Origin of the sequence: Falsiroseomonas sp. (assembly GCF_030695085.1) — a bacterium.
Classification (GTDB): domain Bacteria; phylum Pseudomonadota; class Alphaproteobacteria; order Acetobacterales; family Acetobacteraceae; genus Falsiroseomonas.
On sequence record NZ_JAUYTS010000231.1, the window covers coordinates 1 to 55,196 of the forward strand.

The following is a 55,196-nucleotide window of genomic DNA, read 5'->3' on the forward strand; positions in this document are numbered from 1 at the left end:
GGCCCCCCCGCCCCCCCGTGGGGGGGGTGGGTGGGGGTGGGGGCCAGGACGGCCCCCGGAAGGTTCAGGTCTGGGCGTACAACCAGGGCTGCGCCGCGCGCTGCTTCGCCTCGAAGCCATCGATCGCGGGCGCGTGCTGCAGGGTCTGGCCGATATCGTCGAGGCCGTTCAGCAGCAGGTGACGGCGGAAGGGATCGACCTCGAAGGGAATCTCCTCGCCATTGGGGCGCACTACCACCTGGCGCTCCAGATCCACGGTCAGGCGCGCATTGCCGCCCATCCGCGCATCTTCCATCAGCTGCTCACACACCGCGCGCGGCAGGGCCACCGGCAGCACGCCGTTCTTGAAGCTGTTGGAGTGGAAGATATCCGCGAAATCCGGCGCGATGACGCAGCGGATGCCGAAATCCAGCAGCGCCCAGGGCGCATGTTCGCGAGAGGAGCCGCAGCCGAAATTGTCGAAGGCGATCAGGATCTCCGCGCGGCGGTAGGGTTCCTGGTTCAGCACGAAGTCCGGGTTCTCCGACCCGTCCTCCTTGTAGCGCATATTGGCGAAGAGCGACTTGCCGAGGCCGGTGCGCGCGATGGTCTTGAGGAAGCGCGCCGGGATGATCTTGTCGGTGTCGATGTTCGCGGCGGGCATTGGCGCCGCGACGCCGGTCAGCGTGGTGAAGGCCCTCATCTCACACACCCCCTTCGAGCTTGCGGACATCCACCAGATGGCCGTGGATCGCCGCCGCCGCCGCCATGGCCGGGGAGACGAGATGGGTGCGGCCGCCCGGCCCCTGGCGACCCTCGAAATTGCGGTTCGAGGTGCTGGCGCTGCGCTGGCCGGGCTTCAGCTTGTCCGGGTTCATGCCGAGGCACATCGAACAGCCCGCCTCGCGCCATTCGAAACCGGCCTCCTTCAGCACGATGTCGAGCCCCTCATCCTCCGCCTGCTTCTTCACCAGGCCGGAGCCGGGCACCACAAGGGCGCGGACGCCATCGGCCACCTTCTTGCCGCGGGCAATGGCGGCGGCGGCGCGGATATCCTCGATGCGGGAATTGGTGCAGGAGCCGATGAAGGCGACGTCGATCTTCAGCCCTTCCAGCTTCTGGCCCGGCTGCAAATCCATGTAGTGCAGCATGCGCGTCATCTGCGCGCGGCGGTCCTCATCCTCGACCAGCGCCGGGTCGGGCACCACGCCGGTGATCGGCAGTACGGCCTCGGGGTTCGTGCCCCAGGTGACCTGCGGTGCGATCTCGGCGGCGTCGAGCACCACTTCCTTGTCGAAATGCGCGCCGGAATCGGAGGGCAGCGTCTTCCACCAGGCGACCGCCTTGTCGAAATCCGCACCCTTCGGCGCGAAGGGGCGGCCCTTCACATAGTCGAAGGTCACCTGGTCCGGCGCCACCATGCCGGCGCGGGCGCCGGCCTCGATCGTCATGTTGCAGAGCGTCATGCGCCCGGCCATGTCCAGCGCGCGGATCGCCTCGCCGGCATATTCGATGACGAAGCCGGTGCCGCCGCCGGTGCCGATCTTGCCGATGATCGCCAGCACGATGTCCTTCGCCGTGCATGCCGCCGGCAGCGTGCCATCGACCGTCACGCGCATGTTCTTCGCCGGCTTCTGCAGCAGCGTCTGGGTGGCCATCACATGCTCCACCTCCGACGTGCCGATGCCGAAGGCGAGCGCGCCGAGCGCGCCATGCGTCGAGGTGTGGCTGTCGCCGCAGACCAGCGTCATGCCCGGCAGGGACAGGCCCAGCTCCGGCCCGATGACATGCACGATGCCCTGGCGGATATCCGTCAGCGGAATGTAGGGCACGCCGAATTCGGCGACGTTCTTCTCCAGCGTCTCGACCTGCATCCGGCTTTCCGGATCCTCGATGCGGCCGTAGCGGGAGCTGTCGGTGGCGATGTTGTGGTCCACCACCGCGATGGTCGCATCCGGCCGGCGCAGCTTGCGGCCGGCGAGGCGAAGGCCTTCGAAGGCCTGGGGGCTGGTGACTTCGTGGGTGAGGTGCTTGTCGATGTAGAGAACCGCGGTGCCATCCGGCAGCGTGTCCACCACATGGGCGTCCCAGATCTTGTCAAACAGCGTGCGTGGCTTGGCCATCGCTTTCCCCTTTGCCTTCTTGTCCCCCTCCCCGATGGCCCCGCCCGAATGGCGGGGCCGCTGCCGGGTCAGGAGGCGGTGGCGGGCACTTCGCGCTTGTCGCGCGCCCGCTCGACGATGCGCGCGGACTTGCCGGTCCGGCCACGCAGGTAATACAGCTTCGCGCGCCGCACCTTGCCGCGACGCACCACGATGATCTCCGCCACATTCGGCGAATACAGCGGGAAGATACGCTCCACGCCCTCGCCGTAGGACAGCTTGCGGACGGTGAAGTTGCTGTTCAGGCCGCGGTTGCTGCGCGCGATGCAGACGCCTTCATAGGCCTGCACGCGGGTGCGCTCGCCTTCGACGACCTTCACCATGACGCGGACGGTATCGCCCGCATCGAAGGCCGGCGTCGCGCGCTTCTCGGAGAGGCGCGCCTGCTGGGCGGCCTCGAACTGCTGGAGCAGGTTCATCGGGTGGTTCCTTCCAATCTGTGCATCTAGGCGGCGGCCGGGTGGCCGTCCAGCCGCCCCGCCTTGGCCGTGTTCGGTTGTTCCGCCTTGCGGCGGGTGAATTGGTCCCAGAGGTCCGGCCGCCGCGCACGGGTCGCGGCCTCCGCCTCGGCGCGGCGCCAGCGGGCCACTTCGGCATGATGGCCGGAGAGCAGCACATCGGGCACGCGGTGGCCCTGCCATTCGGCGGGGCGGGTGTAGTGCGGATATTCCAGCAGGCCGTCCGCGCCGTGGCTTTCCTCCGCCGCGCTGGCCGCCCCGCCCATCACCCCCGGCAGCAGCCGGATGCAGGCGTCAAGCAGCAGCAGCGCCGCAGGCTCGCCGCCCGACAGCACGAAATCCCCGGCCGAGACCTCGACCATGCCGCGCGCCTCGATCACCCGCTGGTCGACACCCTCGTAGCGGCCACACAGGATCACCACGCCGGGGCCGGCCGACAGATCCCGCACCAGCGCCTGGTCCAGCAGACGCCCACGCGGCGTCAGATAGACCAGCGGCGCGCCCGGATTGGCCGCGGTTGCCGCCTCGCAGGCTGCATCCAGCACATCCGGCCGCATCACCATGCCGGCGCCTCCGCCGAAGGGCGTGTCGTCCACCGTGCGGTGCCGGTCCGTGGCGAAGCCGCGAATATCCATCGCCTCGATCGCCCAGCGACCCTCCCGCAACGCCTTGCCGGCGAGCGACAGGCCGAGCGGCCCCGGGAACATCTCCGGGAACAGGGTCAGGATGGTGGCCTGCCAGGTCACGCCGCGGCCTCACCCGGCTGCGGCGGGATGATGACTTCGCCGGGCGGCACCACCACCACGCGGCCGCCGGCGACATCCACCACCGGCACGACGGCCTTGGTGAAGGGCAGCAGCAGCTCGCCGGAGGCGGCATCGATGACAAGGAAGGCACCGGCACCATGGTCCTGCACCGCGCGCACCGTGCCGAGCTTCGCCCCATCCTCCCCGAAGGCCGGCAGGCCCTCCAGGTCGCACAGGAAGAACTCGTCCGGGTCCTCGGGCGGCGGCAGGCGGTCGCGCTCGGCGTAGAGCTTCACGCCCGTCAGCTTCGCGGCCTGCTCGCGGTCCGTCACACCCTCGATGCGGGCGATGCCGTCCGGCATGGCGGTCACGGCGAAGCGGCGGGTGCCGGCCTCATCCGTCAGCGGGCCGTAATTGCCGATCGCGCGTGGGTCCGCGGTGAAGGCGCGCAGGCGCACGAGTCCGCGCACGCCATGCGGCCTGCCGATCTCGCCCACGATCACGCGCTTCACCCGGTCCACCGATCAGCCCTTACGCTCAGCCCGCGTTCGCGGCGGCGCGTTCCTGCGCCTTCTTCTTCGGCAGGGACTGCTTGGGCTGCTCCGGGTACACCGGCATCGGCGCCAGGCCGGCATGGCCGAGGAACTTGGCCACACGCTCCGTCGGCAGCGCGCCGACCGACTTCCAATAGGTGATGCGCTCGGCGAACAGCCGCACGCGGTCGGCGTGGTCCGACGGCAGCATCGGGTTGTAGCTGCCCAGCTTCTCGATGAAGCGGCCGTCACGCGGGCTGCGGCTGTCCGCCACCACGATGTGGTAGTAGGGACGCTTCTTGGCGCCGGCGCGCGCGAGGCGGATCTTGAGGCCCATCTGTATTCTGCTCCTAGAAAGGTCGTTTGTTGCCGAGACCGGGCATCAGCGAGGCGAGACCACCGCGCATCATCCCCTTCTGGCCCATCTTGTTCATCCGCTTCATCATGTCCGACATGTCGTCGAACTGCTTCAGCAGGCGATTGACTTCCTGAACCGTCGCGCCTGACCCGGCCGCGATGCGCTTTTTGCGCGAGGCCTTGATCAGCTCCGGCTTCCGCCGCTCCTTCATCGTCATCGAGGAGATGATGGCGGCCTGGCGCTTCAGCATCGACTGGTCGAGATTCGCGTTCTCGATCTGCGCCTTCATCTTGCCGATGCCGGGCAGCATGCCGAGGATGCCGGACAACGAACCCATCTTGCCGATCTGCTTGATCTGCTGGGCGTAGTCCTCGAGGTCGAACGACCCCTTCTGCATCTTCTTGGCGAGCTTTTCCGCTTCCGCCTGGTCGATGGTCTCCGCCGCACGCTCGACGAGCGAGACGATGTCGCCCATGCCGAGGATGCGGTTGGCGATGCGATCCGGATGGAAATCCTCCAGCGCATCCAACTTCTCACCGGCACCGAGCAGCTTGATCGGCGCGCCGGTTACTGCCCGCATGGACAGCGCCGCACCGCCGCGCGCATCGCCATCGACACGCGTCATGACGATGCCGGTGACGCCGACCTGCTCGTTGAAGGCGCGCGCCGTCTGCACCGCGTCCTGGCCGGTCATCGCATCGACCACCAGCAACGTCTCATGCGGCTTGGCGAAGGCCTTCACCGAAGCCACTTCGGCCATCAGCTCGGCGTCGATGGACAAGCGACCGGCGGTGTCGAGGATGACCACGTCGTACAGCTCGCGCCGCGCCACATCCAGCGCGCGGGCGGCGATCTCGAGCGGCTTCTGCCCCATGACGATGGGCAGGCAGGTGACCTCGGCGCGATCCGCCAGCTGCTGCAACTGCAGCTGCGCCGCCGGGCGATGCACGTCGAGCGAGGCGAGCAGGACCTTCTTGCGATCCCGCGTGCGCAGCCGCAGCGCGATCTTGCCTGAGGTGGTGGTCTTGCCCGAACCCTGCAGGCCGACCATCAGGATCGGCAGCGGCGAGGGCGCATTCAGGTCGATGCCGCGCTTGCCGTCATCCCCTTCGCCGCCACCCAGCGCCGCGACCAGCGCGGCGGTGACGATCTTGATGACCTGCTGCGCCGGGGAGACGCTGCGGATGACTTCCTGGCCCACGGCGCGGTCGCGCACGCGGTTCACCAGGTCCTTCACCACGGGCAGGGCGACATCGGCCTCCAGCAGCGCCACGCGGACTTCCCGCAGCGCCTCCTGGACATCGGCATCGGACAGCGCGCCACGACGGCGCAGCTTGTCGAAAACCCCTGTCAGCCTGTTGCCCAGCGCCTCGAACATCGTGGCGGATCTAGCCCTTCAAACCGTGGCGACGCCCCCAAACGAAATCGCGCCGCTGCGCGAGTCTTCGCGGAGCGACGGAGCCGACCCACCTGTGGCGGGGCGACCAATGCATCAGGGGGTGCCTGATGGGCGTTCCCTACTGCCTGGCGGGGCCTGCGGTCAAGCGCCCGCCGCCGGATCGCGCGGCTTTCGCCCCACCACCACCAGGTTCCGCAGCGCATCGGCCGGCAGGGTGGCGGCTGCCTCCGCGCTGTCCCAGCAAGCGGAATACTGTGCCAGTTCCAGCACCAGCCCGGCCGCCTGCATCGCCTCAAGCAGCTCCGCCATGGTGTATTCGCGGACATGGTGGTGGAAGCGGTCCTCCGGCCGGAATTCGGGCCGGAACAGCGGCTGCGGGTTGCGCCCGGCGAGGATCAGGCCGCGGCAACCCTGGCGCAGGAAATTCGGCGTCGTCACATACAGCAGCCCACCCGGCCGCAGCGTGCCGGCCAGCGCCCGGAACAGATTGGCCGGGTTGACCAGCAGATGTTCCAGCACCTCGCACAGCATCACCATATCGAGGTCGCGCAGCGGCGGGTCGGGCAGCGGCAGGGTGGTTGCGCTGCGGAGGTCCAGCTTCTCCAGATCCACCTGCACCGCCCGCTCCACAATGCCGTCGAGCTGCTTGTGCCTGAACAGGCAGGCCGCCGTCAGTCGCAGTTCCGGAAAGGCGGCGTGGAACAGCATCGGCGTGATGGAGGAGCCGATCTCCAGCACCCGGCAGCGCGGCCAGCCCGGCTCCGGCGCCAGCAGGGTCTCGATGGCGTACAGCGCCTCGGCGAAGCGCAGCCGGTGGTCACGGGCGTAATCCTGCTGGTCCGGGCGCAGGCTGCCTGCCGCCACCAACCCGGCCAGCGCCTGGTCGAAGGCCGCGACGTGGGACCGGCAGGCGGCGCCAAACGCCGCGGAGCGGGCCTGCAACACCGCATCCGCCGCCAGCGGGCCAGGCACCGGCACGGGGAAAGGGGAAGCCGGAGGTTCCGGCGGTGCCACGATGGGGGCGGACAGGCGAGCCAGCCGGCTCCGGATTGCCCCGAACATACCGGCCAGCCCCCTCTGATGGTCGCCTATTTGGGCGCCAGCACCATGATCATCTGGCGGTTTTCCAGGCGCGGCATGGATTCCACCTTGGTGGCTTCGGCCAATTCCGTCCGGATCCGGTCCAGCACCTTCAGGCCGAGGTCCTGATGCGCCATTTCACGGCCGCGGAAGCGAAGCGTGACCTTCACCTTGTCGCCGTCGCCGATGAATTCCTTCATCTGCCGCATCTTCACGTCGTAATCATGGTCGTCGATATTCGGACGGACCTTGATTTCCTTCAGCTCGACGACCTTCTGGCGCTTGCGCGCCTCGTTGGCCTTCTTCTGCTGCTCGTACTTGTACTTGCCGTAGTCCGTGATCTTGCAGACCGGCGGAGCGGCGTTCGGGCTGATCTCGAGCAGGTCGAGGCCGACCTCATACGCCCGCAGCAACGCGTCGCGCGCAGACATCACCCCGATCATTTCACCGTCCTGATCGATCAGGCGGACCTGGGGGACACGGATGTCTTCATTGACCCGCGGGCCGTCGCGCGTCGGCAACTGGGCGGGCATCGGACCTCGGGCTATAGCGCTCTCCTGTCGTGGTTCAAGACGAATTCCGGTTTGTTATGGCGATCCGGTCCCGCCGAAGCAAGCGGCGGCGGGCATCTCGGCCCATCTGCCGCCGCAAAATGTGGCATTATTGCGCCAGTTCGGATACCGGCTGGAGAAGGTCCGGCGCGGTGGCTTCCGCCACAAGCCGGGCGACTGCCTCCGAAAGTGGCAGGCTTTCCTGCTCCCGCCCAGGAAGGCGGCGCAGCACCAGCATGCCCTCCTCCGCCTCCCGCCGCCCGACAACGGCCAGGACCGGCACGCGCTGGGCGATGTGGTCGGGCACCTTGCGGTTGATCTTCTCGTTCCGCAGATCGAGTTCCACCCGCAGCCCGGCCTTGGCCAGCGCCGCGGCGGCCTGACGCGCGTAGCCATCGGCATCCGAGACGATGGTCGCCACCACCACCTGCACCGGCGCCAGCCAGAGCGGGAAGCGGCCCGCATGCTGTTCGATCAGGATGCCGAGGAAGCGCTCGAAACTGCCGAGAATTGCCCGGTGCAGCATGACCGGCCGCTTGCGGGTACCATCCTCCGCCGCATAGGTCGCATCCAACCGCTCCGGGAGCACGAAATCCACCTGGAGCGTGCCGCATTGCCAGTCGCGACCGATGGCATCGCGCAGCACGAATTCCAGCTTCGGGCCGTAGAAGGCGCCCTCCCCCGGGTTCAGTTCGTAGCCGACGCCGGCCACCGCGCAGGCTTCCTTCAGCGCGCCCTCGGCCCGGTCCCAGGTGGCGTCATCGCCGGCGCGCACCGCCGGCCGGTCGGAGAACTTCACCCGGAAATCGGTGAAGCCGAGGTCGCGATAGATGCCCGACAGCAGCGCCACGAAATGCACCGTCTCATCCGCGATCTGGTGCTCCTCGCAGAAGATGTGCGCGTCATCCTGGGTGAAGGCGCGCACCCGCATGATGCCGTGCAGCGCGCCGGATGGCTCGAACCGGTGGCAGGCGCCGAATTCGGCCATGCGCAGCGGCAATTCGCGATAGCTGCGGACGCCCTGGTTGAAGATCTGCACATGGCAGGGGCAGTTCATCGGCTTCAGCGCATAGATGCGGTCCGCCTCGTCCTTGTCCTCGACCTTGGCGAGGAACATGGCGTGGCGGAATTTCTCCCAATGGCCGGATTCCTCCCACAGGCGGCGGTCCACCAGCTGGGGGGTCTTCACCTCCTGGTAGTCGGCCTGGTCCAGCCGGCGGCGCATGTAGTCTTCGACCGTACGGTACAGCTTCCAGCCCTTCGGGTGCCAGAAGACGCTGCCGGTCGCTTCCTCCTGCAAATGGAACAGGCCCATTTCCTTGCCGATGCGGCGGTGGTCGCGCTTCTCCGCCTCCTCGATCTGCAGCAGATGGGCGTCGAGTTCCTTCTGGTCGCGCCAAGCGGTGCCGTAGATGCGCGACAGCACCGGATTCTCCGGCTTGCCGCGCCAATAGGCGCCGGCGACCTTCATCAGCTTGAAGGCGGTGCCGACATCGCCGGTGCCGCGCATATGCGGCCCGCGGCACAAATCGATCCAGTCGCCCTGGCTGTACAGGCTGATATCGACGCCATCCGGCAGGTCGCGAATCAGCTCGACCTTGAAGGCCTCGCCCTTCTTCTCGAACAGGGAGGTGGCTTCGGCACGGGACACCACGCTGCGCTTGAACGCCGCGTTGCGCGCCACGATTTCCCGCATCCGCGCCTCGATCGCGGCGAAATCCTCGACGCTGAAGGGCTGGTTGCGGAAGAAGTCGTAGTAGAAGCCGTTCTCGATGGTCGGGCCGATGGTGACCTGGGTGCCGGGGAACAGGTCCTGCACCGCCTCCGCCAGCACATGGGCGGCATCGTGGCGGATCATCTCCAGCGCCTCGGGGTCGCGGCGGGTGATGAAGCGCAGGCTGGCATCGGCCGATATCTCGTCCGACAGGTCGCGCAGCACGCCATCCACCATCATGGCAAGCGCGGCCTTGGCCAGGCCGGGGCCGATGCTGGCCGCGACCGTCGTGCCCGTGACGGGCCCGGCGAAGTCGCGGACGGAACCGTCAGGCAGGGTGATCGCGGGCATGGTGATACAAGGCTCCTGGGCTGTGCCATAAAGGGCGCGGACCATGGGCAGCCCACCGCCCCGCCGTCAAGGCGCAGCAGGGCATGCCTGGGCCTTATCACTCGTATGACGCGGTTTTATCTTTGCCTGGAAGCCTGAATGACCGATCGAGACCCACTTCCGCGTGCCGCCCTTTATGTCGATTTCGACAATGTCTTCATGGCCCTGCTGCGCTGGGACGAACGGGCGGCCTATGCCTTCGGCGAGCGCCCCGATGCCTGGCTCGCCTGGCTGGAGGGACGTGAGGAAGGCGGCAAGCCGGCCACGCGCCGCACCCTGGTGCGCCGCTGCTACCTGAACCCGGGCGGATACTGGGATTTCCAGGCGGGCCGGCCGGTGGCGCGCTACCGGGCGACGAAGGATCTGCGCAACCGCACCTATTTCTCCGAATTCCGCGCCGCCTTCGTGCAGGCCGGCTTCGACGTGGTGGATTGTCCGCCCGTCGCCTGGCTGAAGAACAGCGCCGACATGAAGATGGCCCTCGATATCCGGGAGGCGCTGGACCACCGCACCCGATTCGAGGAATTCGTGCTGCTGTCCGGCGACAGCGATTTCCTGCCGGCGCTGGCCCGGCTGCGCGCGCATGACCGGCGCATCACCATCCTGGCGCAGGATACGGCCAAGGCCGCCTATCTGGCGGCGGCCGACCTGGTGGTGGGCCTCGATGAACTGGCGCATGAGGGCATGGGCAACCTGCCGATCGCCCAATTCCCCACCACGGCCCCGGCCCGGGTCGAGGTGCCGCGCAGCGAACCGGCGCGGCCGGATCTGCCGGCGCTCCGCGCCCAGGCGCTGGAATGGGTGCGGGATGCGGTGGCCCGCAGCCCCGGCGGCGCGCTGCGCCTGACCGATATCGGCCAGGCCCTCCCACGCGCCTTCCCCGCCCTGCGAAGCACGGATTATGCCGGGGCCGGCTCGCTCGGCGCCTTGATCGAGGAAGCGCAGGATCGCCGCCTGTCGCTCTCCGGCCCGCCGGCGCGGCGCTGGGTGTTCGATGCCGAGCGCGGCGCGGCGCCCGAGGACATCCCCGCGGAGGAGAAGCCGGGCGAGGCGGTGGATGCACCGGAGGAGGCCCCGGCATCGGCCGAAGCACCCCAGGCCGAAGCACCCGCCCTCGCAGCGCCCGAGGCCGAGACGCCCGAAGCCGAGGCGCCGCAGCCGGACCCGGTCGGGGTCAGCGACACGGCCCTGATGGAGGCGCCGCAATTGCTGCGCGACCTGCTCTGGGGTTCGCGCGACCCGAAGGGCCTGCCGCACGACCTGCCTGCCTTCACCCCGGCGGAGCTGGGCTTCCTGCTGCAGGCCGTGGTGGCCGCCATGCCGCTGGAGCCAGCCAGCGCCGCGCCCGACATCGCCAGGGCGGCCGGCGCCGAAGGCTTGCAGGTCTCGGCGCGGGAGGTGACGGCGCTGCTGCGCTGGCTGATGCGTGGCTACGTCAAGCTGCATGAGCCGGCGACGCCGGAAGGCGCCGCCCGCCTGTCCCGGGTGCTGTTCGCCACCCTGGTCAACACTGCCCGCGCGGCTGGCGAGAAGCTGAGCGAGACGGAGACGGAGGCGCTGCGGGCCTGGACGCAATCCGGCCTGGGCTGAAACCGACAGCCGGCTGGCCCGCCTGCTCACGGGCGGGCCAGCCGCCCTGCCATGGGGCGTGAGGTCAATCCGGCGGCAGGATGCCGGCCAGCGCCGCATTCACCGCATCCAGTCCCAGCCCGGAGAGCGGCACATGCCGCAGCACCGCCACGCTGGGGCCGCGCGGGGCACACAGCGCCGGGTCGCTGTCACCGCCGAACAGCGCCAGCGTCGGGCAGCCGGCGGCGGCGATCAGATGCGTTGGCCCGGTGTCATTGCCCAGCGCGAAGCGGGCACGCCGGGCCAACGCCGCAATCTCCGCGAAGCCGGTGCGCCCGGCCAGGTTGATGGTGCCCGGCGCCGCATCGGCGATCTGCGCCGCCATCGCCGCCTCCGCCTTGCCGCCGAGCACCACGCAGGGAATCGGGCTGGCCGCGGCGAAGTCGGCGAAGCGGGCTTCCGGCCAGCGCTTGCCCGGGCGCTGCGGCGATGCCCCCGGCACCAGCAGGGCGAATTCCGGCGGCAGGCCGAAGCCGCCAAGATCGGCCGCGAGCCAATCCAGCGCCGGGGCCGGGAACGCCGTGATCCCCGCGGCTTCCAACTGCTCGCGCTGCCGCTCGACTGTGTGCAGCGCGTCGCGGTGCGGATTGTCATGCGGGTGGGATGCGCCGCGCGCCACGCCGGACCACTCCACCCCCAGCCCGACCAGCCAGCGGTAGCGGGAGGACCGGCCGGAGGTCTGCAGATCATAGACCCGCCCGAACCGCGCGCTCCGCAGCCGGCGGCGCAGGCCGAGCACGGCGCGCGGGTCGTGCCATGCGGGGCGGCCCTCGGACCAGACCTCGTCGAACCAGGGGCTGCGGCGGGCGAGATCGGCGAAGGGCGGCGTGGTCAGCAGCACGATGCGCGCGCCGGGATGATGCGCGCGGATCGCGGCGAAAGGGCCGAAGGACTGCACGAAATCGCCCAGCGCGCCGAGCCGGATCACCAGGATTGCGGGCGTGGTCATGCCAGGAACTCCCGATAGACAGCGAGCGTCGCCGCCTGCATCGCCGCGGTGCTGTAGCGCGCCAGAACCGCCTGCCGCGCCGCATCCCCGACGGCCTGGCGCGCAGCCGCCGGCATGGCCAGCACCTGCGCCAGCATCGCAGCCAGCGCCGCAGGGTCTCCGGGCGTCACGCGCCAGCCGGTCACGCCATGCTCCACCGTCTCCCGCGGCCCGCCGAGATCGGCGGCGATCACCGGGCGGGCCATGGCTTGCGCCTCGATCACGGTGCGGCCGAAGGCCTCGGCGTCGGTGCTGGCATGCACCACCACATCAGCGGCCGCCAGCGCCAGGGCCAGCTCCGGCACATGGCCAGGCATCCGCAGCCGCCCGGCGACGCCAAGCTGTTCGGCCAGCGCCTGCAATTCCCGGACGTAGCCGCCCCGCCCACCACCGGCGAACACCACCCGCAGATTCGCCGGCAGCAGCGCCAGCGCCCGCAGCAGCACCGCCTGGCCCTTCCAGCGGGTCAGCCGCGCCGGCAACAGCAGCACCGCATCGCCCGGTGCCGCGCCCCACGCGGCGCGTTGTTCCGCAATTGCCGCGGCGCCGACCAGCGCCGGATCGAAGCGGCGCGGATCGACGCCGCGCGGGATCAGGCGGATGCGCTCGGCCGGCACGCCATGGCGCGCCTGCACCAGTTGCGCGATGAAGCCGCTGATCGCGATCACGCGGTCGCCGCGCGCCATGACGGAATTGTACAGCCGCTTGCCCGGCAGCCCCTCATTATAGGCACCGTGATAGGTGGTGACGAAGGCCGCGCCGCTGCGCCGTGCCGCCAGCAACGCAGACCAGGCCGGGGCGCGGGAGCGGGCATGGATGATCCGCACATCCTCCGCCCGCGCCAGCGCGGTCAGCGCCGCGGCGTTGCGCCAGATGGCGAGCGGCGATTTCGTGGCCAGCGGCAGCGCCACATGCCGCACGCCCAGCCGTTCCAGATCCGCCACCAGCGCGCCACCCGCCGAGGCCACCAGCGGCCGCAGCCCGGCATCGCGCAGCGCCTCGGCGATTTCGATGGTGCCGCGCTCCACCCCGCCGGAGGCCAGAGCGGGCAGCACCTGGAGCACGGCGGGGGGCATCTTCATGGCGCGATGTTCCTAGCCCTGGCGCTGCGGGGCGTCCATCGGGCGGGGCGGCGGCCTTCTACGCCTCCCGCCGATGCGCATAGGTCGCGTCCAGCTTCTGCCGCAGATAGGCGGCGCCGGTCACCGGTGCGTAGCGCGCCGGATTGGCCGGCCCGGTACAGCCGGGCAGCACTTCCACCACCGCCTCCGGATTGGGATCGAGGAAGAAGGCGGCGGAATACCGCTCCGCCACCGGCGCCCGCACGCGATGCGGGGTGGAGACATAGACATCATTGGTCCAGCGCATCAGGCAATCGCCGATATTGCAGACAAAGGCGCCCGGCACCTGCGGCACTTCCTCCCACGCGCCGTTCCGTCGCTTCACCTCCAGCCCGGCCACGCCATCCGTGGCCAGCACGGTGACGTTGCCGTAGTCGGTGTGCTCGCCGGCGCCGAGGGCTGCCTCGGTGCCGCTGCCGGCCGGGTAGTGCAGCAGGCGCAGCGTCGCCAGCGGGCGGTCCAGCTTATCCTCGAAGAAATCCTCCGCCAGGCCGAGATCCAGCGCGAAGCCGCGATGCAGCAGCCGGCCGAGCGCCCAGGCGGCGTCGAAATGCGCGAGGATGTCCCGGCGCAGCTGCGGCGCGCCCTCCGGCCACAGATTCACGCCGCGGAAGGGCAGGCCGGCCAGCACCTCCGGATCATCGGCGGCCAGATCGAGGCCGACATTGAACGCCTCCTTCCGATCCGCGGGCCTGGTCGGGTCCAGCTGTTCCTCGGACAGGCCGACATAGCCGCGATTATGCGGCGAATGGCGGATCGACAGGGCCTGCTTGGTGGCCTCCGGCAGGGCGAAAAGTTGCCGCGCCGCCGCGAACAGGCGCTGCGTCACCTCCGGCGCGATGCCGTGGCCGGTGACCAGGAAAAACCCGGCCCCGCGGCAGGCGGCACCAAGCGCGGCCGCGACCTGCCGCCGCGCCTCCTGGTCGGGCTGGCGCAGGCCGGTGACATCGATGATCGGCACCGTCTCGGGCATCGCAAGCTCCGCATGCGCAGGGCCGCACGAGGCTGGCCACCGGCCCATGCTGCACCCGCGCGGCGCGGCGGAAAAGCCGCACCGGCTTGGCCACGCGCGTGGAAGCTGTAGGCTCGGCCCACGCCAGGAAAGGGACGCAAAACCCATCATGACCGAGACACAAGCGCTGCCGCAGGACCTCGACTCCGGCCATTTCGCGCTGCGCCTGATGACGCCCGAGGGTCCGAGCGTCTTCGCGCTGCGCCATGGCGAGGCCTTCGACATGACGCCTTCCTTCGGCACCGCCAGCGCCTGGCTGAACAGCGACGACCCGATCGCCGCCATCACCGCGCGCGGCGTGCCCAGGGCGCTGGACCTGCCGGCCGCGCTGGCCAATGCGCATCACGCGGCGCGCAATTCGGAGAAACCCTGGCTGCTGGCGCCGATCGACCTGCAGGTCATCAAGGCCGCCGGCGTCACCTATGTGCGCTCGATGCTGGAGCGCGTGATCGAGGAACGCTGCCGCGGCGATGCCAGCCAGGCCGAGGCGATCCGCGCCGAGGTGCGGGAGATGATCGGCGACGATCTGGCCAATCTGGTCCCCGGCAGCGTGGAAGCCACGCGGGTGAAGGCCGCGCTCGTCGCCAAGGGCTGGTGGAGCCAGTACCTGGAAGTCGGCATCGGCCCGGATGCGGAGATCTTCACCAAGGGCCCCGTGCTGTCCGCCGTCGGCCCGGGCGCCAAGGTCGGCGTGCATCCGGTCAGCCAATGGTCGAACCCGGAGCCGGAAGCCGTCATGGTGGTCAACGCGCGCGGAAAAATCGTCGGCGCGACGCTGGGCAATGATGTGAACCTGCGCGACGTGGAGGGCCGCAGCGCCCTGCTGCTCGGCCGCGCCAAGGACAACAACGCCGCCTGCGCCCTCGGCCCGCTGGTGCGGCTGTTCGATGAGGGCTTCACGCTGGAGGATGTGCGCCAGGCGGAGCTGACGCTGACCATCACTGGCCGCGATGGCTTCGACCTGCGCGATTCCGGCCGCATCGGCGCGATCTCTCGCGACCCGACGGAGGTGGTGGGCCAGATGATCGGCGCGCATCACCAATATCCGGATGGCGCGGTGCTGTTCCTCGGCACGCCCTTCTCACCCTCCAAGGATCGCGGCGCGGCGGGGATGGGCTTCACGCATCACCCGGGCGATGTGGTCCGCATCGCGACGCCCCGCCTCGGCGCGCTGGAGAATGAGGTGGATCGCACCGATTCCTGCCCGCCCTGGAGCTTCGGCATCGGCGCGCTGATGGCCAACCTGGCGAAGCGCGGCTTTCCGGCATGAGGGAGGAAACCGGCCTGCTGGATGGCCGCCTCGCCTGGGCGCGGCTGCCCGGGCGCGGCCCCGGGGTGGTGTTCCTGCCCGGCTTCCGCAGCGACATGCAGGGCTCCAAGGCGCTGGCGCTGCGCGACCACTGCGCGGCGACCGGCCGCGCCTTCCTGCGGCTGGACTATTCCGGCCATGGCGCATCGGCCGGGCGGTTCGAGGATGGCACGATCGGCCAATGGGCGGCCGATGCGCTGGCTTTGTTCGATGCGCTGACCGAGGGGCCACAGATCCTCGTCGGCTCCTCCATGGGCGGCTGGATCGGTCTGCTGCTGGCCCGCCAGCGCCCGGCGCGCCTCGCCGGCTTCATCGGGCTGGCCCCGGCGCCGGATTTTACCGAGACACTGATGTGGCCGGGCTTCTCGGAGGCGCAGAAGCAGGCGGTGATGCGGGATGGCGTGATCCACCTGCCCAGCCAATATGGCGAGCCGACGCCGGTGACCCGCGCCTTGATCGAGGATGGCCGCAAGCAATGCGTCCTCGGCGGCCCGCTCCCCCTGCCCTGCCCGGTCCGCATCCTGCAGGGCATGGCCGATCCGGACGTACCCTGGCAGCACGCGCTGCGCCTGGTGGAGGCACTGGAGGGCGGCGATGTGCGGCTGCACCTGATAAAGGATGGCGACCACCGCCTGTCCCGGCCGGAAGACCTGCGCCTGCTGGCGGAGACGGTGGAGAGCCTGCTGGGCTAGCCTTTCAGGATCTGGGCCAGACCCTCCCGGTAGGTCGGGTAGCGCCACGCAATGCCAAGCGCCGCCTTGGTCGCTGCATTGGCGACGCGGCGATTTTCGGCCCAGAAGGATCGCCCCATCGGCGACATCGCCACGCTGGCCTGCTCGAAGGGAATCTCGGGCGGCGGCGCCACGCCCAGCAGCCGCGCCGCCTCCGCCACCACATCCGCATTCGGCGCCGGTTCGTCATCCACCAGATGCAGCACCCGCGTACCGGCATGATCCTGCCGCGCGGCGGCGACCACGGCGAGCGCGATATCGTCCCGGTGAATGCGGCTGAAGGAATGGCCGGGCTTCACCACCCGCCGCGCCGTGCCGCGCCGCACATCCTCCAACGCGCTGCGACCCGGGCCGGGGCCATAGATGCCGCCTACCCGGAACAGGTCCAGCGCCGCGCCCCGCGCCGCCGCGACCGCGCGCCAGGCCTCCTCGACACGCAGGCGGTGGGCGGAGCGGGGCTGGCCCGGCGCGGGGGAAGTCGCCTCATCCACCTCCGCCCCGCCACGGTCGCCATAGACCCCGGTGGTGGAGAGGTAGCCGATCCAGCGCAGGTCAGGCGCCCCGGCAATCGCCGCCGCATGCGCCAGCAGCACCGGGCAGCCTGCCTCCTCCGGCCCTGCGGTCACGATCAGATGCGTTGCGGCCCGAATCGCCTCCCCAGCCTCGGCGAATCCAACCAGGGGAACCGCCGCCGCACGCGACGGATCCCGCGCCGTGCCGGTCACCGCGAAGCCCTTGGCGGCGGCCTCCACCGCGATTGCCGCCCCGGAATAGCCAAGACCGGCCACTAACATCCGTAATGTCAACTCGCCCCCCTGTCGCACAACTGGCGCCTTGTCGCACCCATGGGTAGGATCGCAGGACATGCAACGCCAGACCCGCACCGTTCTCCTCGGAGCCTTCGCTGCCGCCGCACTGACGGCGCTGGGTGCGATTGGCTGGGTGGCGCTCACCCCCAGCCCGGCACAGACCGCCGAGGACCGCATGCCAACCCCGCCGCAGCCGCCGCGCCTGGCCGATGGCCCGGAATTCGAGCGCTGCCTGGGCCTGCTCCGCGGCGACCCCGAGGCCGCCCGCGCCTTCGCCGAGTCCTGGAGCCGCGAAGGCGGTGGGGAGGGTGCGCGGCAATGCCAGGCGCTGGCATTGCTGGCGCTGGGCGAGCCAGCCCTGGCGGCGCAGCGGCTGGAGACGCTGGCCACCCAATCGGCCGCGACAAGCCAGGCGCGCGCCGCGGTCTTTGCCCAGGCAACCCAGGCCTGGCTGATGGCCGGCGAGGCCAACCGCGCCTATGGCGCCGCCACCCTGGCGCTGACCCTGTCGCCGGAGGATGTGGACCTGCTGGTGGACCGCGCCGTGACGCTCGGCAGCCTGTCCCGCTACCAGGAGGCGATCGAGGATCTGGACCGCGCCCTGGTGCTCGACCCGAACCGGGCGGAGGCGCTGGTCTTCCGCGCGGCCGCCAACCGGCACCTGGACCGGGTGGACCTGTCCGCCCGCGATATCGAACGCGCGCTGGAGTCGGACCCGGCCAGCGCCGAGGCGCTGCTGGAACGCGGCATCATCCGCCAGCTGCGCGGCGATGGCACAGGCGCGCGGGAGGATTGGCAGCGCGCCATCGCCCTTTCGCCCAATTCGCCGACAGCAGACCTCGCGGCACAGAACCTGGCGCTGAACGAGGCCGGGCCGGCGCGGCGCTGAACGGGTCCGGCGTCAGAAATCCAGATCGTCGTAATGCGGCGGCGGCACCACGCCGGTGACGCGGTCGCCCAGCAGCGGGCGGAAACTGGGGCGGGACTTCACCCGCGCATACCAATCCTTCGCCGCATCGCAGATTGACCAGTCCACGTCGCCGATATAATCCAGCGTCGAAAGCTGCGCCGCCGCCGCCAGATCCGCCAAGCCGATCTGCGGCCCGCCGAGCCAGGCGCGGGTTTCCGCCAGCCAGCCGATATATTCGAGATGCGGCTTCAGATTCGCATAGCCGGCGCGGATCGCCGTGGCGTCCGGATTGCCCCGGCCGAGCAGCCGCTTCATCTGCTTCTCGAACACCAGGTTGCGGGTGACCTCGGCGTAGAATTTGTGGTCGAACCAGGCGACCAGCCGCCGCATTTCCGCCCGCTCACCCAGCGTGCGGCCGAGCAGCGGCATGTCCGGATAGGCCTCGTCGAGATACTCGCAGATCGCATAGGAATCGGCGATCGAAAGGCCGTTGGATTCCTGCAGCAGCGGCACCGTGCCGGCGGGATTCACCGCCAGGAATTCCTCACGCCTCTCCCACACCCGTTCGATCCGCAGATCGAAGGGAAGGCGCTTCTCGGCCAGAGCGAGGCGGACCTTGCGGGCAAAGGGGGAAAGAGGAAGGTGAAAAAGGGTCCGCATGCGTGCCGATATTTGAGACGGTGGGAATATTGCACGTGGCGCCCCCGGGGCCAACCCGCAGCCGCAGGTTGATAAGCTGCTACGCCCGTCGCGGCGCCGCATCCAGGGATGCGGCGATGGCGGCCCAGATCGGCTTGCGGCGCATCGCATCGTCATAGGGCAGCGGCCGCGCCTGCGCGGTGTCGCGGCGGCGATGTTCCGGCAGACGGCCCTCGCGGATCCAGGAATGGCGGTCCGTCAGCCCCCAGGTCACCACGGCGCGCACCGCCGGTTCCGCCAGCGTCGCATCCAGGAAGCGCCGCACCAGATCGGCCGCGGCCGCATCGCGCGGCCCGGAAGCGGCCGGCAAGGCGCTGCAATTCACGTCCATCTCCGTCACCTCGATGGTCAGGCCCAGCGCCGCAACATCGGCCAGGAAGGCGCGCCATTCGGAGGCCTCGAAAGGCTGGCCGGCCTGCAGATGCGCCTGCACGCCCAGCACCTGCACCGGCGCGCCCACCCGGCGCAGCCCCCGCAGCAGGCCGAGCACGCCGAGGCGGCGGCGGCGGGACCACGCGGTGGCGTGCTCGCAGCCGAAATCATTATAGGCGAGCCGCGCGGCGGGGTCCGCGGCGCGGGCCATGTGGAAGGCCTGCGGCAGGTAATCCGGCCCCAGGCGGTTCAGCAGCCAGGTGCGGCGCAGGAAATCCGGGCGCCCATCCTCCGGTGCCACCGCCTCATTCACCACATCCCAGGTGGTGACGCGGCCCTGCCAGCGCAGCATCGTGGCATCGACATGCTGCGCCATGGCCGCCGCCGTGCCCCGCGCCGAAAGATCCGCCAACCAGCGCGGCTCACTCTCATGCCACAGCAGGGTGTGGCCGCGCACGGCCATGCCGTTGCGGCGGGCGAAATCGAAAAGCTGGTCGGCGCGACGGGTACGGCGGTTGCCGGCCTGCGGCTCCAGCTCCGCCCATTTCATCTCATACTCGGCGACCAGCAGCCCGCAATCGGCGCGGAAGGCGGCGGCGAGGTCCGGCTCCATCAATTGGCGCGTGCTGAGCGCGGCGCCGAAGGCGAGGCCCTTGGCGGCAGCGCGGGCGTGCAGGCCGCCACCCGGTGCCGCCGGCGGCGTGACCATCCCTGGTTGCGCCGACGCGCAACCAGGGATGGCCAGGCTGAGAAGCCCGCGCCGCGTGGCCTGGAGGATCACTCCGCGGCGACGGCCAGCGCGTCTTCCATCGGCTGCGGCAAATACCGGGAGAAATCCTTCGGCACGACGTGCCAGAAGTTCAGCCGCTCCGTCGCCCAGTCATTCAACAGGCGGGCGGCGAAGGGGCTGTTGGTTTCCTCGACATGCCGCGCGACATGCTCACGCAGCGCGGCATCCCAATGGGCGGAGCCGCCGATGCGACGCCAGAGCAGCGTCTCCGGGTTCACGCGGTGTTCGAAGCTGGCGCCGGCGTCATAGACAAAGGCCATGCCGCCGGTGAAGCCTGCGCCGAAATTGTCGCCGACCGGGCCGAGGATCACGACGGTGCCGCCCGTCATGTATTCGCAGCCATTGGCACCGACGCCTTCCACCACCGCCAGCGCGCCGGAATTGCGCACCGCGAAGCGTTCCCCCGCCTGCCCCGCCGCGAACAGCGCGCCGCTGGTCGCACCATACAGGCAGGTGTTGCCGATGATGGTGTTGTCCTTCCACACCAAAGTGGAGGACGGCGCCGGCCGCACCACGATGGTGCCGCCGGACAGGCCCTTGCCGACATAGTCATTGGCGTCGCCAAAGACTTCCAGCTTCAGGCCACGCACCGCGAAGGCACCGAGCGACTGCCCGGCCGAGCCACGCAGGCGCACCGAGAGATGGCCGCGCTGCAGCCCCTCCATCCCGAAGCGCCGGACGATCTTGCTGCTGATCTTGGTGCCGATGGCGCGGTGCGTGTTGCGGATGTTGTAGGCGAGCTGCATTTTCTCGCCGCGCTCGAACAGCGCCGCCGCATCGCGGATCATGTCGGCGTCCAACGTCTCCGGCACCTCGTTGCGGCCTTCGAGGGTGCAGTAGGCGGCGTGCGCGCCCGAATCCGCCTTCACCAGCAGCGGGTTCAGGTCGAGGTCATCCAGATCCTCCGCACCGCGGCTGACCTGGCGCAGCAGGTCGGTGCGGCCGATCACCTCCGTCAGCCGGCGGAAGCCGAGGCCGGCGAGAATTTCGCGCACCTCCTCCGCCACGAAGCTGAACAGGTTGATGACCTTCTCCGGCGTGCCGGCGAACTTCTGCCGCAGCGCGTCGTCCTGGGTGCAGACGCCGACCGGGCAGGTGTTGGAGTGGCACTGGCGCACCATGATGCAGCCCATGGCGACGAGGCTCGCCGTGCCGATGCCGAATTCCTCGGCGCCCAGCATGGCCGCAATCACCACGTCCCGCCCGGTCTTCAGCCCGCCATCCGTCCGCAGCTTCACGCGATGCCGCAGGCGGTTGAGCATCAGCACCTGATGCGTCTCGGTCAGCCCCATCTCCCAGGGCAGGCCGGCATGCTTGATGGAGGAAACGGGCGAGGCACCCGTGCCGCCGGAATGGCCGGAGACCAGGATCGCATCCGCCTTCGCCTTCGCCACGCCGGCCGCGATGGTGCCGATGCCGGACCGCGCCACCAGCTTCACGCAGACGGTGGCTTCCGGGTTGATCTGCTTCAGATCGTAGATGAGCTGCGCAAGATCCTCGATCGAGTAGATGTCGTGGTGCGGCGGCGGCGAGATGAGCATCACGCCCGGCGTCGAATGCCGCAGCTTGGCGATGAGTTCGGTCACCTTGAAGCCGGGCAGCTGCCCGCCCTCGCCGGGCTTGGCGCCCTGCGCGACCTTGATCTCGATTTCCTTGCAGTTGTTCAGGTATTCGGCGGTGACACCGAAGCGGCCCGAGGCGATCTGCTTGATGGCGGAATTCGCGTTGTCGCCATTGCGGCGCGGCCGCGCCCGCGCGGGATCTTCGCCACCCTCGCCGCTGTCGCTGCGCGCGCCGATGCGGTTCATGGCAATCGACAGCGTCTCATGCGCTTCCGGCGAAAGGGCACCGAGGGAAATGCCAGGTGCCACCAGGCGCTTGCGGATTTCGGTGATGCTCTCGACTTCCTCGAGCGAGACGGGCACGCGCCCCTCCGCCCGGAAATCCAGCAGGTCGCGCAGCGCGACGGGGGGCAGCTTCCGCACGCCCTCCGAATACCGCTTGAAGGTCTGGTAGCTATCCGTCTCCACCGCCTTCTGCAGCGTGTGGATCAGCGACCCGTCGAAGGCGTGGTTCTCGCCGCGCTTGCGCAGCTTGTACAACCCGCCCACCGGCAGCGTCACCGCATCCGCATCCCAGGCCTTCTCATGCAGCGCCAGCACGCGCCGCGCGATGCCGGACAGGCCGATGCCGGAGATGCGGCTGGCGATGCCCGGGAAGAACTCGGCCACCAGCGCGCGGGACAGTCCGATCGCCTCGAAATTCATACCGCCGCGGTAGGACGAAATGACGGAGATGCCCATCTTGGACATCACCTTCAGCAGCCCCTTATCGACCGCCTTCTTGTAGCGGGCGACGCAATCCTTCAGCGAAAGGCCCTCGAACAGCCCGCGGCGGTGCCGGTCCGCGATGCTCTCCTGCGCCAGATAGGCGTTCACCGTGGTGGCGCCGGCACCGATCAGCACGGCGATGTAGTGCACATCGATGGATTCGGCGCAGCGCAGGTTCAGGCTGGTGAAGGTCCGCAGCGAATTCTTCACCAGATGCGTGTGCACGCCACCGACCGCGAGGATCATCGGGATGGCGGCACGCGCCGCGCCCTGCCCTTCATCGGTCAGGATCACATGCGCACAGCCGCTGCGCACGCCTTCCTCGGCCTCACGCCGGATACGCTCGATGGCGTGGCGCAGGCCCTGCTCGCCATCCGCGACCGCGAAGGTGCAGTCCACCACACAGGCGGTGTCGCCCATATAGGCGCGCATGGCGGCGAATTCCGCATTGGACAGAACCGGACTGTCCAGCATCAGCATGTCGCACTGGGTCGGGTCCTCATCGAGGATGTTGCCCAGATTGCCGAGGCGGGTCTTCAGCGACATCACCCGCGTCTCACGCAGAGAATCGATCGGCGGGTTGGTGACCTGGCTGAAATTCTGCCGGAAGTAGTGGTGCAGGCCGCGGTACTGGGTGGAGAGAACGGCGATGGGTGTGTCGTCGCCCATGCTGCCGATGGCTTCCGCCGCATCCTCCACCATCGGATGCAGGATCGTCTCCAGCTCCTCCAGCGTATAGCCCATGGCGAGCTGGCGGCGGCGCAGCGCCTCTCCGGTCAGCTCCGCCTGCTCATCGGCGCCGGCCTTGACGATGCCGTCGATGCGGGTGGTGCGGCTGGTCCATTCGCCGAAGGGCTTGCGCGACGAGAGCGCATCCTTCAGCTCCGTGTCGCCATAGAAGCGGCCGGTGGACAGGTCCACGCCGACGCACTGGCCGGGGCCGACACGGCCCTTCGCCACCACGCGGTTCTCATCCACCTTCACCATGCCGGTCTCGGAGCCGATGATGAGGATGTTGTCCGTGGTGATGCTGTAGCGCATCGGCCGCAGCCCGTTGCGGTCCAGCCCGCCGATCACCCATTTGCCGTCGGTCGCCGCGATGGCGGCCGGGCCGTCCCAGGGTTCCATCACCGCATTGCAGTACAGGAACATCTCCCGGTGCGCGTCCGGCATGGTCGCGTTGCTGCCGAGGCTTTCCGGGATCAGCATGGACTTCGCCATCGGCGCGTCACGGCCGCCGCGCACCAGCAGCTCGAACACATTGTCCAGCGTCGCGGTGTCCGATCCGCCGGCCTGCACGATCGGCTTGATGTCCTCCATATGCGCATCCAGCAACGGATGCGCCAGCCGCGTCTCATGCGACTTCATCCAGTTGATGTTGCCGTGGACGGTGTTGATCTCGCCGTTATGGGCGAGCATACGGAAGGGCTGGGCGAGACGCCAGGTCGGGAAGGTGTTGGTCGAATAGCGCTGGTGGTAGATCGCGAAGCGCGACACGAAGCGCGCATCCAGCAGGTCCGGGTAGAATTCGGTCAGGCTCTCCGCCAGGAACATGCCCTTGTAGACGATGGACCGGCAGGACAGGGAACACAGGTACAGTTCGGGAATCTGCGCCGCGATCGCCTGCTTCTCGATCCTGCGGCGGATCACATACATGTCCCGCTCGTACAGATCCTCGTCCACGCCACGCGGATTCCACAGCAGGATCTGCTCGATCTCCGGCCGCGTCGCATTGGCCTTCTCGCCGATGCAGGACACGTCGATCGGAACCTGGCGCCAGGAATAGATGGCGTAGCCGGCGGCGAGGATTTCCGATTCCACGATCTGCCGGCAACGCTCCTGCGCGCCGAGATCGGTCTTCGGCAGGAACACCATGCCCACCGCGATGCGCCCTGGCCGCAGCCGGTCGCCGCCGCGCTCCACGACTTCGGCGAAGAAATTCTGCGGGATCTCGATATGGATGCCGGCGCCGTCGCCGGTCTTGCCATCCGCATCCACCGCGCCGCGATGCCACACCGCCTTCAGCGCATCGATGCCGGCCTGCACCACCTTGCGATGCGCCTGGCCATCCAGCGATGCGACAAGCCCGACGCCGCAGGCATCATGTTCCGTCAGGTCGATTTGTCCCGCGCCCGAAAGCAGCGTGGCGTTGGCGCGAAAATCCTCGACGTAGTTGTCCATCGTCGTCACTCCGCCGCCACGGCGAGCGCCGCGGTCTTCTGCTCGATATAGCTGTGCATGGTCTCGGCCGCGTCACGGCCATCGCGGATCGCCCAGACCACGAGCGAGGCACCGCGCACGATGTCACCGGCGGCAAACACGCCCGGCAGCGCCGTCATCATGGTGCGATGGTCCACCTTCAGCGTGCCCCATTTCGTCACCGGCAGCGCCGGTTCGTTGAAGGCCTTGGGCAGATCCTCCGGGTCGAAGCCGAGCGCCATGATGACGATGTCGGCCGGCAGGTCGAAGCTGCTGCCTGGAATCGGCTGGACCTGCTGGCGCCCTGTCGCATCCGGCAGGCCGAGATGCATGCGGTGCGCGCGAACGGCGGTGACGGCGGCATCGCCCAGGAAGGCCTCCGGCGCGCCGAGCCATTCGAAGGTCACGCCTTCTTCCTCGGCGTTGTACACCTCCCGCATCGAGCCGGGCATGTTCGCCTTGTCGCGCCGATAGAGGCAGGTGACGGAGGCAGCACCTTGGCGCACCGCGGTGCGGACGCAATCCATCGCGGTATCGCCACCGCCGATGACGACCACGCGCTTGCCGGCGGCGTTCATCGTGCCGCTGGCCATGCCGGGCACATTCTCACCCAGCCCGGCACGGTTCGACGCGGTCAGATAGTCCAGCGCCGGGACGATGCCGGGCAGGCCGATGCCGGGGGCGGCCATGCCGCGGGCCTTGTAGACGCCGGTCGCGATCAGCACGGCGTCGTGCTTCACGCGCAGCTCCTCCAGCGTGATGTCCTTCCCCACGGCGATGTTCAGGTGGAAGTGGATGCCGCCTTCCTCGAACTGCTTCCAGCGGCGCAGCACCACCTCCTTCTCCAGCTTGAAGTTGGGGATGCCGTAGATCATCAGCCCGCCGACGCGGTCGTAGCGGTCATAGACATGCACCTGGTAGCCGCGCATCCGCAGCCGTTCGGCCGCCGCCAGCCCGCCCGGCCCGGCGCCGATGATGCCGACCGACTGTGCCAGTTCCCGCCGCGGCTTCGGCGCCTTGACCCAGCCATTCTCCCAGGCCGTGTCGGTGATGTATTTCTCGACCGACCCGATGGTGACGCTGCCGAAATCCTTCTCGATGACGCAGTTGCCCTCGCACAGGCGGTCCTGCGGGCAGATGCGGCCACAGATCTCGGGGAAGGTGTTGGTGGCGGCGGCGACCTCATAGGCCTCCTCGAGCCGGCCTTCCGCGGTGAGCTTCAGCCAGTCCGGAATATTGTTGTTGAGCGGACAATGCACCTGGCAGAAGGGCACGCCGCACTGGCTGCAGCGGCTGGACTGCGCCTTGGCCGAGTCAGGATCGAATTCCCGGTAGATCTCGGCGAAGTCCTCGCGCCGCGCCGTGGCCGGGCGTTTGTCCGGCTGGTGCTGGTCGAGGCGCACGAATTGCAGCATCCGATCGGCCATGGCGGCGCAGGCTCCTGACAGCGCGCGACCATCCGGCGGCGGCGCGGGGAGAGCCATCTACACCAGCGCCGAAACGGACGCGAGTCCGTTTTGGGCCTATACGACAGTATAACTGTCGTATTTTCTTCTCTCGCGCTTCCGAACCCGAACCGGCCGAAGAAGGGGGCCACTCAAAGGGTCCGAAGCGGCCTCATGCCGTCGCGAGGTCCCGCCGGCCGCCACCGGGCCGGAACCGCCGCAGATAGGCCGGCACCACCGATTCCACGGATTTCGGAGCAATGCCGAGCGCGGCAAGCCCCGGCATGGAGGCCGACGCCACATTATCCTTGGCCAGCAGCAGAAGCTGGTCGCTGGTCAGTGCCGGATTGGGCAGCTTTTCCAGGATCCGGGCCTGGAAGCGCATCAGCCCCATCGGCATCTCCACCATCCGGCGGCGGCGATGCGTCGTCTCCAGGATGAAGCGCAGCACCTCCCGCATCGTCATCACGCGCGGCCCGCCGAGTTCATAGGTGGTGCCCTTGGCCTGGTCCTGCTCCAGCGCCGCCATCACCGCATCCGCCACATCCGCCATATAGACCGGCTGGAAGCGCGAATCGCCGGAGACCACCGGCATGAAGGGCAGCATCTGTGCCATGCTGGCGAAGCGGTTGAAGAACTGGTCCTCCGGCCCGAAAACCACCGAGGGCCGCAGGATGGTGGCGGTGGGGAAGGCCGCCAGCACCGCCGCCTCCCCCTGCGCCTTGCTGCGCGCATACAGGCTCTCGCTGCCGGCATCCGCGCCGATGGCGGAGACCTGCACCATGCGCCGCGCGCCCGCCTTCGCCGCGGCATCCGCGATCAGGCCCGGCGCCTGACCCTGCACCCGCTCGAAATCCCCGGCCCGGTGCTCATGCAGGATGCCGACCAGGTTGATGACCACATCGGCGCCGGAGACGGCGCGGGCCAGCGCCTCGGCATCCGTCACCGAGACCTGGAGCGGCACGATCTGGCCGACCCGGCCCTGCGTGGTCAGGAAGCGCATGCCGGCCGGGTTGCGCGTGGCCACCCGCACCACATAGCCCTGCGCCGCCAGCCGCTGCACCACGTAGCGGCCGATGAAGCCGGCGCCGCCGAAAACCGTCGCGACCTTGCGTTCCTGCTGCATCATCCGCACTCCATCTGACCATTCGCTGCCGGACCATATGGGGCCGCATGTACCGCGCCAAGGCGATGTCACGCCACGGCAAGAATTCCGCCTGTCACCCGCTTGACGGAAATCGGGGCCGCCCGTAAACCCCGCCGCACGTCGGAAGACGCCCCTTGCCCAGGTGGCGGAATTGGTAGACGCGCTGGCTTCAGGTGCCAGTGACCGCAAGGTCGTGAAGGTTCGAGTCCTTTCCTGGGCACCACTCCCCTCGGGGTTATTTGGGCGGGGTCACATCGGCGGTGGGTTCCACCCTTTTCACAAAGGCCGCCGTGATCCGACTGCATCGGCATGACCTGCCGGATGGCCTGAACTTCGGGTCCTCCGTCGCCATCGATACCGAAACCATGGGCCTCGACCCGCGGCGCGACCGGCTGTGCCTGGTGCAGCTCTCCGCTGGCGACGGCACCGCGCATTGCGTGCAGATCCTGCCCGAGCGGCTGGGTGGCCGCGGCGCGGATTGCCCCAACCTGAAGCGCCTGCTGACCGACCCTGCGGTGCTCAAGATCTTCCACTTCGCCCGCTTCGATGTCGCCGCGCTGTACAATGCGCTGGGCGTCGTGGTTGCCCCCGTGGTCTGCACCAAGATCGCCTCCAAGCTGGTCCGTACCTACACGGACCGCCACGGGCTGAAGGATCTGTGCCGCGACCTGCTCGGCGTCGACCTGTCCAAGCAGCAGCAATCCAGCGACTGGGGCCAGGCGGAGCTGACGCCGGAGCAGCTGACCTACGCGGCCTCCGACGTACTGCACCTGCATGCGCTCTGGGCCAGGCTGAAGGCGCTGCTGGAGCGGGAGGGGCGGCTGGACATTGCCGAGGCCTGCTACCACTTCCTGCCCATGCGAGGCCGTCTGGACCTGCTGGGATATGAGGACCCGGATATCTTCGCGCATTGATCCGGTCCGGGCACGCGCTGCGGAAGAATTGACCGGCGCGTAAATCCTTCGCGGCCGAACCGGGTCGTCTTGGCACGTTTCTTGTCCGCTGGGCGCGGCGTGCCTGTTCTTCGCGTTGACCCTCCGCCCGGCGAGGCCCATAAAAACCAGGTGAGATTGCCGCCGCCCATTTCCGCCCGGCCCAACGCCCCCCCCGGCGCTGCCGCCCGCGCACCCAACCGTCGCATGCTGGCGCCCTCACGGGAACGCCGGGCGCCGAGCGTCGGACAATTGGCGCGGCGGCGCATTCTGGTCAGCATCGCCAAGCGGTTGTTGCCGCTGGCAGCCGTCGCGCTGCTCGCCACCGTGGCGTTGTGGCCGGAGCTGGACAGTGCGGCGGATCGCGGTCGCGTTGCCTTCCGCCGGGTGGTGCAGACGGCGCCGGATGCGCTGCGGATCGTCGACCCGCGTTATCAGGGCGTGGATGAGCAGAACCGGCCCTATACGGTCACGGCCAGCCTGGCGACCCAGGGCGGTAATGAGGATGTGGTGGTGCTGAACGAACCGCGCGCCGACCTGCTACTGGGCGACAGCGCCTGGGTCTACCTTGAATCCGAGCGGGGCCGCTTCAACCGTCCGACCAACCGGCTGGACCTCGCGGGCAAGGTCACGGTGCACCACGATGACGGCACCCAGTTCGTGACGGAACGCGCGGCCATCGACCTCAGCGCCGGCGCCGCCACGGGGGATGACCCGGTGGCCGCGCAGGGCCCCTTCGGCAATCTGACGGCGGAAGGCTTCCGGCTGTTCGATCGCGGCCAGGTGGTGGTCTTCACCGGCCGCGCCCGCGCGGTTCTGGAAGGTGGACAATGACCCGCACCAGGACCCGCGCCGGCCTACTCGTCGCCGCGCTGCTGCTGGCGGTTCCCGCCCCCCAGGCGGTGCGGGCGCAGAACCTGGACCTGAACCAGGGCGGGCCGGTGGAGATCACCGCCAATGACGGCATCGAATGGCGCCAGCAGGAACAGGTGGTCATTGCCCGCGGCCAGGCGCGCGCGGTGCGCGATGGCGTCACGGTGGATGCGGACCGGCTGATCGCCCGCTACCGCCCGCGGGGCGGCGCGGCGGCCACGCCGCAGCCCGGCGACAGCCCGCTCTCGGGCGGCGAGATCTGGCGGCTGGAGGCGGAGGGCCGGGTCCGCGTCACCTCCGCCACCGAACGCGCCGAGGGTGAACGCGCGGTCTATGACATGGACCAGGCGGTGATGGTGTTGTCTGGCCGCGGCCTGTCGCTGACCACGCCGGACCAGACCATCACGGCGCGTGACAGCCTGGAATACTGGCCGCAGCGCCGCATGGCGGTGGCGCGCGGCGCCGCGGTGGTGGTCAGTTCGGATGGCCGGCGCATCGCCGCAGATACGCTGGTGGCCTATTTCCTCGATGCGCCGGCGGAAGGCGCGCCTGTCCCGACGCCGGCGCCGGCGCGACCCGCCGCGCCGCCCGTGGCCGGCCTGCCGGCAGTGGGTGAAAGCAGCCGGATCGAACGCGTCGAGGCCTATGGGAATGTCGAAATCCGCTCCGCCGAGGAAGTCGTGCGCGGCGAGCGCGGCATGTATAGCCCGCAGACCGGTCTCGCACGGCTGGTCGGCGGTGTCCGGATCACCCGTGGGGAGAACCAGTTGAACGGCCAGGAAGCGATCGTGAACCTGCGAACCGGCGTGTCCCGGCTGATCTCCGCCCCCGGCACGCGCGTGCAGGGGTTGGTGATGCCCGGGCAGCAGCAGCCGGGCGAGGCCACGGTGCCCCCGGCCCAGCGCCCGGCGCCCCGCACCCCGGCCCCGCCCCCCGCCCGCCGCCCGAGTGCGTCCCCATGAGCGAACGGACGGGCGACGCACGTCAGCCGCCGATACGCCTCGCCGCCCAGAATACCGGGCTGGTCGCGACCGGGCTTGGCAAGCGATACAAGAAGCGGCCAGTGGTGCGGAACGTCTCGCTGACCTTGCGGCGGGGGGAAGCGGTGGGCCTGCTCGGCCCGAACGGCGCCGGCAAGACCACCACCTTCTACATGATCACCGGCCTGGTGCAGCCCGATGAGGGCACCGTGACCATGGACGGCCATGACGTCACCTTCCTGCCGATGTATCGCCGCGCCCGCCTGGGCCTTGGCTACCTGCCGCAGGAGGCCTCGATCTTCCGTGGCCTGTCGGTGGAGGACAATATCCGCGCGGCGCTGGAGGTGGTGGAGCCGGTGCGCGACCGGCGCGAACAAATGCTGGACAGCCTGCTGGCCGAATTCGGCATCGCCCATCTCCGCCGTGCCCCCGCCCTGGCGCTGTCGGGCGGCGAACGCCGGCGCTGCGAGATTGCCCGCGCGCTGGCCACCCAGCCCAGCTACATCCTGCTGGATGAACCGCTGGCCGGTATCGACCCCATCGCAGTGGGGGAAATCCGCGACCTGGTGAAGCACCTGAAGGATCGCGGCCTCGGCGTGCTGATTACCGACCACAATGTGCGTGAGACGCTGGAGATCATCGACCGCGCCTACATCCTGCACGACGGCCAGGTGCTGATGGAGGGCAACCCGCGCGACATCGTCGCGCATGAGGGTGTGCGGCGTGTCTATCTCGGCGAAAGGTTTTCGCTCTAGGCTCGCGGAATGATCAGCGCCGCGCATCGCCGGGTTGGGGGCTGAAGGCCGTGGCGCTCGGACCACGCCTGGACCTGCGGCAATCGCAATCCCTGGTGATGACGCCGCAGCTGCGGCAGGCCATCAAGCTGCTGCAATCCAGCAATGTGGAAGTCACCGCCTTCGTCGAGGAGGAGCTGGAGCGCAACCCGCTGCTGGAGAGGGACGATCGCGCCGAACCCGCGACGCGCGCCGATGAACGCGCGCCGGAGGCCCCTGCCCCGGAACCCGCCGACACCCACGCCGCCGCCACCTCCGGCGAGATGCCGGCCGACGGCGCGGCACCGCTCGATGCCGATTACGGCAATGTCTATGACAGCGACGGGCCGGGCGGCGGCTTCGCCGAATCCGGCGGCCGCGGCGGCCGGGCGGATTTCGATGACAGCCTGTCGGACATTGAGGACCTGCCCGATGGCCGCAAATCGCTGCGCGAGCATCTGGGCGAACAGGTCCGCCTGACCTTCGGCGATGCGCGCGACAGGCTGATCGCGGCGCAGATGCTGGCGCTGGTCGACCCGGCCGGGCGGATGACCATCACCGACTGCCAGATCGCCCGCGCCATGGGCTGCCCGGAGGCGCAGGTGACAGCTGTGCGGGCACGGCTGCAGCGTCTCGACCCGGTCGGCATGTTCTGCCGCGACCTGCGCGAATGCCTGGCGGTGCAGCTGGCGGAACTCAACCGGCTGGACCCCTGCATGGAGCGTCTGCTGGATAATCTGGAGATGCTGGCGCGGCGCGACCTGCGTGGCCTGATGCGGGTCTGCGAATGCGATTCCGAAGACCTGGCCGACATGATCGCGGAGCTGAAGCGGCTGGACCCGAAGCCGGGTGCCAGCTTCGATGCGCCACCCGCGATGGCGGTGGTGCCGGATGTGCTGATGAAGCGCCTGCCGGATGATGGCTGGGCGGTGGAGCTGAACCCCGAGACCCTGCCCCGCGTGCTGATCAATCGCGGCTTCCACGCCCGCGCGGTGGTCGGTGCCAAATCCCGCGACGACAAGGCCTTCATCGCGGACCGGCTGCAATCCGCCACCTGGCTGGTGAAGTCGCTGGAACAGCGCGCCAACACCATCCTCAAGGTCGCGGCCGAGATCGTGCGCCGGCAGGATGGTTTCTTCCGCCATGGCGTGGCGCATCTGCGGCCGCTGATCCTGCGCGACGTTGCCGAATATGTCGCCATGCATGAAAGCACCGTCAGCCGCGTGACCGCGAATAAATACATCGCCACGCCGCGCGGGACCTTCGAGCTTAAGTATTTCTTCACCACTGCCATCGCGGGAACACTTGGTGGCGAAAGTCACTCCGCCGAAGCGGTGCGATTCCGCATCCGGGAGATGATCAGCGCCGAGAGCAGCGAGGATGTTCTCTCCGACGATGCGATCGTCGAGCGTTTGCGCAAGGAGGGAGTGGACATCGCCCGCCGAACAGTGGCCAAATACCGCGAGGCGTTGCGCATCCCATCATCAGTGCAACGCAAGCGGGAGAAGGCCGTCCCGGCCTGATCCGCGGCCGGGTCTCATGCCGCATCCGCGGCGGGGTCACATCGCCGCCTATCCTTCCGGGCGCGGCCTTCCCCATAGCGGAGGAAGGAGCGAAGCTCGCATGCATATCACCGTCGCAGGCAAGCAGGTCGAAACCGGAGAAGCGTTGAAGACGCATGTGCGGGATGGCCTTACAACCATATCCCGCAAGTATTTCGACCACGCCGTGGAAGCAAACGTGACCTTCAGCCGGGACGCGAAGGGCCACGCCTTCCTGTGCGACATCAACCTGAAGGCCGGCCGCAACCTGTTCCTCCGAGGCGAGGGTGAGGGCGCGGATGCGCATCGCGCCTTCACCGTGGCGGCCGAACACGTCGCCAAGCGCCTGCGCCGCTACCGCCGCCGCATGAACGACCACGCCCGCAGCCTGGCCAGTGAACGCGAGCCGGAGGTGGCCGAGCTCGCGCGCCAGGTTGTGCTGCGACAGGAGGAGGATGAGGAGACGCCCGACCCCGCGCTGGAGGAAGCCGGCGACAACCCCGCCGTGGTGGCGGAGACACCGGCCGAGATCCATCGCCTGACGGTGGGTGAGGCCGTGATGCGGATGGATCTGGCGCATGTGCCGGTGCTGATGTTCCGCAACCGGGCGACCAATGGGCTGAACGTGGTCTATCGCCGCGGCGACGGGAATATCGGCTGGATCGACCCCAAGACGGCCTGAGCGCCTACCCCGCCGCCACCTCGGCCACCAGCGCCTCACGCGCCTGCCGGGTGGCGGCGGTCTTCGTCCGGACCGCGGCCAGGATTTCGGGCGGCGCGGTTTCGGGGCTACCGGCATCGAAGGGCGGGGCGGGCGCGTATTCCAGGCCGAGCTGAATTGACTGCGCCACCGCCGGCCCGGCAATTTCCGCCACCAGCGCCAGGGCGAAGTCGATGCCCGCGGTGACGCCACCGCCGGTGAACAGATTGCCATCCTGCACCACCCGCGCCTGCACCGGAATCGCGCCGAGCGGGGCCAGCAGGTGGTGGGCGTTCCAATGGGTGGTGGCGCGCCTGCCGCGCAGCAGCCCGGCCGCACCAAGCACCAGCGCGCCGGTGCAGACGGAGGTGACGTAGCGCGCACCCGGCGCCTGGTGCCGCAGGAAATCCAGCACCACGGCATCCCGCAGCAGCGCATTCACCCCGCCGCCGCCGGGCACGCACAGAATATCGAGCTGCGGGCAGGCGGCGAAATCCGTGGTCGCCATCATGGTCAGGCCGGTCGAGGCGCGCACCGGCCCCACCTGCGCCGCCACCAGATGCATCCGCGCGCCCGGCAGCCCGGCCAGAACCTCGTAGGGCCCGGTGAGATCCAGTTGCTGGACATCCGGGAACAGCAGAAGGCCGATTTCAAGGGTCATGGGTCTCTCCTGCCCGGTTTGTCCGGGCAGGCTAGACGCTCGGACGAAGCGGGGAAAACCCCGCCCGGATCAATGAACCAGCATGGGTTCCATGTCGTGCTGGCGAATCGCCGCGGCGGCCAGGTCGGCATTCGGCGCCGCGCCGATCGGCGTGCCGTCGGCCGCATGGATCGCAAAGGCCAGCGCGCCATTCATCACCACCGGGCGCAGATAGGCCACCGCATCGGCGCCAAGGCGCGCGAAATCGAGGTTCGACAGGCTGCGAAGCGCCATCGGGGTCAGGTTCACGCGGCCCTCTGCGGCGCCGCCATCGAAGTCGGACATGGTGGTCTCCTTCCGGCGCGGCCGTTCCTGGCCCGCGCCAATACAACGCACGACGAGCCTCAGCTTTCCTTGGCCCGGTTGTCGACAAGCTTCTCACCCGGCAGCTTCTCGCAGGGCTGGCCACCGGCCACCTGCCCCACAACGGGGCGCTGCGGGCCATTGCCGCGGGTGGCGATCTGGATGGTCTTCACCCGCACCTCGGGCAGCGGCCGTTGCAGGTCGACATGCAGCAGGCCGTTATCGAGCCAGGCGCCTTCCACCTCGATTCCCTCGGCCAGCACGAAGGCGCGCTGGAATTGCCGCGCGGCGATGCCGCGGTGCAGGAAGATCCGGCCCTCGCTATCGTCCCGCTGCCGGCCACGGATGACCAGCTGGTTGTCCTCCTGCGTGATCTGCAGGTCATCCATCGAGAATCCGGCGACCGCCAGCGTGATGCGAAGCCGCGTTTCCGCCGTCTGCTCGATATTGTAGGGGGGGTAGCCATCGGCGCTTTTCTGCACCCGGTCGAGCATCTGCTCCAGATGATCGAAGCCGAGAAACAGCGGCGAGCCGAATAGCGATGATCGTGACATATCTTCCGGTGCCTCCTCGCTCAGGAGCGAAGCCTTGGTTCCGCGGGGCCACAAGGCACCCCGCCTCGAGCAATTTTGGCGCCAAGGCCTGCCGTTGCAAGGGGGGCAAGGCGGGGCTACCTCTCCGCGTCCCCCCCGAGAGTGCCCGCGATGCGGGCGAGTGACCGAAATGACCTCCGCGACCGATCTTCTCCCCATCCTCAATGTCCCGGACCCGCGGCTGCGCGCCAAGGCGAAGCCGGTTGCGGCCGGGGATGCGCGTATCGCCGACCTCTCCGCCCGCATGCTGGCCACCATGTACAAGGCGCCCGGCATCGGCCTGGCCGCGCCGCAGGTGGGCGAATTGCTGCGCCTGGTGGTGCTCGACCTGCATGAGAACGACATTCCTGCCCCGATGGTGCTGGTGAACCCCGAGATCATCGCCGAAAGCGCGGAGACGGCGGTGCGGGAGGAGGGCTGCCTTTCCCTGCCCGGCCAATATGCGGATGTGACACGCCCGGCCCGGGTGAAGGTGCGCTACCAGGACCTGACCGGCGCGAAGAAGGAGATCGAGGGCGATGGCCTGCTCTCCGCCTGCCTACAGCATGAGATCGACCATCTGGATGGCGTGCTGTTCGTGGACCACATCTCCGCCCTGAAGCGGAACATGCTGCTGCGGAAGCTGGCCAAGGAATTGAAGCTGAAGGCGCAGGAGTGAAGCCGCTCCGCCTCGCCTTCATGGGCAGCCCGGATTTCAGCGTGCCGGCGCTGCGGGCGCTGCACCGGGCGGGGCATGAGATCGTGGCCGTCTATGCCCAGCCGCCAAAGCCCGCCGGGCGCGGGCAGCGGGAGACGCCCTGCCCGGTGCATCGCGCGGCGCTGGAGTTGGGCCTGCCGGTCCGCACCCCGGCCCGGGTGAAGCGGGATACGGCGGAACATGCGGCGTTTGCCGGGCTGGACCTCGATGTGGCGGTGGTCGCCGCCTATGGGCTGATCCTGCCGAAGCCGATGCTGGATGCGCCGAAGCGCGGCTGCCTGAACATCCATGCCTCCCTGCTGCCACGCTGGCGCGGCGCCGGGCCGATTCAGGCGGCGATCCTGGCCGGTGATGCGGAGACCGGCATCACCATCATGCAGATGGAGGAAGGGCTGGATACCGGCCCGATGCTGCTGGCCGAATCGACACCAATCGGCCCCCGCGCAACCACGCCAGAACTGCATGATGCGCTGGCCGGGATCGGCGCCCGGCTGATCCTGCGCGCGCTGGCGGAAAACCCACCCGCCACGCCGCAGCCGGAGGATGGCGTGACCTACGCGCCGAAGCTCGCCAAGGCGGATGGGCGGCTGGACTGGACGCAGCCGGCGGTGGCGCTGGACCGCCGCATCCGCGCCCTCACCCCCTGGCCCGGCTGCTTCTTCCAGGCAGGTGAGGAAATCATGCGTGTGCATGAGGCGGAGCCGGCCGCCGGCAACGGCACGCCCGGCACGCTGCTGGCGCCGGACCTCGTGGCATGCGGCGAGGGCGCGCTGCGCCTGTTGCGCCTGCAGCGCCCCGGCCGCGCCGCGATGGCCGCCGCGGATCTACTGCGCGGCTACGCCCTGCCGGTGCAGCTCGGGTAATGCCGCGCTACGCGCTGCTGCTGGAATATGACGGCACGCATTTCTGCGGCTGGCAGCGCCAGCGCGACCTGCCGAGCATCCAGAAACTGCTGGAGGAAGCCGCCGCCCCGCTGAACCGCGGCGTGCCGCCCACCGCCACCGCCTCCGGCCGCACCGATGCGGGGGTGCATGCGGAAGGTGCCGTGGCCGATCTGGAATTGGCGCTGGATTTGCCGCCGGAGCGGGTGCGCGATGCCATCAATGCCCGCACGCTGCCGCACCCGATTGTGGTGCGCGCCGCCGCGCGGGTGGCCGAGAGCTGGTCGGCGCGCTTCGACTGCCTCGGCCGCGGCTATCGCTACCGCATCCTGAACCGCCCGGCGCGGCCGGCCATGGAAGCCGCGAAGCTTTGGCATGTGAAGCGGCCGCTGGATGCGGCGGCGATGCATGAAGCGGCGCAGATGCTGCTCGGCCGGCACGATTTTTCTGCCTATCGCGCCGCCTCCTGCCAGGCGAAGTCCGCCATTCGCACGCTCGAACGGCTGGAGGTGACGCGGGTCGGGGAGGAGGTGCATGTGATCGCGGAAGCCCGCAGCTTCCTGCACCATCAGGTCCGCAACCTGGTCGGCACCCTGTACGAGGTCGGCCACGGCCGCCGCCCCGTCACCTGGCCGCATGAGGTGCTGGAGGGGTTGGACCGCGCCAAGGCGGGGCAGACGGCACCGCCGGATGGGCTGGTGTTTCGCTTCGCCCGGTATGAGCCGGAGCCCGAGTGGGTGTGAACCCCCCCCCGCCCTTGCGGGGGGGGTTGAAGCAATATGCAACGCCGAAGGGTTATTGGGGTGGGGGCAAGGCCCGCCCTACACGGCCTCCGGCAGCGCCAGGTCGAACCTCTGCGCCAGCTTGGCCAGCGCCGGCGGAATCGCCGGATGCAGCGCCACACCCTCCGCCATCGCCTGGGCACGCCGCGCCATGGCGCGTTCGCCCGGCAGGCGCGGGGCCTCGCCGCCCGGCTTGGGCGGGTTGGCGTGCACGGCATCCGCCATCCAGCCGGTCTCGCGCAGGAAGGCCTGGGTGCCACCGAAGCGGGCCGGGTCGATCACCATGACCAGGACGGAGGCGCCCCAGCCGGTCGGTGCATCGGCGCGGCCATGGCCGGCCAGCGCGCTGGTCAACACCTCGATCAGCAGGCCGAGGGCGAAGCCCTTGTGCCCGGCCTCGACACCGCCGAGCGGCATCAGCGAGCCATCGGCCCAGAAGGCGTTCGGGTCGCGCGTCGGCGCGCCATTCGCATCCAGCAGCACCTCATGGTCGAACAGCTTGCCCTCGGCGCGCTTGCGGCCGGTCATGCCATTGGTGGTGACGGACATCGAGACATCGATCAGCACCGGCCCGTCCGGCGTCGGCCAGGCGGCGGCCAGCGGGTTCGGCGTGTAGATGCGCCGCGTGCCGCCCCAGGGCGCGACGGACCCGGTTGCGGGGTCCGAACAGGTCAGCAGCAGCATCCGCCCGGCGGCGGCCACCGGCGGGCCATAGGCGGCGAGGCAGCCGATATGGTGGCAGCGGCCGATACTGACCACGCCGATCCCCATCTCGGCCGAGGCGGCTTCCGCCCGGGCGATGGCGCGGCGCACCAGCCAGGGGCCGGGCAGCTTGCGGCCATCCCAGGTCTCGGCGACGGCGGTGGCGGAGACCAGCTCCGGCTCCCCGGCCGCGCGCATGTCGCCGGAGACCAGCGAGTCGAGATACGGCGTCAGCAGCGCCAGGCCATGCGTGTCATGGCCCATCAGGTCGCCCTCGAGCAGCACCTCCGCCACCGCGCGGGCCTTTTCCGATTCCAGCCCCGCCGCGGCGCAGGCGGTGGTGGCAAAGCGCAGCAATCCCGCCACCTCGTAGCGCGCATCCGGCATGGTTTCTCTCCCCAATAGTGTCAGCCGATCGAAAGCCGCTGCACGAAGCCCGCGATGAACAGGCCGATCGCCAGGTCCATCACCACCAGCCCGGTCGCCCTGCCGCCGGAGATGCCGAGCACCGTCCTGGCCATGAACCATTCGAGCCACAGCGAATAGCCGATCACCGCCAGCGTCAGCCCCTGCGCCAGGATCGAGGGCGGCCCCAGGAACAGCAGCACCGCCAGGGCGATCTGCACCAGGTACTGCACCACGCTGATCCAGTTCCACGCCACGACGAAGCGCGGCCACAGCGCGGCACGGCCCCAGCCGGCGATCACCGGGAGGGAGACCAGCACGAACAGCACCCAGCCATAGACATAGCCGGTCAGCTCCGCCGTCAGAGGGCGCAGCAGGCCACCTGACGGCGCTTCGATGCTGCTCCAGGCGAAGACCCGCAGCGCCAGGAAGGCCGGCAGGCAGATCGCGGCCGCGGCGAAGGACCGCAGGGCGCCGGCCGGCGTCGTCTCCATCAGCGCGACGCCTTCCGCCCGGCCCCGCCCGAGCAGCAGCGCGCCGATCAGCCCGGCGGTGATCGCCAGGCGCAGCGGCGGCTCCGGCGGCAGCCCACCTGGCGGTGGCGCGTCCGGCGGCGGGTTGGGGGCGCCGCTCAGCCGAGCACCTCCTCGATCACCCGGGCATAAAGCCGGGTGAGCGCCCGCAATTCCGCGACCGGCGTCGATTCATCCGCCTTGTGCATCGTGGCCCCCACGGCGCCGAGTTCCGCCACCGGGCAGTGCCGCGCGATGAATCGGGCGTCCGATGTGCCGCCGCCGGTATCCAGCGTGGCTGCCTGCCCGGTCTCCGCCAGAACGGCACGTTCCAGCGCGGCGACGAAGGGGCCGGGTTGGGTGAGGAAGGATTCGCCGCTGCACACCACCGCCAATTCATGCCGCGGCGCATCGCGCTCCAGCGCCGCGCGGAGATGTGCGGTCAGGCTCGCCTCGCTGTGCAGGTCGTTGAAGCGGATGTTCAGCCGCGCCGTGGCGCTGGGCGGGATGACATTGGTCGCCGGGTTGCCGACATCGAAGCTGGTGACCTGCAAGGTCGTAGGCTCGAAGAACTGGCTGCCCTGGTCCAGCGGCGTGCCGGTCAGCGCCGCCAGCACCCGCACCAGGCGATGGATCGGGTTGTCGGCGCGCTGCGGATAGGCGCTGTGGCCCTGGGTGCCATGCACCGTGAGCGTCGCATTCAGGCTACCGCGCCGGCCCACCTTGATGGTGTCGCCCAGCACGACCTTGCTGGTCGGCTCCCCCACCACGCAGCAATCCGGAATGCCACCCCGCGCGGCCAGCCAATCCAGCACGCGCACCGTGCCGTCCGTGGCGGGGCCTTCCTCATCGCCGGTGATCAGCAGCGACAGGGTCCCGGGCAGATCCGGCCGGCGGTCCAGCACATCGGCCACTGCGGAAACCCAGGCGGCGACGCCGCCTTTCATGTCCGTGGCGCCGCGGCCAAAAAGCAGCCCGTCCCGCACCTCGCCGCCAAATGGGTCGGCGGTCCAGCCGGTGGCACCGGGCGGCACCACATCGGTGTGGCCGGCGAACATCAGGTGCGGGCCACCCTCGCCCCGGATCGCAAACAGATTCTCCACCTCGCCGAAGCGGAGCCGTTCACACGCAAAGCCGAGCGGCGCCAGCGCCGCCTCCAGCACCGCCAGCGCGCCGTCATCGGCGGGCGTGACGGACCGGCAGCGGATCAGAGCCTGAGCCAGCGGCACAGGGTCCGGAACGTCGTTCCGCATCAATCCCGCAGCAATTCGTTGATCGAGGTCTTCGACCGCGTCTGCGCATCCACCCGCTTCACGATCACCGCGCAATACAGGCTGGGTCCCGGCGAGCCATCCGGCAGCTGCTTGCCCGGCAGGCTGCCAGGTACCACCACCGAATAAGCCGGCACCCGGCCCATGAAGACCTCGCCCGTCGCCCGGTCGATGATCTTGGTGGAGGCGCCGAGGAAGACGCCCATCGACAGCACGCTGCCGCGCTCCACGATCACGCCTTCCGCCACTTCGGAACGCGCGCCGACGAAGCACTCATCCTCGATCACCACCGGATTGGCCTGCAGCGGCTCCAGCACGCCGCCGATGCCGGCGCCGCCCGAGATGTGGCAGTTCTTGCCGATCTGCGCGCAGGACCCGATGGTGGCCCAGGTATCCACCATGGTGCCGCTATCGACATAGGCGCCGAGGTTCACGAAGGACGGCATCAGCACCACGCCCGGCGCGATGAAGGCCGAACGCCGCACCACGGCGCCAGGCACCGCGCGGAAGCCGGCTTCCTTGAAGCGGTTGGCGCCCCAGTCGGCGAATTTCAGCGGCACCTTGTCATAGGCGCCGAGGCCCACATCCATCGGCGCGCTGTCCGACAGGCGGAAGGACAGCAGCACAGCCTGCTTCAGCCACTGATTCACATGCCAGGCGCCATCCGCGCCGGGCTGCGCGACTCGCGCCTTGCCCGAATCGAGCAGTTCCAGCGCGGTTTCCACAACCTGCCGGTCCTCGCCCTGGGTCTGGGCGTTCAGCGTGTCACGCCGGTCCCACAGCGCCTCGATCTTGGCCTTCAGCGGCGTGGTCGTGTCCATGGTCTGCGGTGTGTCCTGGCTGGCCGTGTGGCGGTTCTGCTTCGCGCCGGACCATGCATAGGCTGCCACCGCGCTGTCAACGCGCCCCGCCCGCTTCCTGCGGGCGAGCCCCCCGCAAGGCGGTGTTTGCTAACCCCGCCTTCACCGCATCCACCCTACCCTTCGGGCATGGACGGACCGCCCCCGCTTTCGCCCCCCTCGCCCGACCTGCCTCCCGGTCATGCTGCCCGGGAACCGCTGGCCTCGGCCCTGCTCGACAGCCGCGCCCGATGGCGTGACTTCGCCCTTCTCTCGGCGGATCTGCTGTTCGAGACGGATGCCGAGGGCCGCTTCACCTTCCTGGCGCCGGAGACGGTGCTGGGCCACCCGGCGGAATCGCTGATCGGCGCACCGGCCGTCACCCTGTTCGCCGGCCCCGGCCCCGGGGTCTTCGGCATCGGTGCCTTTCGCCGACAGCGCATGACCAAGGCCTGGTTGGAATGCGCCGATGGCAGCACCGCCTGCCTGGAATTCACCCTGCTGCGCCATGGCGAGGGGCTGCGTGGCTCGGCGCGCGATGTCACCGCGGCGGAACGCCGCAGCGAGGTGGTGGCGCGCGCGCTGCGCCGGGCCAATGCGCTGGGCCGGCTGCTGCGCCTCGGCCAGCGGCAGGGCGGCGCCGAAGCGGCGCTGGGCGCCATGCTGGCGGCCCTGCCCGCGGCGCTGAACTGCCAGGGTGCCGCGCTGCTGGTGCCGGAGGGCGAATCCTGGCGGGCGGCGCATGTGGTCAACCACCCGCCGCCGCTGCACCTGTTGCCGCCGCCGGGCACGCTCGCGCCCGGCAGCCTTGCAACCGGCAGCCTTGCGACCGGCAGCCTTGCGGGCACCCCGCACCACGCCGTGGCCTGCACCGAGGCGGGGCCCTGCCTGCTTGCCTGGCGGGACCCGCAGGAACCGCCGCTTGATTCGGATGATCGCGAATTGCTCGCCGCCCTCGCCTTGCCCATGGCGGCCCTGAAGGGAGAGGTTCTGCGGCAGAAGGCGCTGACCGCGGCGGCGGATGGCGACCCGCTGACCGGCCTGCTGAACCGGCGCGGCTTCACCGCGGCGCTGGAGCGCCAGGTGGCGGCCGGCGGCGCGCTGGTGTTCCTCGACCTCGATGGCCTGAAGCCGCTGAATGATCGCCTGGGACATGAGGCCGGGGACGCCGCCTTGCGCGCCATGGGTGCCCGCCTGCGCGCCGCCGCGGCGCGGGAGGATCTGGCGGCGCGTCTGGGCGGCGACGAGTTCTGCCTGTGGCTGCACGGCGCCAGCCAGCTGGAGGCGGAATGCCGCATCGGCACCCTCGGCGCGCCCGGCCCCTTGCCGGAATGGCCGGAAGCCGGCCCGGCCGCGCTGCGCGCCAGCCTGGGCGTCGCCATGGCCCGCAGCGGAGAGCCGGTGGCGGAATTGCTGGCCCGCGCCGATGCCGCCATGTACGCCGCCAAGCGCGCCCTCGGGGATCGCCGGAAGTGACCGACCGACCGGAGGACCTCCACGCCGCCCGGCATGGCGACACGGCCGCCCGCACCGCCGTTGCGCGGGCGCCGCACGCCTCGCCGGAATTGCTGACCTTCCTGGCCGCGGACCCGGCGGCCCAGGTGCGCCAGGCGGTCGCCGCCCATGCCGCGACCCCGCCCGCCGTGGCCCGCCTGCTGGCCGCCGATGCGGATGCGGAGGTGCGCCGGGTGCTGGCCGGGCGCATCGCCGCCCTGGCGCCGGAGCTGGACAGCAAGGCGCGCAGCCGCATGGCCCGGATTTCCGCCGGCACGCTGGCCATGCTGGTCGAGGACACGGCGGTAGAAGTACGAGCGGCGATCGCCGATGCGGTGCGCGACATGCCGGACGCACCGCGGGAGCTGATCCTGCGCCTGGCGCGCGACACCGCCATGCCAGTGGCGGAGCCGGTGATCCGCCTGTCGCCGCTGCTGACCGAGGCCGATCTGCTGGCGCTGATCGCCACCCCCCCGGTGCCCGCCACCCGCCGCGCCGTTGCCCGGCGCCCGGCGCTCAGCGAGACCCTGTCGGACGCCATCGCGCAGACCGCCGACACACCCGCGGTGGCGGCCCTGCTGGCCAACCCCTCCGCCGCGATCCGGGAGGCGACCCTGGACCGCCTGGTGGCCGGTGCCGGCAGCCGGCCGAGCTGGCAGGCGGCCCTGGTGCGGCGCGCCCAGCTTCCGGCCCAGGCGGCCCGCGCCCTGGGGGAGATCGTGACAGACCAGCTGCTCGGCGCGCTGGCGGCACGGACCGATCTGCCGGAAGGCCTGGCCGCCGCGCTGCGCAGCCGGGTCACCGCCAGCCTGGCGGCGGAGGACGCCCAGGATGCGGAGGCGGAGCTGTTCGCCGCCGCCCAGGCCGGTGACCGGGAGGCACTGCTGATCCGCCTGGCAGAGGCCGCCGGGGTCAGCCAGGCGCGGGTGGAGGCGGCGCTGGCGCTACGCAGCGGCCGGGCGATCGCCGGGCTGTGCCACAGCGCCGGATGGTCGGCGACACTGGCGGCCGAGGTCCAGGCGGTGCTGGGCGGCCTCGGCCCGGCCGAGGTGGTCCACCCAACGGCGGAAGGCCGCTGGGCACTGGGGGAGGCGGAGCTGCAATGGCAGGCGGAGTTGCTGGAGGGGCTGCCCGCCTGATGGCGGCAGCATTCCCTCAGGCGCGGATCAGCGTGCCCGCGCCCTGGCCGGTGAACAATTCCAGCAGCACCGCATGCGGCACCCGGCCATCGACGATGACCGCGGCCTTCACGCCGCGTTCCACCGCATAGATGCAGGTCTCGACCTTCGGGATCATGCCGGCGGAAATCCAGCCGGCCTCGATACCGGCCTTGACCTCGGCCACCGTCATCTCCGGGATCAACTGCCCATCCGGGCCGAGCACGCCGCGCACATCGGTCAGCATCAAAAGCCGCTCGGCGCCCAGCGCACCGGCGATGGCACCCGCCACCGTATCCGCGTTGATGTTGTAGGTCTGGCCATCGGCGCCGACGCCGACGGGGGCCACGACCGGAACTATATCGGCGCCGATCAGCAGCTTCAGGACGCGCGGGTCGACATGCTCCGGCTCTCCGACGAAGCCGAGGTCCAGCACCTTCTCGATATGGCTGTCGGGGTCGCGATAAGTGCGGGTCAGCTTGCGCGCCTGGATCAGCCCGCCATCCTTGCCGGAGATGCCGACCGCGATGGCGCCGGCGCGGGTGATGGCGGAGGCGACCTGCTTATTCACCGGCCCGGCCAGGACCATCTCGACCACGTCGAGCATTTCCTCATCCGTCACCCGCAGGCCCTGGACGAAGTTGGACTTCACGCCGAGTCGCTTGAGCATCGCGTTGATCTGCGGGCCGCCGCCATGCACCACCACGGGGTTCACGCCCACCTGCTCCAGCAGCGCGATGTCGCGGCCGAAGCGCAGGGCGGCGTCCTCCTCCCCCATCGCGTGCCCGCCGTACTTCACCACGACGATCTGGTCGTCGTAGCGCTTCAGGAAGGGCAAGGCGCCGGCGAGGATCGCCATCTGGTCGAGCGCGTCATCGGTCATGGCAGGCGTCCCCGGTGCTCGCTCCGGGCCTTTCGCCGCGGGCGGCGCGGTTTGCGGCCAATGGAAGCGAGGGTCAAGCCCGCGGACGGCACACGCCGCCCGCGGAGGCTGCCGGGTTCAGCGCGCCTCGATGCCGCGGCGGGTGGCGATGATCTCGGAGGCCTCGCAGATGTTCACCCGCATCAGCTCCGCCGTCTCCCCATTCGCCCAGACCAGCTTGAAGTCATAGGCGCCGCCCTGGCCGCCCGGGGTGAAGTTCATCTGCCGGCCTGTCGCCAGCACATTCTCGCCCAGCCGGTCGCGGCCCCAGTTGGAGTTGGCGGAGGGCCCGAAATAAAACTCGTTGACCTGCGTGCCGGAGTTGTTGCGCAGCGTGAAGCGCGTGTCGCATTGCGCGGCCGCAGGCGCGGCGGCAGCCGCCAGCAGGACGGCGGCGAGGGCCAGGCGTCGGAACATGAAGGGTAATCCTTGGGCAGGGTCGGCAGCCTGCCCGCCAATCGGGCGCGTGCCGGCCCAACTATGCGGAGGGGTGCGTTAAGCAGGGCTGAAAGCCGCGCTCAGCCCAGCCGCGCGACCGCCGCCAGTTCCGCCCGCAACTCCGCAATACCCTGCCCCGTTTCGCTGCTCGTCACCAGCATCAGGGGGTGCGCCGCCGTTCTTTTTTTAACCAGAGACTCAAGTTCTTTAATGCGCTTTTCCAGCTGCGCCTTCTTCACGTCATCGACCTTGGTGATGCAGATCTGGAAGGCGACCGCGGCATCGGACAGCAGTTCGATCGCGGCGCGGTCGGCGGGCTTGATCTCCACCCGGGCATCCATCAGCAGCAGCACGCGCCGCAGCGTCGGCCGGCCGCGCAGGAAATCGAACATCAGGCCCTGCCAATCCTCCTTCAGCGTCTTGGAGGCCTTGGCGTAGCCATAGCCGGGCATGTCCACCAGCGTGAGCTGGCCCTCGTCACAACGGAAGAAGTTCAGCTGCCGGGTGCGGCCCGGCGTCACGGAAACCCGCGCCAGCGCCTTCTGCCCGGTCAGCGCATTCAGCAGCGAGGATTTGCCCACATTGGACCGGCCGCAGAAGGCCACCTCCGGCCCCGCCAGGGGCGGCAGCTGGTTGATGGCCTGGGAGGCGTAGAAGAAGGTGCAGGGGCGCGCGAACAGCAGGCGCCCGGCCTCGATCAGGCCGGCGCGCTGCTCATCATCCACCGCCTCCGCCAAGCCGCCCGGGGGAAGCTCAATCGGGGTGCCAGAGGGGGTGGTGATGATCACTTCTTGCCCTTCGGTGCCGGCTTGGGGGCGGCGATGGCCGCCGCCGGCTTCGCCGGGGCTGGCGCGGCTGCGGCGCGAGCCTGCCGCTTCTTGTCCGTCCGCATGATGTAGTACTGCTGGGCGATGGAAAGCAGGTTGTTCCAGGTCCAGTAGATCACCAGGCCGGCCGGGAAGCTGGCCAGCATGAAGGTGAAGATCAGCGGCATCCAGGCGAAGATCTTGGCCTGGATGGGGTCCGGCGGCGTCGGGTTCAGCTTGAACTGCAGCCACATCGTGATGCCCATCGCGATGGCCCAGGCCGGCATGTGCAGGAAGCTGGACAATTGCGTCGGGTCGTAGGGCAGGATGCCGAACAGGTTGAACAGGTTGGTCGGATCGGGCGCCGAAAGGTCGCGGATCCAGCCGAAGAACGGCGCGTGCCGCATTTCGATGGTGACGAACAGCACCTTGTACAGCGCGAAGAACACCGGGATCTGCAACAGGATGGGCAGGCAGCCGGATGCCGGGTTCACCTTCTCCGACCGGTACAGCGCCATCATCTCGGCCTGCGCCTTGGCGGGGTCGTCCTTGTAGCGCTCCCGCACCTCCGTCATTTTCGGCGCCAGCACCTTCATGCGGGCCATGGAGGTGTAGGCCTTGCTGGCCAGCGGGAAGAAGGCAAGCTTCAGGCCCAGGGTGAAGACCAGGATCGCCACGCCGAAATTGCCGAAGATGCCGAACAGCCAGTCGATCGCGTAGAAGAACGGCTTGGTGATCCAGTAGAACCAGCCGAAGTCGATCGCCTTGTCGAAACCCTCGATACCCAGGTTGTCGGCGTAGCCATCCAGCAGGCGCACTTCCTTGGCGCCCGCGAACAGCCGCGTGGCGAGGCCCGCGACGGCCCCTGGCGCCACGGTCTGCACCGCCGGCGGCGCCATATCCACCTGCCAGCGATCCTGGCCACCCTCCGCCGAATGGCGATAGGCGGAACGGATCTGGGTTGCCTGGTCCATCGGCGTCAGCGCCGTCAGCCAGTATTTGTCGGTGAAGCCGATCCAGCCGCCGGTGGTCTCCTGCTCCATCGCCGGGCCGCCACGGCGGCGCTCGGCTTCGGATTTGGCGTCGCTGTAGCTCCATTCCGTCAGGCGGCCGCCCAGCACGCCGGTGAAGCCTTCATGCAGGATGAAGAAGCCGGCGGTCGGCGGCGTGCGCTCACGCCGCACGCGGGCCCAGGGCAGCACCTGCACCGGCTCCGCGCTGGCATTGCGGACGCTCTGCTCGGCGGTGAGCATGAAATCTTCGTCGATGCCGAGGCGGATGGTGAATTCCTGGCCCTGGCCATTGTCCCAGCGCAGCGTCAACGGGGTGGTGGGCGTCAGGCTGTTACCGTCCGCGGTCCAGTCCGTATCCGGGCCGGGCACCTGGGTGCGGCCATCGGCGGCGGTCCAGCCCCACTGGGCAAAATAGGGGTTCGCATCGCTGCGCGGCGCCAGCAGGCGCACCAGGGCGCTGTCCGGCCGCACCGTCTCCCGGTAGCCGCGCAGGATGGCGTCATCCAGCCGCGCGCCGCGCAGGCTGATGCTGCCCTGCAGGCGCGGATTCTCCAGGCGGATGCGCTGTTCCGGCGGCAGACCGGGGGTTACCGCGGCCAGGGTGCTGCCGGGGGCGGCGCCCGGCTGGGCCAGCGGCGCGCCACCGGCGGGCACCGGCACCGGCGCCTGCGCGACGGGCACGCCCGGGGCGATGGCGCCGGGTGTCGCGGGGGCCTGGGCGGCGATTTCCGCCTGGCGGCGCTGCTCCGCCTCCCGCTGCGGGCGGTTCCACAGGTCGAACAACAGCAGGATGCCGACCGAAAGGGCGATGGCGGCGAGGAGACGCTTCTGGTCCATGACGGCCTGATTCAGCCTTTCGTCGGTCGCGGGGCGGCCGTATCTGCCGGCCCCGGGACGTTCGGGGAAGTGAGGGGCACCGGGTCGTAGCCACCCGGATGCCAGGGGTTGCAGCGCAATACACGGCGCGCGGTCAACCAGCTACCTCGCAGCGCCCCGTGTTCGGCCACCGCCTCCAGCCCGTATTCGCTGCAATGCGGGTAGAAGCGGCAGTTGCAGCCGATGATCGGCCGCAGGGTGAGCTGGTAGGTGCGGATCGCGCCGCGCAGCAGATGCTGCTGTGGGGTCATGGGACCGACTCCTTGGCCGGGAGCACGCCGCCTGGCGGTTCCTTCGGCGGCAGCACGCCGCCTTGCCGCAGCGCACCGCGCAGGTCGCCCAGCAGGGTGCGGAAGTCGCGCTCGGCCGTCGCTTCCCGGCCGATCATCACCAGGTCGAAGCCCGGCGGTGCATCCTGGCCAAGCAGCAATCGCGCCGCCTCCCGCAGCCGCCTTTTGGCGCGGTTGCGGATGACGGCGTTGCCGACTTTCTTGGTGACGGTGAAGCCGACCCGCAGCGGGCCGTCCGTACCCTTCAGAACCTGCACCACCACACCCGGCCGCGCTGCGCGCAGACCGCGGGATGCCACAAGCTTGAATTCACGGCGAAGCTTCAGACGGGGCGGGCGCGCCGGCATGACACAAGTTTGCCCGCCGCGATCTCAGGCGGAGAGCTTCTTGCGGCCCTTGGACCGGCGATTCGCCAGCACATTCCGCCCGCCGACCGTCGCCGTGCGGGCGCGGAAGCCATGGCGGCGCTTCCGGACGAGCTTCGAGGGCTGATAAGTACGCTTCACGACACACTCCCGCGGGCTCCGGCCCCAGGCGGCCCAGGGGAGTCTCCCTGGCCATTCCTGCACCGGCTGGTATCTAGAGGAAATGCCGGCGGCGGCCCCACAAAACAAGGCCACCCCGGCGAGGCCCGGACGTATAGGGAAGCGCCACCCCTGCCGTCAACCGCGCGGATCAGGCATGAGGGCCGCCACATGCAACGCCTCACCCCGCAGATGGAGCCATGATGCCCGATTTCGACCTTGTGGTGATCGGTGCCGGTGCCGCCGGACTATCCGTCGCCGCCTTCTCCGCGGCCCTTGGCCTCAAGGTGGCACTGGTCGAGCGCGGGCGGATGGGCGGCGATTGCCTGAATTATGGCTGCGTGCCGTCCAAGGCGCTGCTGGCCGCGGCCCACGCCGCCCATGCCGCCCGCCGCGCCCACCGATTCGGCGTGCGCCTGCCCGAGCCGGAGATCGACTGGGCCGCGCTCCGCCGTCACATCCAGGGCGCCATCGCCCATATCGCGCCGATCGACTCGGAGGCCCGCTTCCGCGGCATGGGGGTGGAGGTGATCCGCGCCTCGGCGCATTTCGTGGCGCCGGACATGATCGAGGCCGGCGGCCGCCGCCTGACCTTCCGCCGCTGCGTCATCGCCGCCGGCAGCCAGGCGATCGTGCCGGATATCCCGGGCCTCGGCCCGGTACCCTGGCTGACCAATGAGACGATCTTCGAGCTGGAGGACCCGCCGGGCCACCTGATCATCCTCGGCGGCGGCCCGATCGGGCTGGAGATGGCGCAGGCGCATGCCCGCCTCGGCTGCCTGGTGACGGTGATCGAGGCCGGGCGGATTGCGGGCCGGGACGACCCGGAACTGGCCGATGGGCTGCGCCGCGCCCTGACCCGGGATGGGGTGACGCTGCTGGAGGGCGCGAGGCTCGCCCGCGTGACCTCCGACCGGGCCGAGGATGGCGGGCCGGGGCTTGTGGCGCATCTGGAGGATGGCAGGCAGATCGGCGGCACCCACCTGCTGCTGGCGGTGGGCCGCGCGCCGCGGCTGGCGGGGCTGGATTTGGCGGCCGGCCAGGTGACGGCGACGAAGCTGGGCATCGCCACCGATGCCGGGCTGCGCTCCACCAGCAACCGAAGGGTCTGGGCGGTGGGCGACATCGCGGACCCCGCCGGCATCGGCCCGCGCGCCTTCACCCATGTGGCGTCCCAGCATGCCGGCATCCTAGCGCGGCGCATGCTGTTCCGCCTGCCGGCCAAGGTGGATTATGCCGCCCTGCCGCGCGTCACCTACACGGACCCGGAACTCGCCCAGATCGGCCTGACGGAGGCCGAGGCGCGCGAGGCGGGCCATGAGGTCACCATCCTGCGCTTCCCGGTGGCGGAGACCGACCGCGCCGTGGCGGAGGGGATCGAGGAAGGCCTGGTGAAGCTGGTGGTGACGCCGAAGGGCCGGCTGCTCGGCGCCGGCATCCTGGCGCCGCATGCGGGCGAGATGGCCGGCACCTTCGCTCTGCTGATCGGCCGCAAGCTGCCGCTTTCGGCGCTGGCCGGGCTGGTGCTGCCCTACCCGACCCTGGCCGAGGCGGCGAAGCGGGCGGCGGGGGATTTCTATGCGCCGAAGCTGCTCTCACCACTGGTCAAGCGCGTTGTCGGCTTGCTCAAGCGCCTTCCGTAAGCGAGGCTCGCGCGCAAGATGCTGCAATGCAGAATGAGGGCGCCAACATGACGAAAAAGCTGGAGGGCCGGGTGGCCCTCGTCACCGGATCCACCTCCGGCATCGGCCTGGCCATCGCGCTGGGCTTTGCCCAGTCCGGCGCCAAGGTGATGCTGAACGGCTTCGGCAGCGAGGCCGAGATCGCCCGCGCCCGCGCCAAGGTGGGCGAGGCGATGGGCGTGGCGGAAGCGCCCTATTCCGGCGCCGACATGTCGAAGCCCGAGGAGATCCGCGCCATGGTCAAGGCCTGCGAGGCCGAGCTCGGCGCCTGCGACATCCTGGTGAACAATGCCGGCATCCAGTTCGTCTCCCCGGTCGAGGACTTCCCGGATGACAAGTTCGACCGGATCATCGCCATCAACTTCGCCTCCAACTTCCACGCCATCAAGGCGGCGCTGCCGGGGATGAAGGCGCGGGGCTTCGGGCGGATCGTCAATGTCGCCTCCGCGCACGGTCTGGTCGCCAGCCCCTACAAGACCGCCTATGTCTCGGCCAAGCACGCCGTGGTCGGGCTGACCAAGTCGGTGGCGCTGGAAGTGGCGCGCGGCCCGGTGACCTGCAACGCCATCTGCCCCGGCTTCGTCCGCACCCCGCTGGCCGAAGCCCAGGTGAAGCCGCTGGCCGAGAAGCACGGCGTCACCGAGGACAAGGCGCTGACCGACTTCCTGCTTGACCGCCAGCCGACCAAGCGCTGGGTGGAGGTGGAGGAAGTGGCGGAGATGGCGCTGTTCCTGTGTGGTCCGAACAGCGGCAGCATCAATGGCACCGCGCTGTCCATCGATGGCGGCTGGACCGCTCAATAATGTTCATGCCCTCAAATGGCGGGCGCGGCCTGCGGCCGCTTGCCTTCGCGCCCTGCACTGTTTCGCAAGGTGAAGCGGGCAGTCTGGGCGCGGGCCGCGTTCGCGGCCTCGTTCCGCTTAAGTGCGCGGACCGCCAGCGCTTTTGCGGGCAGGTTTTGAACGGAAACACATGATCGAACACGAATTCCGCTCAGAGGCGGCCGATACGCTGGGCGCCGCCGGGGCCGCGCCCGGCCCCACCCCGCGCGCCGCCCGCACCGCCCCAGCAACCCGCCGCATCAATCTGGCGCTGCAGGGCGGTGGCACCCACGGCGCCTTCACCTGGGGGGTGCTGGAGCGGCTGCTGGAGGAGGAGCGGCTGGAATTCGAGGCCGTCTCCGGCACCTCCGCCGGCGCGATGAACGCGGCCATCTTCGTCCAGGGCCTCTGCCAGGGCGGGCGGGATGGCGCGCGGCAGGCGCTCGACAGCTTCTGGCGCAATGCCGCCGGGCGCATGGCGAACAGCCCGTTGCAGAACACCCCGCTGGAGAAGGCGATCTGGGGCCACGACCTGACCTGGTCCGTCGCCTACCAGACCTTCGAGACGCTGACCCGCGTCATGTCCCCCTACCAGCTCAATCCCACCCCCTTCGAATTCAACCCGCTGCGCCAGGTGCTGGAGGAGGAGATCCACCCGGAGATCCTGCGCCACGGCAAGGGCCCCAAGCTGTTCATCTCCGCCACCTCCGTCCGCACCGGCAAGCCGCGGGTCTTCGCGCGGCATGAGGTGACGGTGGACACGCTGCTCGCCTCCGCCTGCCTGCCGCAATTCTTCAAGGCGGTGGAGATCGATGGCGAGCCGTTCTGGGATGGCGGCTACCTCGGCAACCCGGCGCTCTGGCCGCTGTACGAACAGGGCGGGCCGCCGGATATCGTGCTGGTGCAGCTCAACCCCATCGTGCGGGACGAGCTGCCGACGCGGCCGACGGAAATCGTCAACCGGCTGAACGAGATCAGCTTCAACGCATCCCTGATGGCGGAGATGCGCGCCATCGACTTCGTGCAGCGGCTGCTGGAGGCCGGTCGGCTGGAACAGCCGCGCTACCGCAAGCTGTTCGTCCATTGCATCGAGGACGAGGCCCGGATGCGCGACTTCAAGCTCAGCACCAAGCTGAACGGGGATTGGGAGTTCCTGATGACCCTGAAGCGTTACGGGCGGGAGGCCGCCGGGCTGTGGCTGGAGGCGCATTTCGACAAGCTCGGCCGCGAGAGCAGCGTGGATATCCGCGAACGCTTCCTGTGAAAAAGCCCCGGTGATGACATGCCCCCGGCCGGGGCATCGGCTGCGCCTATCGGCCCGAAAGGGCCTTCGGATTGGAGGTGCGGCGCCCGGAAGCGCTTGATCCGCCCAGCGAAACCAAGCTGGAGATCAGGCCATGAACGATACTGCACCGGGCTATGGGAAGTGGGACCTCGACTTCATCATGCCGGAAGTCCCGGCACAGGGGCGCTGGCGCGGCGGCCCGCTGAACCACCGGCTGCGTGAGGGAAACGAGACCCTGATCTGGCACCCCGGCGATGGCAGCCGGGTGATCTCGGTGCAGGAAGGCGTCCATACCCTGCAGCTCGACGATACCGACCGCACGCTGGAACAGGTACTGGCCGCCATCCGGGTGGAACCGAATTCCGCCGGCAAGCCCCGGCTGCTGCTGGGGGAGATCGGCGTGGCCGGCGTGCGCGGCACCATCGCGCTGGGTGAGGAACAGATCCGCTTCGCCGGGGTGCGGCGCATCGTCATCGGCGGCTACAGCGCCTATCCGGCGCGCGGCGGCTGAACCGCCCAGCGCAGCCGCGCCGGCTGGCGCGGCGCGACGGTGACGATGGCCCATTGCCGGAAGCGCCGCGCCAGCACCGCCAGGCGGCGCGGGTCGCCTTCCAACAGAAGGTGGTGCTCGGCCCAGCCCTTGGCCCGGCCCCAGCCCTCCGCCAGCAGCCGCCCGCGCGCCGACTGGTGCAGGCGGGCCTGCATGCGGTGGTTCCAGCCCTGCGGCATGCGGCGGCTGAGCGGGTTCCAGGCGGTGATGAAGCCGGCCTGAGCCACACCATGCCGCGCCAGCAGCGCATCCACCGCCGCGCTGCGCCGGCCGATGCGTGCCACAGCGCCCGCAGCCTCATAGGCCGTGGCGCGGAAGGCGCGGAGAGGTGGCGCGCGCCTCACGTCAGGTGCAGCAGCAGGCCCTTGAGATAGGCGCTTTCCGGCAGGCCGGGATGCACCGGGTGATCCGGCCCGGCGCCGACGGTGGCGAGCAGCCGCGCCTCCCGCTTCGCCTTGTGCACGCCCCAGCCCACCGCATCGGTGAAATCGCCCGGGGAAACATGGTGCGAGCAGGAGGCGATGAACAATATCCCTTCCTTCGCCACCAGCCCGGCCGCCAGCCGCGCAAGCTTGCCATAGCCGCGCAGCGCCGCCGGCTGGTCCTTGCGGGTCTTGGCGAAAGCGGGCGGGTCCGCCACCACCACATCAAAGCGCCGGCCGCTGGCGGCCATTTTTTCAAGATGTTCCAGCGCCTCCGCCTTCAGGGGGGTGACGCGGTCGGCGAAGCCGGCGAGCCGCGCAGCCTGCATGGCGTGGTCCAGCGCGTGTTCGCTGCGGTCCAGCAGCGTCACCTCCGCCGCGCCCGCCGCCGCCGCGGCCAGGCCGAAGCCGCCAGTATGGCAGAAGGCGTCCAGCATGGTCCGGCCCTGGCACAGACGCGCGACCATGGCGCGATTGGCACGCTGGTCGAAGAACCAGCCGGTCTTCTGGCCGCCCAGCAGATCCACCGGGAAGCTGAGGCCGGATTCCTCAACCGTCGCCGTACCCTCCCCCTGCAAGGCGGTGACGGATTCGGCCAGGCCCTCCAGCTTGCGCACGGCGCTGTCGTTGCGGGCGACCACCAGGCGTGGCGCGAACAGGGCGTTGAGTGCGGCCAGGATATGCGGCGTCGCGGCATCCATGCCGGCGGTATTGGCCTGGATCGCCACCGCATCGCCGTAGCGGTCGATGACCAGGCCGGGCAGGCCATCGGCCTCGGCGTGCACCAGGCGGTAGAAGGGTGCGTCGAACAGGCGCCCTCGCAGGGCCAGGCAGGCCGCGAGGCGCTGCTGGTACCAGGCCGCGTCGATCGCCGCGGCAGGGTCCGCATCCAGGCGGCGGGCGGCGATCAGGCTGTGCGGGTTGAAGTGCCAGACGCCATGCTTCACCCCGTCATCGCCTTCCAGCCGCACCGGGGTGCCGGGCGGGATGGCGCGCAGCGCGGGGGTCATGGCAATCTCGTTGGAGAAGGCCCAGGGGTGGCCCCCCTTCACGCGGCGGTCGCCGCCAGGGGCGAGGCGGATCAACGGATGCTCGGTCATGCCCGGCCTATGCCCCGATCAGCCGCGCACCGCCAGTATCACCCCCCCGATGGTCATGGACAGCGCCACCACCTCCCGCACCCCCAGCGCCTCGCCGAGGAACAGCGCGGCCGATGCAACGCCGATCACCGGCGTCAGCAGGGTGCCGGAGGCCGCGGCCTCCGCCGGCAGGCGCCGCAGCGCGGCGAACCAGGCGAGGTAGCAAAGGCCGAGCGGCCCGATGCCGCCATACAGCAGCACCGCCCAGCTCCCCGCCGACAGCGCCCCGAAATCGGGCGTCTCCACGGCCAGTGCGCCAATCAGCAGCGGCACGCAGCCGAGGGTGAGCTGCCAGGCGGCGGAGGCGGTGGGCGGCAGCGCCATCGGCCAGCGTTTCGTCACCACCGTGCCGAGCGAGAACAGCACCGCGGCCGACAGCGCCACCGCCACCCCCGGCAGCTTGGCCAGCCCGAGATCAAGCCCGGAGCCCAGCACCAGCACCAGCAGCCCGCCAAGACCCAGCGCCAGCGCGGCAATCCGCATCCGGCTCGGCGGGTCGCCCAGGATGATCCAGGCGAAGATCGAGGCCCAGACCGGCATGGTGTAGCAGACGATGGTCGCCTCCCCCGCCGCCAGCCACAGCAGGGAAAAGGCCGCGAGGCCCATCCAGGCCGTGACGTTCAGCAGGCTCGCCATGACCAGCCGCGGCCACAGGACGCGCGGCACCCCCAGCGCCTCCCCCTTCCAGCGGGCGATGGCGAACAGCAGGGCGATGCCGATGGCGGCGCAGGCCAGCCGCATGGAAAACGGCGGCAATTCCACCAGCAGCAGCTTCATCGCCGGCCAGTTCAGGCCCCAGCCGACCACCGTGACCAGCAACAGCGCCAGGCCGCGCGGGTCCAGCGCTGCGCGGGGGGTCAATCCCGCCGCGGGGCGGCTCAATCGAGGTAGTCCGGCTCCTCCTTCGCCAGGCGGCGCTTGATGCTCTCCAGATGCAGCACCGCGCTTTCGCGGTCGCCGAGACGCATCTGGTCATAGGTCTTCTGCGCCATCTCCGGCGGCACCGGCTTCAACGGGCGGCCGGTGGACAGCGCCAGGCGCTGCGCCTCCGCCGCGCGTTCCAGGTAGTACAGATCGTCCCAGGCCTCCGCCGCGCTGGCGCCGACCACCATGACGCCGTGGTTCTTCATGAAGACGATGTCGGCATCGCCGATGGAAGCCGCGATGCGGTCGCCTTCCCGCTCATCCAGCGCGAGGCCGTTGTAGTGCTCATCCACCACGGTGCGGCCGTAGAATTTCAGCGCGGATTGCCCGGCCCAGGCGAGCGGCGGGCCTTCCAGCATGGCCAGTGCCGTCGCGTTCGGCATGTGGGTATGAAACGCCGCCTTGGCGCGCGGCAGGTTCTTATGGACCCGGGCGTGGATGTAGAAGGCGGTCGCCTCCGGCACGCCCTCGCCGGCCACCACATTGCCTTCGTAGTCGCAGATGAGGA

56 protein-coding genes and 1 tRNA gene (1 of these 57 running past the window's edge) are annotated in these 55,196 nt (G+C 69.8%); 20 read left to right on the forward strand and 37 right to left on the reverse strand.

Annotated elements, in window-relative coordinates; genetic code table 11:
* Nucleotides 1–64: 64 nt before the first annotated feature.
* The 10 genes from leuD to thrS all read right to left on the reverse strand — a co-directional run bounded on the left by leuD (nt 65) and on the right by thrS (nt 9,331).
* Nucleotides 65–682 (reverse strand): 3-isopropylmalate dehydratase small subunit, encoded by a 618-nt coding sequence (gene leuD / locus Q8S40_RS23690; protein ID WP_304807524.1) that lies wholly within the window; start codon nt 680–682, stop codon nt 65–67.
* A 1-nt stretch (nt 683) separates the two neighbouring features.
* On the reverse strand, nt 684–2,102 hold the full coding sequence (gene leuC / locus Q8S40_RS23695) for a 3-isopropylmalate dehydratase large subunit (RefSeq protein ID WP_305672386.1): 1,419 nt from the start codon (nt 2,100–2,102) through the stop codon (nt 684–686).
* Between the two features lie 68 nt (nt 2,103–2,170).
* Nucleotides 2,171–2,560: a 50S ribosomal protein L19 gene (rplS, locus tag Q8S40_RS23700; RefSeq protein ID WP_304807528.1), complete on the reverse strand. Its 390-nt coding sequence runs from the start codon at nt 2,558–2,560 to the stop codon at nt 2,171–2,173.
* 26 nt (nt 2,561–2,586) lie between these two features.
* Nucleotides 2,587–3,345 carry a tRNA (guanosine(37)-N1)-methyltransferase TrmD gene (gene trmD, locus Q8S40_RS23705; protein WP_305672387.1) on the reverse strand — a complete coding sequence of 253 codons (759 nt, stop codon included), beginning with the start codon at nt 3,343–3,345 and terminating at the stop codon, nt 2,587–2,589.
* On the reverse strand, nt 3,342–3,857 hold the full coding sequence (gene rimM, locus Q8S40_RS23710; protein WP_305672388.1) for a ribosome maturation factor RimM: 516 nt from the start codon (nt 3,855–3,857) through the stop codon (nt 3,342–3,344). The genes trmD and rimM overlap by 4 nt, the downstream gene beginning before the upstream one ends.
* A 25-nt stretch (nt 3,858–3,882) precedes the next feature.
* On the reverse strand, nt 3,883–4,215 hold the full coding sequence (gene rpsP, locus Q8S40_RS23715) for a 30S ribosomal protein S16 (RefSeq protein ID WP_304807534.1): 333 nt from the start codon (nt 4,213–4,215) through the stop codon (nt 3,883–3,885).
* Nucleotides 4,216–4,228: 13 nt separating this feature from the next.
* Entirely contained in the window at nt 4,229–5,614 is a 1,386-nt protein-coding gene (ffh, locus tag Q8S40_RS23720) for a signal recognition particle protein (protein ID WP_305672389.1), read from the reverse strand.
* A gap of 162 nt (nt 5,615–5,776) precedes the next feature.
* Complete coding sequence (locus Q8S40_RS23725) at nt 5,777–6,607, reverse strand: methyltransferase domain-containing protein (RefSeq protein WP_305672390.1); 831 nt, start codon at nt 6,605–6,607, stop codon at nt 5,777–5,779.
* Nucleotides 6,608–6,723: 116 nt separating this feature from the next.
* Nucleotides 6,724–7,248, reverse strand: a complete 525-nt coding sequence (gene infC, locus Q8S40_RS23730) for a translation initiation factor IF-3 (RefSeq protein WP_304807540.1) — start codon at nt 7,246–7,248, stop codon at nt 6,724–6,726.
* Nucleotides 7,249–7,375: 127 nt separating this feature from the next.
* A complete protein-coding gene (thrS, locus tag Q8S40_RS23735) occupies nt 7,376–9,331 on the reverse strand; it encodes a threonine--tRNA ligase (protein WP_305672391.1) in 1,956 nt (651 codons plus the stop codon).
* Nucleotides 9,332–9,469: 138 nt separating this feature from the next.
* Between thrS and Q8S40_RS23740 the strand changes: the two genes are divergently transcribed.
* A complete protein-coding gene (locus Q8S40_RS23740) occupies nt 9,470–10,960 on the forward strand; it encodes an NYN domain-containing protein (RefSeq protein WP_304807544.1) in 1,491 nt (496 codons plus the stop codon).
* A 64-nt stretch (nt 10,961–11,024) separates the two neighbouring features.
* On the opposite strand, the gene Q8S40_RS23745 is transcribed toward Q8S40_RS23740, so the two are convergent.
* Genes Q8S40_RS23745 through Q8S40_RS23755 form a run of 3 tightly spaced genes read right to left on the reverse strand, consistent with a single transcriptional unit; the run spans nt 11,025 to nt 14,081 of the window.
* Nucleotides 11,025–11,948: a glycosyltransferase family 9 protein gene (locus Q8S40_RS23745; protein ID WP_305672392.1), complete on the reverse strand. Its 924-nt coding sequence runs from the start codon at nt 11,946–11,948 to the stop codon at nt 11,025–11,027.
* Nucleotides 11,945–13,069 carry a glycosyltransferase family 4 protein gene (locus Q8S40_RS23750; RefSeq protein WP_305672393.1) on the reverse strand — a complete coding sequence of 375 codons (1,125 nt, stop codon included), beginning with the start codon at nt 13,067–13,069 and terminating at the stop codon, nt 11,945–11,947. Before Q8S40_RS23750 ends, Q8S40_RS23745 begins: the two co-directional genes overlap by 4 nt.
* Nucleotides 13,070–13,127: 58 nt before the next feature.
* Nucleotides 13,128–14,081 (reverse strand): isopenicillin N synthase family oxygenase, encoded by a 954-nt coding sequence (locus tag Q8S40_RS23755; protein ID WP_305672394.1) that lies wholly within the window; start codon nt 14,079–14,081, stop codon nt 13,128–13,130.
* A gap of 148 nt (nt 14,082–14,229) precedes the next feature.
* Here Q8S40_RS23755 and Q8S40_RS23760 point away from each other — a divergent pair, with 148 nt between their 5' ends.
* The gene (locus Q8S40_RS23760) at nt 14,230–15,390 is read left to right on the forward strand and encodes a fumarylacetoacetate hydrolase family protein (RefSeq protein WP_305672395.1); all 1,161 of its coding nucleotides are present in this window, start codon (nt 14,230–14,232) and stop codon (nt 15,388–15,390) included.
* Nucleotides 15,387–16,121: a carboxylesterase gene (locus tag Q8S40_RS23765; protein ID WP_305672396.1), complete on the forward strand. Its 735-nt coding sequence runs from the start codon at nt 15,387–15,389 to the stop codon at nt 16,119–16,121. The genes Q8S40_RS23760 and Q8S40_RS23765 overlap by 4 nt, the downstream gene beginning before the upstream one ends.
* Here the strand turns inward: Q8S40_RS23765 and Q8S40_RS23770 are convergent.
* On the reverse strand, nt 16,118–16,954 hold the full coding sequence (locus Q8S40_RS23770; protein WP_305672397.1) for an SDR family NAD(P)-dependent oxidoreductase: 837 nt from the start codon (nt 16,952–16,954) through the stop codon (nt 16,118–16,120). The two genes, Q8S40_RS23765 and Q8S40_RS23770, sit on opposite strands and share 4 nt — an antisense overlap.
* A 70-nt stretch (nt 16,955–17,024) precedes the next feature.
* Here Q8S40_RS23770 and Q8S40_RS23775 point away from each other — a divergent pair, with 70 nt between their 5' ends.
* Nucleotides 17,025–17,858, forward strand: coding sequence for a tetratricopeptide repeat protein (locus Q8S40_RS23775; RefSeq protein ID WP_305672398.1), 834 nt, complete (start codon nt 17,025–17,027; stop codon nt 17,856–17,858).
* 12 nt (nt 17,859–17,870) lie between these two features.
* Here the strand turns inward: Q8S40_RS23775 and Q8S40_RS23780 are convergent, their stop codons facing one another.
* The 5 genes from Q8S40_RS23780 to Q8S40_RS23800 form a co-directional block, all read right to left on the reverse strand.
* Nucleotides 17,871–18,539, reverse strand: coding sequence for a glutathione S-transferase family protein (locus Q8S40_RS23780; protein ID WP_304807560.1), 669 nt, complete (start codon nt 18,537–18,539; stop codon nt 17,871–17,873).
* A gap of 79 nt (nt 18,540–18,618) precedes the next feature.
* The gene (locus tag Q8S40_RS23785) at nt 18,619–19,659 is read right to left on the reverse strand and encodes an endo-1,4-beta-xylanase (protein WP_305672399.1); all 1,041 of its coding nucleotides are present in this window, start codon (nt 19,657–19,659) and stop codon (nt 18,619–18,621) included.
* Between the two features lie 68 nt (nt 19,660–19,727).
* Nucleotides 19,728–24,251 (reverse strand): glutamate synthase large subunit, encoded by a 4,524-nt coding sequence (gltB, locus tag Q8S40_RS23790; RefSeq protein ID WP_305672400.1) that lies wholly within the window; start codon nt 24,249–24,251, stop codon nt 19,728–19,730.
* A 5-nt stretch (nt 24,252–24,256) separates the two neighbouring features.
* A complete protein-coding gene (locus tag Q8S40_RS23795; protein WP_305672401.1) occupies nt 24,257–25,696 on the reverse strand; it encodes an NAD(P)-dependent oxidoreductase in 1,440 nt (479 codons plus the stop codon).
* Nucleotides 25,697–25,886: 190 nt separating this feature from the next.
* Nucleotides 25,887–26,840 (reverse strand): complex I NDUFA9 subunit family protein, encoded by a 954-nt coding sequence (locus tag Q8S40_RS23800; RefSeq protein WP_305672402.1) that lies wholly within the window; start codon nt 26,838–26,840, stop codon nt 25,887–25,889.
* Between the two features lie 157 nt (nt 26,841–26,997).
* Between Q8S40_RS23800 and Q8S40_RS23805 the strand changes: the two genes are divergently transcribed.
* The 7 genes from Q8S40_RS23805 (at nt 26,998) to hpf (ending at nt 32,642) form a co-directional block, all read left to right on the forward strand.
* Nucleotides 26,998–27,084: transfer RNA gene (locus Q8S40_RS23805), tRNA-Leu, on the forward strand.
* Between the two features lie 37 nt (nt 27,085–27,121).
* The gene (locus Q8S40_RS23810) at nt 27,122–27,775 is read left to right on the forward strand and encodes a ribonuclease D (RefSeq protein WP_304807569.1); all 654 of its coding nucleotides are present in this window, start codon (nt 27,122–27,124) and stop codon (nt 27,773–27,775) included.
* A gap of 225 nt (nt 27,776–28,000) precedes the next feature.
* Nucleotides 28,001–28,627, forward strand: a complete 627-nt coding sequence (gene lptC / locus Q8S40_RS23815; protein ID WP_305672403.1) for an LPS export ABC transporter periplasmic protein LptC — start codon at nt 28,001–28,003, stop codon at nt 28,625–28,627.
* Nucleotides 28,624–29,628 (forward strand): LptA/OstA family protein, encoded by a 1,005-nt coding sequence (locus Q8S40_RS23820; RefSeq protein WP_305672404.1) that lies wholly within the window; start codon nt 28,624–28,626, stop codon nt 29,626–29,628. The genes lptC and Q8S40_RS23820 overlap by 4 nt, the downstream gene beginning before the upstream one ends.
* Nucleotides 29,625–30,401, forward strand: coding sequence for an LPS export ABC transporter ATP-binding protein (gene lptB, locus Q8S40_RS23825; RefSeq protein ID WP_304807575.1), 777 nt, complete (start codon nt 29,625–29,627; stop codon nt 30,399–30,401). The genes Q8S40_RS23820 and lptB overlap by 4 nt, the downstream gene beginning before the upstream one ends.
* A 50-nt stretch (nt 30,402–30,451) precedes the next feature.
* Nucleotides 30,452–31,942, forward strand: coding sequence for an RNA polymerase factor sigma-54 (gene rpoN / locus Q8S40_RS23830; protein WP_305672405.1), 1,491 nt, complete (start codon nt 30,452–30,454; stop codon nt 31,940–31,942).
* A gap of 100 nt (nt 31,943–32,042) precedes the next feature.
* Nucleotides 32,043–32,642, forward strand: a complete 600-nt coding sequence (hpf, locus tag Q8S40_RS23835; protein WP_304807579.1) for a ribosome hibernation-promoting factor, HPF/YfiA family — start codon at nt 32,043–32,045, stop codon at nt 32,640–32,642.
* Nucleotides 32,643–32,646: 4 nt separating this feature from the next.
* On the opposite strand, the gene Q8S40_RS23840 is transcribed toward hpf, so the two are convergent.
* From Q8S40_RS23840 to Q8S40_RS23850, 3 genes are all read right to left on the reverse strand, one after another.
* Nucleotides 32,647–33,321: a DJ-1/PfpI family protein gene (locus Q8S40_RS23840; protein ID WP_305672406.1), complete on the reverse strand. Its 675-nt coding sequence runs from the start codon at nt 33,319–33,321 to the stop codon at nt 32,647–32,649.
* A gap of 69 nt (nt 33,322–33,390) precedes the next feature.
* Nucleotides 33,391–33,645, reverse strand: a complete 255-nt coding sequence (locus tag Q8S40_RS23845) for a DUF1150 family protein (RefSeq protein ID WP_304807583.1) — start codon at nt 33,643–33,645, stop codon at nt 33,391–33,393.
* A 59-nt stretch (nt 33,646–33,704) separates the two neighbouring features.
* Entirely contained in the window at nt 33,705–34,217 is a 513-nt protein-coding gene (locus tag Q8S40_RS23850) for an Hsp20 family protein (RefSeq protein ID WP_305672407.1), read from the reverse strand.
* A gap of 169 nt (nt 34,218–34,386) precedes the next feature.
* On the opposite strand from Q8S40_RS23850, the gene def reads away from it, so the two are divergent.
* The 3 genes from def to truA are packed head-to-tail and all read left to right on the forward strand — an operon-like array spanning nt 34,387 to nt 36,577.
* Entirely contained in the window at nt 34,387–34,914 is a 528-nt protein-coding gene (def, locus tag Q8S40_RS23855) for a peptide deformylase (RefSeq protein WP_305672408.1), read from the forward strand.
* A 20-nt stretch (nt 34,915–34,934) separates the two neighbouring features.
* Nucleotides 34,935–35,816: a methionyl-tRNA formyltransferase gene (fmt, locus tag Q8S40_RS23860; RefSeq protein WP_305672437.1), complete on the forward strand. Its 882-nt coding sequence runs from the start codon at nt 34,935–34,937 to the stop codon at nt 35,814–35,816.
* Entirely contained in the window at nt 35,816–36,577 is a 762-nt protein-coding gene (gene truA / locus Q8S40_RS23865) for a tRNA pseudouridine(38-40) synthase TruA (RefSeq protein WP_305672409.1), read from the forward strand. Before fmt ends, truA begins: the two co-directional genes overlap by 1 nt.
* A 78-nt stretch (nt 36,578–36,655) precedes the next feature.
* On the opposite strand, the gene Q8S40_RS23870 is transcribed toward truA, so the two are convergent.
* From Q8S40_RS23870 to dapD, 4 genes are all read right to left on the reverse strand, one after another.
* Nucleotides 36,656–37,705, reverse strand: a complete 1,050-nt coding sequence (locus Q8S40_RS23870) for an Ldh family oxidoreductase (RefSeq protein WP_305672410.1) — start codon at nt 37,703–37,705, stop codon at nt 36,656–36,658.
* Between the two features lie 20 nt (nt 37,706–37,725).
* Complete coding sequence (locus Q8S40_RS23875; RefSeq protein WP_304807591.1) at nt 37,726–38,217, reverse strand: hypothetical protein; 492 nt, start codon at nt 38,215–38,217, stop codon at nt 37,726–37,728.
* Nucleotides 38,218–38,354: 137 nt separating this feature from the next.
* Nucleotides 38,355–39,488, reverse strand: a complete 1,134-nt coding sequence (dapE, locus tag Q8S40_RS23880) for a succinyl-diaminopimelate desuccinylase (RefSeq protein ID WP_305672411.1) — start codon at nt 39,486–39,488, stop codon at nt 38,355–38,357.
* Nucleotides 39,488–40,327, reverse strand: a complete 840-nt coding sequence (gene dapD, locus Q8S40_RS23885; RefSeq protein WP_305672438.1) for a 2,3,4,5-tetrahydropyridine-2,6-dicarboxylate N-succinyltransferase — start codon at nt 40,325–40,327, stop codon at nt 39,488–39,490. The genes dapE and dapD overlap by 1 nt, the downstream gene beginning before the upstream one ends.
* A gap of 168 nt (nt 40,328–40,495) precedes the next feature.
* Here dapD and Q8S40_RS23890 point away from each other — a divergent pair, with 168 nt between their 5' ends.
* Together Q8S40_RS23890 and Q8S40_RS23895 are read left to right on the forward strand one after the other, a co-directional pair.
* Complete coding sequence (locus tag Q8S40_RS23890; RefSeq protein WP_305672412.1) at nt 40,496–41,821, forward strand: diguanylate cyclase; 1,326 nt, start codon at nt 40,496–40,498, stop codon at nt 41,819–41,821.
* Entirely contained in the window at nt 41,818–42,978 is a 1,161-nt protein-coding gene (locus Q8S40_RS23895; RefSeq protein WP_305672413.1) for a DUF2336 domain-containing protein, read from the forward strand. Before Q8S40_RS23890 ends, Q8S40_RS23895 begins: the two co-directional genes overlap by 4 nt.
* 16 nt (nt 42,979–42,994) lie before the next feature.
* Here the strand turns inward: Q8S40_RS23895 and argB are convergent, their stop codons facing one another.
* From argB to rpmH, 7 genes are all read right to left on the reverse strand, one after another.
* Nucleotides 42,995–43,879: an acetylglutamate kinase gene (argB, locus tag Q8S40_RS23900; protein WP_304807599.1), complete on the reverse strand. Its 885-nt coding sequence runs from the start codon at nt 43,877–43,879 to the stop codon at nt 42,995–42,997.
* A gap of 117 nt (nt 43,880–43,996) precedes the next feature.
* Nucleotides 43,997–44,335: a hypothetical protein gene (locus Q8S40_RS23905; RefSeq protein ID WP_304807601.1), complete on the reverse strand. Its 339-nt coding sequence runs from the start codon at nt 44,333–44,335 to the stop codon at nt 43,997–43,999.
* Nucleotides 44,336–44,436: 101 nt separating this feature from the next.
* Nucleotides 44,437–45,081 (reverse strand): ribosome biogenesis GTP-binding protein YihA/YsxC, encoded by a 645-nt coding sequence (gene yihA / locus Q8S40_RS23910; protein WP_371136880.1) that lies wholly within the window; start codon nt 45,079–45,081, stop codon nt 44,437–44,439.
* 59 nt (nt 45,082–45,140) lie between these two features.
* The gene (yidC, locus tag Q8S40_RS23915) at nt 45,141–47,012 is read right to left on the reverse strand and encodes a membrane protein insertase YidC (RefSeq protein WP_305672414.1); all 1,872 of its coding nucleotides are present in this window, start codon (nt 47,010–47,012) and stop codon (nt 45,141–45,143) included.
* A gap of 11 nt (nt 47,013–47,023) precedes the next feature.
* Nucleotides 47,024–47,302, reverse strand: a complete 279-nt coding sequence (gene yidD / locus Q8S40_RS23920) for a membrane protein insertion efficiency factor YidD (protein ID WP_305672415.1) — start codon at nt 47,300–47,302, stop codon at nt 47,024–47,026.
* A complete protein-coding gene (gene rnpA / locus Q8S40_RS23925) occupies nt 47,299–47,688 on the reverse strand; it encodes a ribonuclease P protein component (RefSeq protein ID WP_305672416.1) in 390 nt (129 codons plus the stop codon). The genes yidD and rnpA overlap by 4 nt, the downstream gene beginning before the upstream one ends.
* A gap of 24 nt (nt 47,689–47,712) precedes the next feature.
* Nucleotides 47,713–47,847: a 50S ribosomal protein L34 gene (gene rpmH, locus Q8S40_RS23930; RefSeq protein WP_168054392.1), complete on the reverse strand. Its 135-nt coding sequence runs from the start codon at nt 47,845–47,847 to the stop codon at nt 47,713–47,715.
* 221 nt (nt 47,848–48,068) lie between these two features.
* On the opposite strand from rpmH, the gene Q8S40_RS23935 reads away from it, so the two are divergent.
* The 4 genes from Q8S40_RS23935 (at nt 48,069) to Q8S40_RS23950 (ending at nt 52,164) form a co-directional block, all read left to right on the forward strand.
* Complete coding sequence (locus Q8S40_RS23935) at nt 48,069–49,508, forward strand: NAD(P)/FAD-dependent oxidoreductase (protein ID WP_305672417.1); 1,440 nt, start codon at nt 48,069–48,071, stop codon at nt 49,506–49,508.
* A gap of 47 nt (nt 49,509–49,555) precedes the next feature.
* Complete coding sequence (locus Q8S40_RS23940; RefSeq protein ID WP_304809749.1) at nt 49,556–50,350, forward strand: 3-hydroxybutyrate dehydrogenase; 795 nt, start codon at nt 49,556–49,558, stop codon at nt 50,348–50,350.
* A gap of 169 nt (nt 50,351–50,519) precedes the next feature.
* The gene (locus tag Q8S40_RS23945; RefSeq protein ID WP_304809750.1) at nt 50,520–51,632 is read left to right on the forward strand and encodes a patatin-like phospholipase family protein; all 1,113 of its coding nucleotides are present in this window, start codon (nt 50,520–50,522) and stop codon (nt 51,630–51,632) included.
* A gap of 133 nt (nt 51,633–51,765) precedes the next feature.
* The gene (locus Q8S40_RS23950; RefSeq protein WP_304809752.1) at nt 51,766–52,164 is read left to right on the forward strand and encodes a hypothetical protein; all 399 of its coding nucleotides are present in this window, start codon (nt 51,766–51,768) and stop codon (nt 52,162–52,164) included.
* Here the strand turns inward: Q8S40_RS23950 and Q8S40_RS23955 are convergent.
* The 4 genes in view from Q8S40_RS23955 to Q8S40_RS23970 are tightly spaced (at most 18 nt apart) and all read right to left on the reverse strand, a layout consistent with a single transcriptional unit that may run on beyond the window.
* Nucleotides 52,143–52,547: a DUF3293 domain-containing protein gene (locus Q8S40_RS23955; protein WP_305672418.1), complete on the reverse strand. Its 405-nt coding sequence runs from the start codon at nt 52,545–52,547 to the stop codon at nt 52,143–52,145. The two genes, Q8S40_RS23950 and Q8S40_RS23955, sit on opposite strands and share 22 nt — an antisense overlap.
* Nucleotides 52,544–53,725, reverse strand: a complete 1,182-nt coding sequence (locus Q8S40_RS23960; RefSeq protein ID WP_305672419.1) for a class I SAM-dependent rRNA methyltransferase — start codon at nt 53,723–53,725, stop codon at nt 52,544–52,546. Before Q8S40_RS23960 ends, Q8S40_RS23955 begins: the two co-directional genes overlap by 4 nt.
* A gap of 18 nt (nt 53,726–53,743) precedes the next feature.
* Nucleotides 53,744–54,625 (reverse strand): DMT family transporter, encoded by an 882-nt coding sequence (locus Q8S40_RS23965; RefSeq protein WP_305672420.1) that lies wholly within the window; start codon nt 54,623–54,625, stop codon nt 53,744–53,746.
* Between the two features lie 17 nt (nt 54,626–54,642).
* Nucleotides 54,643–55,196 carry the 3' portion of an aldolase gene (locus tag Q8S40_RS23970; protein WP_305672421.1) on the reverse strand. 229 nt of this gene lie beyond the right edge of the window, so the window shows 554 of its 783 coding nt (coding positions 230–783); its start codon lies beyond the right edge, outside the window — the gene reads right to left on this strand; the stop codon is at nt 54,643–54,645.

Bases quoted from the DNA above. Each gene is read 5' to 3' on its own strand.
- leuD (WP_304807524.1), bottom strand. From the start codon at position 682: ATGAGGGCCTTCACCACGCTGACCGGCGTCGCGGCGCCAATGCCCGCC.
- leuC (WP_305672386.1), bottom strand. From the start codon at position 2,102: ATGGCCAAGCCACGCACGCTGTTTGACAAGATCTGGGACGCCCATGTG.
- rplS (WP_304807528.1), bottom strand. From the start codon at position 2,560: ATGAACCTGCTCCAGCAGTTCGAGGCCGCCCAGCAGGCGCGCCTCTCC.
- rpsP (WP_304807534.1), bottom strand. From the start codon at position 4,215: ATGGGCCTCAAGATCCGCCTCGCGCGCGCCGGCGCCAAGAAGCGTCCC.
- ffh (WP_305672389.1), bottom strand. From the start codon at position 5,614: ATGTTCGAGGCGCTGGGCAACAGGCTGACAGGGGTTTTCGACAAGCTG.
- infC (WP_304807540.1), bottom strand. From the start codon at position 7,248: ATGCCCGCCCAGTTGCCGACGCGCGACGGCCCGCGGGTCAATGAAGAC.
- thrS (WP_305672391.1), bottom strand. From the start codon at position 9,331: ATGCCCGCGATCACCCTGCCTGACGGTTCCGTCCGCGACTTCGCCGGG.
- Q8S40_RS23740 (WP_304807544.1), top strand. From the start codon at position 9,470: ATGACCGATCGAGACCCACTTCCGCGTGCCGCCCTTTATGTCGATTTC.
- Q8S40_RS23745 (WP_305672392.1), bottom strand. From the start codon at position 11,948: ATGACCACGCCCGCAATCCTGGTGATCCGGCTCGGCGCGCTGGGCGAT.
- Q8S40_RS23750 (WP_305672393.1), bottom strand. From the start codon at position 13,069: ATGAAGATGCCCCCCGCCGTGCTCCAGGTGCTGCCCGCTCTGGCCTCC.
- Q8S40_RS23755 (WP_305672394.1), bottom strand. From the start codon at position 14,081: ATGCCCGAGACGGTGCCGATCATCGATGTCACCGGCCTGCGCCAGCCC.
- Q8S40_RS23760 (WP_305672395.1), top strand. From the start codon at position 14,230: ATGACCGAGACACAAGCGCTGCCGCAGGACCTCGACTCCGGCCATTTC.
- Q8S40_RS23765 (WP_305672396.1), top strand. From the start codon at position 15,387: ATGAGGGAGGAAACCGGCCTGCTGGATGGCCGCCTCGCCTGGGCGCGG.
- Q8S40_RS23770 (WP_305672397.1), bottom strand. From the start codon at position 16,954: ATGTTAGTGGCCGGTCTTGGCTATTCCGGGGCGGCAATCGCGGTGGAG.
- Q8S40_RS23775 (WP_305672398.1), top strand. From the start codon at position 17,025: ATGCAACGCCAGACCCGCACCGTTCTCCTCGGAGCCTTCGCTGCCGCC.
- Q8S40_RS23780 (WP_304807560.1), bottom strand. From the start codon at position 18,539: ATGCGGACCCTTTTTCACCTTCCTCTTTCCCCCTTTGCCCGCAAGGTC.
- Q8S40_RS23785 (WP_305672399.1), bottom strand. From the start codon at position 19,659: ATGGTCACGCCGCCGGCGGCACCGGGTGGCGGCCTGCACGCCCGCGCT.
- gltB (WP_305672400.1), bottom strand. From the start codon at position 24,251: ATGGACAACTACGTCGAGGATTTTCGCGCCAACGCCACGCTGCTTTCG.
- Q8S40_RS23795 (WP_305672401.1), bottom strand. From the start codon at position 25,696: ATGGCCGATCGGATGCTGCAATTCGTGCGCCTCGACCAGCACCAGCCG.
- Q8S40_RS23800 (WP_305672402.1), bottom strand. From the start codon at position 26,840: ATGCAGCAGGAACGCAAGGTCGCGACGGTTTTCGGCGGCGCCGGCTTC.
- lptC (WP_305672403.1), top strand. From the start codon at position 28,001: ATGCTGGCGCCCTCACGGGAACGCCGGGCGCCGAGCGTCGGACAATTG.
- Q8S40_RS23820 (WP_305672404.1), top strand. From the start codon at position 28,624: ATGACCCGCACCAGGACCCGCGCCGGCCTACTCGTCGCCGCGCTGCTG.
- lptB (WP_304807575.1), top strand. From the start codon at position 29,625: ATGAGCGAACGGACGGGCGACGCACGTCAGCCGCCGATACGCCTCGCC.
- hpf (WP_304807579.1), top strand. From the start codon at position 32,043: ATGCATATCACCGTCGCAGGCAAGCAGGTCGAAACCGGAGAAGCGTTG.
- Q8S40_RS23840 (WP_305672406.1), bottom strand. From the start codon at position 33,321: ATGACCCTTGAAATCGGCCTTCTGCTGTTCCCGGATGTCCAGCAACTG.
- Q8S40_RS23845 (WP_304807583.1), bottom strand. From the start codon at position 33,645: ATGTCCGACTTCGATGGCGGCGCCGCAGAGGGCCGCGTGAACCTGACC.
- Q8S40_RS23850 (WP_305672407.1), bottom strand. From the start codon at position 34,217: ATGTCACGATCATCGCTATTCGGCTCGCCGCTGTTTCTCGGCTTCGAT.
- def (WP_305672408.1), top strand. From the start codon at position 34,387: ATGACCTCCGCGACCGATCTTCTCCCCATCCTCAATGTCCCGGACCCG.
- fmt (WP_305672437.1), top strand. From the start codon at position 34,935: ATGGGCAGCCCGGATTTCAGCGTGCCGGCGCTGCGGGCGCTGCACCGG.
- truA (WP_305672409.1), top strand. From the start codon at position 35,816: ATGCCGCGCTACGCGCTGCTGCTGGAATATGACGGCACGCATTTCTGC.
- Q8S40_RS23870 (WP_305672410.1), bottom strand. From the start codon at position 37,705: ATGCCGGATGCGCGCTACGAGGTGGCGGGATTGCTGCGCTTTGCCACC.
- Q8S40_RS23875 (WP_304807591.1), bottom strand. From the start codon at position 38,217: ATGGAGACGACGCCGGCCGGCGCCCTGCGGTCCTTCGCCGCGGCCGCG.
- dapE (WP_305672411.1), bottom strand. From the start codon at position 39,488: ATGCGGAACGACGTTCCGGACCCTGTGCCGCTGGCTCAGGCTCTGATC.
- dapD (WP_305672438.1), bottom strand. From the start codon at position 40,327: ATGGACACGACCACGCCGCTGAAGGCCAAGATCGAGGCGCTGTGGGAC.
- Q8S40_RS23890 (WP_305672412.1), top strand. From the start codon at position 40,496: ATGGACGGACCGCCCCCGCTTTCGCCCCCCTCGCCCGACCTGCCTCCC.
- argB (WP_304807599.1), bottom strand. From the start codon at position 43,879: ATGACCGATGACGCGCTCGACCAGATGGCGATCCTCGCCGGCGCCTTG.
- Q8S40_RS23905 (WP_304807601.1), bottom strand. From the start codon at position 44,335: ATGTTCCGACGCCTGGCCCTCGCCGCCGTCCTGCTGGCGGCTGCCGCC.
- yidC (WP_305672414.1), bottom strand. From the start codon at position 47,012: ATGGACCAGAAGCGTCTCCTCGCCGCCATCGCCCTTTCGGTCGGCATC.
- yidD (WP_305672415.1), bottom strand. From the start codon at position 47,302: ATGACCCCACAGCAGCATCTGCTGCGCGGCGCGATCCGCACCTACCAG.
- rnpA (WP_305672416.1), bottom strand. From the start codon at position 47,688: ATGCCGGCGCGCCCGCCCCGTCTGAAGCTTCGCCGTGAATTCAAGCTT.
- Q8S40_RS23935 (WP_305672417.1), top strand. From the start codon at position 48,069: ATGCCCGATTTCGACCTTGTGGTGATCGGTGCCGGTGCCGCCGGACTA.
- Q8S40_RS23940 (WP_304809749.1), top strand. From the start codon at position 49,556: ATGACGAAAAAGCTGGAGGGCCGGGTGGCCCTCGTCACCGGATCCACC.
- Q8S40_RS23945 (WP_304809750.1), top strand. From the start codon at position 50,520: ATGATCGAACACGAATTCCGCTCAGAGGCGGCCGATACGCTGGGCGCC.
- Q8S40_RS23950 (WP_304809752.1), top strand. From the start codon at position 51,766: ATGAACGATACTGCACCGGGCTATGGGAAGTGGGACCTCGACTTCATC.
- Q8S40_RS23960 (WP_305672419.1), bottom strand. From the start codon at position 53,725: ATGACCGAGCATCCGTTGATCCGCCTCGCCCCTGGCGGCGACCGCCGC.